We start from the raw sequence: 57671 nt of genomic DNA on the forward strand, positions 1-57671 counted from the left end.
TAAAGCAAACTACATAAAAGTGATAAAGATCTGAACGCGCTATGAAAGTAAGTTTTACTGACTAAATAGAAGGTTCATCTAATTGTCTGAAAAGTGAACTACTCAGAAAACGAACAAAAAAGAGACTATTCAGTTTTGGAATAAAGAATATCAATAGCCATCTTTTATAGCATTCAAGGGATAAATATTATTCAACCAGTTTCCGTTAATCGTTGGCTATTGATTGCTTTTTTTATTTTTGTTTATTAATTAGTAATCACATATCTGTGATGTCAAAATCAAACTCTATCAACTGATTTTGAGTAAGTGAAGTGGTTACAAAAAAATAGAAAGATTACAATGAGAACAGAGGAATAAAAAATAGATATCAGGTTTTTATGCAGGAAAACAGTTGATAAATATTTTATTAATCCATCTTAATATTTAGATTCAGTTTCTTTTTACAGATTTCTTCTTACTCCCAAATTCGAGGATACATTGAAATTAACACATATTTTGGGATTAATTTACTGTTTATTTTAGAAATCAATTTATAGTTGTCAAATAAAAATACAATAATTAAACAAAATAATGCTTAATTGAGGTAGATAGACAGAAATACTACCTTAAAGTGAAATTAAAAACAAATAATTAGTTAGCATCTACTTTTTAAAAATAAATGGTATAAAATAGGAATGCTTATATTAATTTATATTCGTTTTCTTCAAGTCAAAGTGATTTTTATCTGAAGAATTTTACAATGGATAGATTAATTCTTTGGATAAGAACAATCCTTGTATCCGTGAATTCAAACGGGCATTCGTTGTAAACAAGTTATTTAGTTACAATAGAAGTCGCCCAAAACTTCTTTTAATTAGCGGAGGAATTAGAATAAAAAAATTAAACCCCTTGTTAGTAGCTTTTTTAATTTTATTATTCATATCCGGCACCGGAGCTGCGGCTGAAATTATAGTTCAGCCAGGAAGTTCAATTCAAAAAGCTGTTAATAGTTCGACTTCAGGCGATATAATAACTATAAAACCCGGAACCTATATTGAAAATATCAACGTAACTAAAGGTAATCTTACAATCAGGTCCGAGTCTGGAAACCCTGATAACACAATAATCAAAGCTAAAAGTTCAGGAGCCAATGTGTTTCTCCTGCAGGGAAGCAATATAAAAATAACTGGGCTCAAGATTATGGGGGCAACCCGATCCGGCTATTCAGGAATCTGCTTGTCTTCATGCAGTAACTGCATAATAGAGAACAACAAAATTTTGAGCAACTGTTATGGAATCTATGTTCTGCGTTCCAAAGGGGACACTCTCTCAAAGAATACGGCTACAAATAATAAAGATTATGGGATTGTGCTTGGGACGGCCACAAGCAATACTCTCTCAGGAAATAAGGCTATTAATAACGGTCGTGGGATTCATGTTGGTAGCTCTGACGGCAATACCTTCTCAGGCAATACAATTCAAGGCAGCAGTGTTTATGGGCTTTATGTCTGTCCCAGAAGTGATAGTAATCAGATTTACAACAATTATTTCAATGACACTAACATGACTATTCGAAACGGAATCGGAAACTACTATTACACCACAAAAACCTCAGGTACCAATATTGTAGGCGGCCCGTATATAGGAGGAAACTTCTGGGGAAAACCTGATGGTACCGGATTTTCCAATACTGCAGTAGATAACAATAGAGACGGAATTTCCGATTCTGCGTATAAAAATATAACAAGTAGCATCTATTCTGACAACCTGCCTCTTGTTAATAAATCCGAGAAAATAAAACCGATTGCTGCGTTTTCGGCATTCCCTACATCAGGAAACGCACCTTTGAATGTCACTTTTACTGATAAAAGTACAGGAACCCCTACTGCATGGAAATGGACTTTTGGGGACGGAACAAATTCAACAATAAAGAATCCAAAGCATAAGTATTCAAAAGCAGGAAATTACACAGTGGCACTTACAGTAAGCAATGCTGCAGGTAGTAATACCACAACAAAAACGAACTATATAAAAGTGACAGCAACTACGATAAAACCAGTTGCAAGCTTCACAAGCAATGTAACATCAGGAAAAGTACCAGTAAACGTTGCTTTTACTGATAAAAGTACAGGAACCCCTACTGCGTGGAAATGGACTTTTGGAGATGGGACAACTTCAACGGCAAAAAATCCTACACATAAATATTCAAAAGCAGGAAATTACACAGTAGCACTTACGGTAAGCAATGCTGCAGGTAGTAATACCATAACAAAAACGAACTATATAAAAGTGTCAGGAACCTCTTCGCAGACCCCTGTTGCTGCGTTTTCGGCGTCCCCAACTTCTGGAAATACACCCTTGAATGTGACCTTTACTGACAGCAGTACAGGTTCGCCAACAACATGGAGCTGGAATTTTGGAGACGGGACCAGTGCAACAGTCAAGAACCCTGTACACACTTATTCGACAGCCGGAAGTTACAGTGTAACGCTTAAAGTAGGCAATTCTGCAGGCAATAATACGACAACGAAATCCAGTTACATAAAAGTGACAGCAAAAAATACAACGAATGCAACAATACCTGTTGTAAGCTTCTGGGGTTCACGAACTTCTGGAACAGCTCCTCTTACTATCACTTTTACCGACGCAAGTACAAACACCCCTACTTCCTGGTACTGGAGTTTTGGAGATGGAACCTATTCAACAGTACAGAGACCTAGGCACACTTATTCAAAAGCCGGAACCTATTCAGTAACACTTAAGGCAAGTAACGCAGCCGGCACCGGTACGAAGACCAGAGCCAATTATATAAAAATAACATAAGTAAAAGTAACACAAATAAAGTAACATAAGTGAAAGTAGCATAAGTAAAAGTAACATAAGTGAAAGTTTCATAAAGCCAGGTGTAAAAACCTGTTAATAAACAATTTAGTGCCTGAAGTTCAAATATGAACGACAGGCGACTCTTCTTTTTATTAAATGACAACACTGGATAACGAAATCGGTTTCCAAATACGTTTAATATATCAATCAGTTTTCCTAAAAAGTTTAAATTTTAGTATTTATCTCGAAGGATCTCAAAGCTTTTCAGCGAGGTTCCCGAAATCCACACGACTTGAAGCCTGGGAACTTGAAGTCTGGGATTCCGACTCATTTTTTGCGAGATTACTCGGCGTGAAGTGTGCAAAAAATTCTTCCACTACACTTCCTACATCCCTTGGTGCAATGTCAATGAACTCTCTCTTTTCTTCAGGCGGGAAATAATCAAAAACCGAAAATTTGCCGAGTTTACGCATCTGGGAGCCCTGGTAGCGAGAATCAAGGAGTATCCTTACTCCATAGTCGTGGGGAGAACGTACTACCCTTCCCATTGCCTGTCTTACCTTCCTGATTGTCGGCACCTGAACTGCAAACTCCCAACCTTCCCCGCAACCGAAAACCGCATCATAGGCAGATTCGACAGCTTTAATTCGATCATTCAGGGCAGGATATCCGACTCCAACTACAATTACTGTCCTGCCCCGGGAATCTCTGAAATCAACGCCTTCACTTAGCGTTCCCCAGAGATAGGTTATAAGTAAGGCTTTTCCTCCCTGCTCTCCTATTTTGAAAAACTCTCTCCGGATTTCCTGGGCTGAAACTCCGGTTTCATCAAGGAAAATAGGAATGGAAAGTTCAGGCTCAAGGAGTTTGGTATAGCGGAGCGCTTCAGCATAGCTCTGGAAGTAAATAATCACGTTCCCGGGTGATGCGACAGTAGCTGCAAGCAGGGCCTCTTTTAAGCTCTCAAGCGTGTCCGGACTGTCCCGGTTTTTTGCAAAAAGGGGAGGGATTGAAACCGCAAGGGTAAGCCTTCTTTCCCTGGGAAATGTCGTGCCGTAGGAAATCTCTTCCACTTCTCTTGAGATACCAAGTGTGGCTTTTATCATTTCAAAAGGCCGGAGTGTAGCCGACATAAGCACTGCCGAGTAAACGGAATCAAGCAAAGGCTGGGTCACGTTTTTAGGAATGCAGGTGAAAAGTTCAATCCTGCCGGTGACCCTATCGCTTTTGAAATCCCTGCGCACGTTCAGGACCGGATAGTAATTTTGTCTGTTGGAAAGTACAAGGTAAGAGGATAAAAAGTCGGCAACATAACGGATCTGGGAACGTTTCGGAACCGCAAGCAGGCCTTTTTTGTAATTATCCGCATAAATTTCTTCCAGCCTTCCTCCGAATTCACCAATTTCCCTCAGTCGGGTCAGTACCTTTTCTTCATCTTCAAAGCCCTCCTTTATCGCTTCTCGCAAAAAGCGAGCTTTCAGGATGTCAAGACGCTCATAAGGATCACTGATCTGAATGTCCTGCCAGTTCTTTCCAAGCCTGTTCCTTTCTCCGAATTTCAACTTTGAGTCATATGTATCCCTAAGAGCGGTCAGAAGGCAGGTAAATAGCCTTTTAGCATATAGTCGGGATGCATAGTCCTGGTCTAGAGGAATACCGCCTCCTAAGCCAGTTCCTTTCCCAAACATAAAGGAATTGTCAGGTTCGGGAGTTTCCCCTACTTCCGAGAGGGCTTTTTCAATAGTCAGTTCCGAGAGCATTATTGAAGAATGCGAACGGGCAGACGCCTCAATATTATGTGCCTCGTCAAAAATCAGGATAATATCTTCAGGGTCGCGTTCGAGCCACTTAAGCAGCATCATGAAAATTTCGGCACTGAGGACATGATGAAAATTGCAAATCAGGAGTTCAGCGTTTTTAAGTTCTTTTTTAAGCAGTTCATACCCGCACATATCCCGGTCTTCGGCATATTCCAGAATTTCTTCCGGGCTCCTTACATCGGAAAAAAGCCAGGTGGAAAATTCGTTACCTTCAAATTTCAAGACTTCATAGAGCTCCGGGCAGGAATTGCTCCTCAAAGCCCGAGATTTTTTCTTAGTTTCTTCGAGTTCTTTTTCAAGCTCCGTTCTCAGAGCGTAAAGGGCAGGGTCTTTTGTCCGCTTGTATTTCTCATAGGCATCTTTGAGCTCTTTTTCTTTTGAAGATACTTCTCGTTCAAGGTCAAGGAGATCATAGGTATTTTCTCCTTTAAGCCTGCATTCCTCATAATCGAGATTTTCAGGGCACATCGAAGTCTTGCCCTTAAAAACGATTGTTTTTATGTCGTTGCCCTGGGAAATCTCTCTTGCTTCATTTATAAACTGAACCATCTGCTGATGGACATTGGTGACTATAATAATGACCTTGTTGAGCTTTTTTCCTACACTCAATGCAGGAGCAAGTGCACTCAAAGTCTTGCCTGTCCCACAAGCCCCCTCAAAAAGCACTATTTTTTCGTTCAGGAGAGCTGAATGGATTTTCTCCATGGCTTCTGCCTGGTTAGGGTAACAACTCTGTTTCGTAAAATACCGCATATATCCGTTCTTTTGAGTCATACGTTTAACCTGGGATCTCTCCAATTTCTGATGTTCTCAGTAATTTCTTACCTGCCGATAATTAATAAATTGGACTTTCAAAAGTTTCAATGTTTCTGAAAATGTTGAAAAAGGAATATTAGTTCCGATTTTTAATTTGCTCAGTGCCAGCATATTATAGTGATTTAGAAATTTCTAATGCCCTTTTAGATATTCTTAATGCCTTAGGATCTTCCTTAATGTTTTAGATCTTCTGGATAAAAGTAAATTCAACACAAAGTTAAATACAGTAAGAGGATTTACTTTTACTTGTTGCGTGGGCGTTGTCTGTGTCTTTATATTGGCTTATCCTCGATGTCACGATCTATTTTTTCTGCCAGGCGATTACTGCTTATCCAGTAAGCATTCTCTTCCGAGATACTCATTTCCCCATTTGGAGAGAGCATCCAGAACCGGAAGAACGGTCTTTCCGAATTCAGTCAGTGAGTATTCAACTTTAGGAGGGATTTCAGGATAAACTTCCCTGAGAATAAGTCCATCTTCTTCGAGTTCTCTGAGCTGTTTCGTAAGCATTTTGGGTGAAATACCCTGCATGCTTTGCTGGAGTCCTGAAAAACGCAGTTTTTCTGTCCTCAACTGCCAGAGAATAATAGGCTTCCATTTGCCTCCAATTACCTCCAGGGTTGCTTCCACAGGACACTGGCAATGTTTGTTATTCCGTACCTCACTTACCATATGCTCACATAGTATCCATTTTGTTAGTTAGTATCCGGATTGCGTGTATAGTATATAAGTATAGTTACTGCAAATCAGATATCAATAAATACGTTTTCTTAAAGAAAGAAAAATCTGGCATAAATTAAAAAACTGATACGGTATAGATTCAAAGAAACGAAACTAAGGTTAGTACCTGGATTAAGGTTAGAACTAAATTCAGGTTAGGCCCAGATTGAGTTCAGACCGAGTTTAAAGAACAAGAGGATGAATAGAATGAAAGTTATAGGTATTGTAGGAAGCCCCCGAAAGAACGGAAATACGAATATTCTTGTCCAGCAGGTCCTGGAAGGCGCAGCAGAAGCAGGTGCCGAAACCCGGGCATTTATTCTCAACGAGATGAACTACAAAGGCTGCCAGGGCTGCGAATACTGCAAGAGCCATGACAAATGCAACCTTGAAGACGACCTTACGGAAGTATTCGATGAGCTTGCGTCAGCAGATGGAATTGTTTTAGGTTCTCCTATTTACTTTGGCCAGTTTACAGGCCAGATGAGGCTTTTCCTTGACCGCTGCTACTCCCTTATAAATGCAGATTTCTCTCCCCGTCTTCCTGCAGGAAAAAAAGCCGTGGTTATAGAAACTCAGGGAGATCTTAATCCTGAAACTTTTAAAAATGTATGTGAGGAATTCGCAGGGCAGATATCCGGCGTCATGCATGCAGAAGTAAAGGATATCCTTGTAGGAGTTGGCTATCACTTACCGGGAGAGGTTAAGGATAATATAGAGCTTATGGAAAAAGCGAAAAATGCGGGCCTTAACCTCTTCAAATAAAGAGATATAAAAGAAAACAAAACCGGAAAAAAAACGAAGCAGAAAAGAAAAATAAAACAAAACCTAGGAATAAACCAAATAGTGAAAGGAAAATAAAAAAAGAAATAAAAACAAAATGGGATATGAAACAAAAAACGGGAAATAGGATAGGGCGGGAGAAAACTGAAGTGAGACTTTCTCGCCCAGATATTTCAGAATGAATAGAAGGGGTCTCGACATGGAAACTCTTGAAGCAATACACACTCGCCGAAGCATTAGAAAATATACTGACAGACCAGTTCCGAGGGAGCTTGTTACTGAACTACTCAGAGCTGCAATGAGTGCTCCGTCTGCGGTCAATGCCCAGCCCTGGTTTTTCATTGTTGTTGATGACAGGAAGCTACTTGACGAAGTTCCCACGTTCAGCCCCTATGCAGGAATGTGCAGAGAAGCTCCTCTTGCAATTCTTGTCTGTGGAGATACAACGCTTGAAAAAGCTCCCGGATACTGGGTTCAGGACTGCTCGGCAGCTACTCAGAACCTTCTACTTGCAGCTCACGATGCCGGACTTGGGGCAGTCTGGACCGGGATTTATCCGAGGGGGGACCGGGTTGAAGGTTTTCGGAAAGCCTTTGGACTGCCTGAACATGTAATTCCTCTGGCCTTTGTACCAGTTGGTTATCCTGACCAGAAACCAGGCCCTCAGGAGAGGTTTGATAAAGCGAAAATTTACCACAACATGTACGGCCAGAGAAGAGAATGAAACCACAGCAAAGAAAAATAGATAAAGTGTGGAGTTCAGAAATATAATTTTTGCTAAGAGCTGGTGATTAATTGACATTACGAGTAGTTGCAAAAAATTATGTCAAGCCTGAAAAGGTTCAGGAATTCCTGGGACTGTGCAAAAGCCTTGTTGAATTATCATTAAAGGATGAAGGCTGCATAGATTATGGGCTTTATCAGGAGTTGGAGAATTCAGGGACTCTGACATTCTTAGAAGAGTGGAAAGATGAAAAAAGCCTGGATCAACATTTAAACTCCAATCATTTTAAAGAAATATTTCCTTTGCTTTCAGAGTATCTTGAAAAAGAGACTGAAATCAATGTGTACAGGAAAACACTTTGATTTGTCTGTCTGCGGCTTATATAGCTGCAATGAGCCTAACTATGATTTGTCTAGCTACGATTTATCTAATTGAAATTTATTCAGGAATAATTTGTTCAGATGTGACTTATCCTGGGGTATTTTATCTATTTCATTTTTAAAATCCTATTCTCGAACACTTTTTGGAAAAGCAGTATAAAATTCGGTGCAATAGAGAAAAAAGATCATCCACTGGGGGAATAAAGAAATGAAAGTTGTCGCGTTTAACGGAAGCCCGAGGAAGGAAGGGAACACGGCTGCCCTTATAAAGCATGTATTTACAGAACTTGAAAAGGAAGGAATAGAAACTGAAATTGTCCAGGTTGGCGGAAAGAGCATCCACGGCTGCACAGCCTGCGGGAAATGCTATGAAAATGCAGACAAAAAATGCGTAATTGACAAAGATATCGCCAATGAATGCATTGAAAAGATGCTTGAAGCCGATGGCATAATTCTAGCTTCGCCTACTTATTTTGCAGACCTGACTCCTGAACTCAAAGCTCTTATAGATAGGGCAGGTTTTGTTTCCGGTGCCAATGGCGGACTGTTTAAGCGAAAAGTTGGAGCAGCGGTTGTTGCAGTAAGGAGAGCTGGATCAGTTCACGTTTTTGACTCCATCAACCATTTCTTTACAATCTCCCAGATGATAATCCCGGGATCAAGCTACTGGAACATGGGAATAGGGCTTGCGGAAGGAGATGTTGAAAAAGACGAAGAGGGTATTCAAACCATGCAGGTTCTGGGCCAGAATATGGCATGGCTTTTGAAGAAGCTAAATGTGTGAATCATAGCCAGTTGTCCAAATCCCACAAGCCTTTTCTCAAAAGGTTTATGTTTTGACTCGCCATTCGTTGGCGAAGATGAGCATGGATTCTTTTCTGAGCTGTCCTATGAGGCAGATATTTGCTTTTTTTGCGGCCTCAACGCCTGAGTCGAAAGGCATGGCTTTGGTGGCGATCAGGGGGATTCCTGCCCGAGCAGCTTTTGTGACCATATACGCTGGCTGCCTGCCTGTAGAGAGCAGATAATGTTGTGAGAGGTCAAGGCCTTTGAGATAAGCGGCTCCTACGGCTTTGTCTACGGCATTGTGCCGGCCAACGTCGACAATCTGGACTACGAGTTTTCCGTTTTTATCTATCAGAGCTGCGAGATGTGTTCCTCTGGTAAGTTTGTATGTATCGGATTCAAGGTAGCTTATTCCTGCAAAGACGGTTTGCGGGTCGAAAACCGAATCCGAATCGACAAAGATTTCGCTACCGATCTTTTTATCTTTTTTGGCTTCTCCGGTGGTTTCGGTACTGGGGGCCTGTTTACCCTTTCGGGTCTGGACATGAACCTCGCTGCCTTCGGTCTCAACGTTTTCAATTTCCCTGAAGCTGACAACGCCTTCTGTGATCAGATGGCCGACTGCAAGCTCTTTTAGTTCGTATGGAGAGGAAAAAAGTGTCGTAAAGAGCTTTCCGTCAAGAAAAAGTTTAACAGGGCATTCCCTTGCGAGTAAAACTCTAATATCTTCGGTTCTGCCGTCTGAATGAATTCTTTTCGCATAGTAGGTAGTAGTATATTTTTCGGGCATATGGATCTATTTTCTCGCTTTTTCAGTGTATGGCGAACATATGTACCCATATGCCTTTTTCTTTTCCGTCAGTTAAGGCGGACTGCAAGGTAGTCGAGATGGAAGGTACCCTTTAGATTATTACCTTCAACTTTTAAGTTAAATATAAGGTCTGAGGGCGAAGTTGTTGATACCGAAATTGGACTACTACTATACAGCTTCCAGTTACCAGCAGGTAGCTGGGTTATCGAAGGAATCCTTTGCCCTGAAAGCGACATTTCCATTGTTGGCTCTTTATATTTTTTAGGATCGTCGTTATCGTACTTATAAATCATAAGAATTGTTGCTTGCTTTGGACTAACATCAAAAGCATCATAATTATTAAATCTGAATATAAACTCAATATTGTCCTTATTATTTAGAGGATCTGAAAACTCATTTTGGGGGCTATAAGAAATTAACTCTACACCTGGAGAATTTCCTGATGGTAATGGAAACTTTGAAGGATCATAGTCTTTAAAAATTGAAGGATCAGGAGACGTAGATAATGCTATTCCGTTATGTGTTCCAGTAAATGTGTCAAAACAATACCATTGTTTCAGCTTCATTACATTTCTAATCAAATTATAATCGAAATTATTTTCTGTCCCAAGCCCGGCACCGATAGTGGCTTTACTTACATAGAGCCCTTCAAGGGTCTTGTCGCCGTTAGGGAGGAAAGAGAAGCGAACGTGGCCAGAGCCTTGAAGGTATTGAACAGTGTAATCTTTCCCGTATTTGAGTCCTTTATCTTGTGCAATTTCATTGAAGTACGCAATCCAGGCATCGGGGTATTTTGTGGCAATTGTCAGGTCAAAGGCGTTGATACTTGAGCCAGTGCTATCATATACAGGCTCTGTTTTATATCCTGTTAATTGAAGCGGAATGATAGTATTTGAGGAGGTAGAATCTCGCTTGCCTGAAAGTTGAACTGCCTGAATTATGACTGTGCATTTGCTTTTGTCAGTTTCATCTTCTTCTATAGTGATTGCAGGCGGCTGTCTCATAACAGAATTTTCACCGTTTGCAAGAATTAAGGCTCCATTTTCATACCTGAAAATCTGGTTTGGATACTGCCTGTTTTCAGGATAGCAGGTGATCCCTCCACACTCAAGAGTAAAGTTATTAGGTTCTATTTTTTGGGAGAGGCTGCGTGGTATTACTGTCATTGCATACCTCTCGGTATTCACACCGAGTTTTCCATTCGATTTTGAAGGTTCTAAAAAAGGAATTTCGCCTCCTCCCATATTAACTGGTTCAGTTATCGAAATGCTACGAATCAAATAATTATTTAACCCCATTAACCTGCAAAGCGTATCTATATTTGTTTTCGCTCCCACCATATCGTTCCATGTTTCATGCATATAGTTCATTTCGGCATCGTTTTTCCACTCTGGAACATATTCAATCTTGACTACTGAAATTATTGTAAATGCAAGAGCTAAGAGCAATACTGCTGCGATAACTGTTGCAGCAGCGGATTCAGACTTTGAAATAGAGGAAAGTATGCCGTCTTTCCTGCCTTCTGTCTCTTTCCTTATTATAACGGTTTTCAGGAGCATTTTCCAGACCCTTGAGAGTAGGATTTTTATTTCCTTAGTCTATCTGGTTTTATCTTCAATTCAGTTCAGACTAAGCCAATTCCGGGTTCAGCCTTGATCACTGTTTCGCTTATATACATCCTTTTAATGATATCGGGATTGGCATTACTTCCACCACTTCCTTTTTCTTTGCTTGTAGCTGGTGCCACAGTAAAGGTAAAACGCACATTGTTGCCAGTCAACCTTTCAATTTTGTATTTTTCCGAGCTTATTTTTGCATCTGCCATTGCTTTATTAAGATAATGTATCCAGGCTTCGGGATAGTTTGAAGTAATTATCATTATAAATTTATCTACACTTACTGGTTCATTTTTCTTATCATCCAAATTATCTTTCTCACTATCATAAAGGGAGATGTAGTTGATTCCTGTAAGACGGAGGGAGCACTCACTATTTGAGGAAATGATTTCTGGAAGATCTTTGGGGTTCTGATGGAAACTTACCGCGTTTATCAAAATGTTATATTCGTTATGCCCGTTGGTTGGTATGGTGGAGAAACGGATAGAAGGATAGAGCATCATGACTGACTGATCTTCTTGGTCAAGGATTAAGGCGCCGTTTTCATAACTGAAAACTTGATCCACATAATGACCATTTTGAGAAGTGTAAGTAACGGTGCCACAATCGACTGATTTGACTTTAGGCGTAGTGTCAGGGTTTATAATTATGCTCATTACGCATTTACCTTTGTTCACAGCGAGAGTCCCACTGGACTTCATTGAGGCTATAAATGGAATGTCACTACCACCCATATGAAAAGACACACTCGTTACTAAATCGGAGGCTGTACAATTCGAATACAAGGAATTAATTGGGGTACAATTAGAGCTTGAAGCTAGGACAATTGACATCACATCTACTCTTGACTTAAGTTCTGCCATGTCCTTCCATACATCATCCATATGAGAGTATTCTGCATCGTTTTTCCACTCCGGGACACAGTCTACCCATGCGATAGTGAGTACCGAAAATATGATTCCCAGCAACATTACTGCCCCAATAACAGTTGCTGTTCCAGATTCGGAATAGAATAGAAGTGTTTTTTCTAATCTGGCACTTTTTTGTTTGTTTTTTTTCATTTATTCTCAAACCCCTTGGCTCTAACTCCTTATTCGAGTCATCACTCCACATGAATTGCAATAAAGTCAACCCAGCCAAATTTGTTGTTACTGTCTGCATTTCCATATGCTGAAAACCTGACTTGTAGATTTCTAAGTTCTTCGAATGTGTTTACCTGGTCTATAATATCGAAGACAGGTAATTCCTCATCGGTTTCGGTAATGGTTTTATATTTCTCCAAATTAATATCAGAAGGAACAATGTTAACCCACGTATCTGGGTTTTTATCGTTAATTTCAAGCGTTAATTGTTGCTGGCTGTTATCATGTACTGTATATACTATTTTTAACTCAACTTTTGTTAACGAATCTTTAAGATTCAGTCCATATTGATCTATGCCAAAAGTGAAAGTTTCACGAGACCATTGGTCTTTATACATCTTGCAATCTGTCATAACGTTATCATTGATGCCGTCAACCAGCTCTGTGGGGAGCCATTCATCTGTAGAACTGTCATATACACTTCCATAAGGATGTGGAGTAATCCAGTAAGGAAAATTACTTTCCCTACTTCCTTTCTGAAGTACTGCTTTCTGGATCACCTGCTCGGATGGCGTATCCACAAAGAACATGTCTATGTCGTCAGTACTCTTGAGGTCGAGTTTCTTTGTTGGGTTTTCTGGATCTGGCGTAGTATCAGTATTAATTATAATGCAATCCCCGAGCCTGAAGACATTGTTACTAAAATAAGTCCCATCTGAATTTTTGGATTTGAAAGTGCCATCCGAGTTTTTGACTCTAAGAGTGCCATCCGGATCTTTGACTTGAAAATTAAATCTGTCATACGGAGGAACTACCTGCAGTCCATTGACGTTGAGTACTATCTTGATGGCTGATAGATCAATAGTTTCTCCCCCACTGTGGACGATCTGTATATCATTAGTATCTGTATTAATATTTTCACGCAGATCTGTATTCGGAGTATGTTCCGGCTTCACAGCTCCCCCATCCGAAAATACAGTCACGGCTATGGTAGAAAAAGCTATAACGACTATACTTATCATAAGCAGTTGCCCATATACTTCTGAAACGGCCCGACAGTCCTGGCAAAGCACCCTGCGCTTTTTACCCTCCACGATAAAAATCACCTTCTAAAAATTTAATTGCCAATTTTCTAAACTGTTTTTAATCAAATATTAACCTGACTGTCTTAGAAAATTTATTAAAGTAGAACTGCGAATAAATATCTTGCTGAAATAAATGAGTAAGTTAGTACAAACTATTCTTTAACACATTCAGCAAAAATTTATATACTCATAGAAAATAGGATGGTATAAAACAAAAAATTAAACAATGTTAATTATGTATTTTAGGTGTTAAAAGTATCTGGCAGACTTTCCTGTCCGAATACATTTAACCAGGAGGGAGAAACATATGGATTTCAAGAAATTATTTAGAAAAGATGATAAAGCAGTTTCTCCGGTTATCGGTGTCATTCTGATGGTTGCAATAACCGTCATCCTTGCCGCCGCAATCGGATCTTCTGTTTTCAGTCATGGAGCTGCTCAAGCTGCACCCCAGGCAAGCCTTGATATTAAAAAGGACACTGATAGTGAAGCTGCGAAAATAGCTGTAAGAATAGAACACCTTGGCGGAGATACGATTAACCTAGATAAAGATTCGACAAGAATTATCATATCTGATGGCACTACTACTAAAGATGCTATAGCTGCTACCACTAGTGCTACTTCTACCCTTAGTGTTGGTGATGTCAAGGTATTCACTTTTACGCAGGATCCAGCTCCAACTTCGGGTAGTGCTGATATTGGCATCACAGATGGCAAAACAGCAAATATCAAATTCGTTGATAAAAAATCCGGACAGATTTTCCTTGACAGAAATGTGGCGTTCTAAAAGCGAATTTAAGCACCTTAAATAGGTGCTTTCCTCTTTCTTTGATTTAGCTTCTTTTTTCCGAAATCTTCTAGTTGTCTCTTCAGCATGACTTTTACATAATTACTTTTAACCTTAACTTGCCATACATAAGGAATAACTTCTCCAGAAAATATGTATCTGACTCACGTTTTTACCTTTTTCATTTAAAAATAATATTCGTACCTATTCAGCCTATGTAAAATTAGTCTATTGATATTGATTTCAATGTAATTGATAAAGTGTAAGTACTAACAGTACAAAAAGAAAAAAACATAATCAATCACAACAATTGAAGAAAATAAACTTGGAAATATTTGTCCATTGGATTTTACAAAAGATGGAAAATAATATTGTATTATAGGCTGAAGAGTTACAGTTTTCAAAATAATTTCCCAGACTTTTGTGTTTTCTAAGTATACCTTGATTTCTACAGGTATGATTTTGAGCTATTGCTCTATTCTGGTCGGGCCAAAAAGAAGAGTGAAACTGGGGCTTTCTTAGATAATCTCTACAAATTCAAACAAACAAGGTGAAAGCCACATAAGCTATTATCATCATGCTTACACTGTACTTCAGGCCCAGATATGAAGAACCCTGTCCCATCTTTCCGGCGACAAGTCCGGAAGTAAAAGCCTGTACAAGGGCTGAGTGGAACATGAGCATGGTGTACTCTTCTACGTTAAAATATCCACCGATTCCAGCCATTCCCTGTGAAGAAGTCGAGAACGCAGCCGTTTGCGGGAAGAAGTTTGTAGCCAGGACATAGACTATGAACAGGAAGACAAAAAAGGATACATAGATCGTGACAACGTAGACCACCATTGCTGATGAGCGCTCTACTCTCATGTCTTCGTCATTTCTGACCTGTTTGGAGGTAATAGCAAGTACGTTTTTGAGGTCACTTGTAGACTCATTTGCTTTTACGAGGATGTGAAGGATTCGGCTTGAAGAAGGCGTTCTTATGCTTCCCTCAAGGTTCATAAGGGCTCTTGATGTGGAAGTGCCCCAGGAAATATCTTCCTTTACCTTTTTAAGTTCTTTACTGAGAATTCCCATTTTGGATTCTGCTATTATTTTTAACGAATTTGCAAGCATAATCCCTGATTCATTCATGCTTGAAAGGCTTTTCAAAAAGTCAGGCATCTTCTCATCAATTTTGCGCATCCGCCACGCCTTGATTTCATAAAAGATTATAAATGGAATCAGGGAAACGGCAATGAAGATAATAAAATAATCATCAGCAGCAGTGACCAGCTTTATAGCACTGTCAGTGACATGATCAAAACTTATATTCAGGGGATTAAAGTTAGAATACAGTTTGTGTTTAAGGTTTGTTGGAAGTTGGGTAAGGTAATATAGCCCAAGCGGGATTCCAAAGAAAAATGTGTATCTCGGCTCATTCCGGATAGTCCTGTAAGGATTAAGAATCATGTCTTTGAGTTTGTTAAGTTCTCTGTACAGCCTGTACATTTTTCTCCTTTTCTGCTCCTTCTCTTCACTAAGCCCGGAGTCGAGCTCTGGGATATCAGACAGGTTTATTGTAAAGCTGCGAACGCTGCCTTTTTTCGGATCAATGGAAAGCTCTCCTACGGTATCGAGAAGTACCAGATAAAGCAGGGTTGCAAGAGGTAGTATCACATAAATAAGCATGTAAAGGATCTGGGCTGAAGCCGGCTGGAAAAACTGCATCACAACAATGGTTACCATCACGAAAAGAGGGCCTGCGACCAGCGCGGTCACATAAATCTCGGCAAGTACATCAAGTCTCTGTAACAGGTTTTTGTTCGCCAGCTCGGCCATTCCCTGATATTGCTCGGACTTATTTTTTATGTACTCAGTTATGGCTCCACTACTTGAAACAATAATTAATCCGTCAACAAAATCCTTGAAAATTTCTGAGGGGGTACGGTCTTTGGCAATTTTAAGAGCGCCTATGAAATCTTTTCCCAGATAGTCCATATCTCTTACAACGTAAGAAATTTCTTCCGCAGTTGCTCCAAATATATAGGCATACCTGCTCAAAGACCTAAACACATCATAGATCGACATGCCTCCTTTTGTCAGGGCATACATGTAAGTTATCGCCGGAAGCATGGATTTGTCGATAGCAGCTTGCCGGTTATTTGACTGGAAATAAGGATAAATATATGCTACGAGAAACACAGCAAAAAAACTTACAAGAAATAGTACAAGTCCAGATAGGATCGCAAGAAGATATACATATTCACCTGCAAGGTCGGCGCGTGTAGGATCCACGAAAAGGCTAAGCCGGGAAACTGGATCTCCGAAAGTTTTCAGTCCCAGCCATAAACCGAAGATTCCCGTAGTAATTCCTACAATAACAGAGTACATGAAAGCAGAAGCCAGATACTGATCCACTGACATGGAGATATGGGAATAGCGTATTTTTACCTTTAAGTCTTCAAAATGTGCTTTGTTTCTATAAAAAAAATCCCCATAAAATCGGTATGCCAGTTCATCCAGAATAGTATAAGTCATACTCCCCCTCTTAAGCAACCATATTCCTGTATCATACCACCGCTAGTCTTTTCAATCAACCGTTGCGCCGGTTGATCACAAACCGTTGTGCCGGTTTATCACGCCGTCGTGACATCTTAGATTTAGCAGTAGTTTTCGCTCAAGCCTTTTTTGAAAAGGCTTGCTATTAAGCAGCAATACCCTGTATCATATCTTGCAGGGTATCATTTTCTACAGCATTCATAACCATCTTCGGATGAGTCTGGTATGCCTGGACTACAATGGACACCTGGATGTAGTTCCTTATGCCTTTTTGATACATATAATCCAAAATTTTCCTCCGATTCTCCATCTCATTTCTTAACTGGCTGGAATCCCATCCCCTTACATTCATAATCTCCTGTAGAATGTGAGAATCCCCAACCTTAATGAAGCAGTCCTCTAAAGGTTCCCAGTTAAAAAGCTCATTTATGCCGAGATCTCCGGTTTCAGGGTCGACATTCAAGACTTCCACAAGACTCCGGGTTCTTCTAACTCTTTTTCCTTCTATGTACACCTGCTCCTGAATACAGAGCACATTTAGAGACTGCAGCATGACATGAGGCACGTTTATTGGCTCGTGGGTAAGCCTGTTTACAACAGTCTGTACATCTCCTGCGTGCATTGTTGAGCTTGTTGCATGTCCTGTTGACATTGCCTGGAAAAGAGTAAGAGCTTCACTGCCTCTTACTTCACCCACAATAATATAGTCTGGGCGCTGTCTGAGAGCAGCTCTCAAAAGGTCGTACATGGTAATTTCTCCTGAAGAGTCTGCAGCAAAACCTTCTCTTGCAACCCCGGAAACCCAGTTATTGTGGTAGAGTAAAAGTTCCCTTGTATCCTCAATCGAGACTATCTTGGTTGTAGAAGGCATGAACAGGGATGTAGCATTCAGTATAGACGTTTTTCCTGACGCTGTTCCTCCTGCAAAAAGCATGTTGTAGCCATTTTCGATAGCCATCCAGAAAAATACAAGCATGTCAAGATCGCATGTCTTATAGCCGAGCAGGTCTATAGGAGTCATCGGATCTTTTCTGAATTTACGGATAGTAAAAGAACTACCTCTGGGAGTAATCTCTCTCCCTAAAACCGCCTGAAGTCTTGAGCCGTCCTGGATTGTCGCATCCACTATTGGCTGGCTTACAGAAACGTGTTTATTGTTTAACTGGCACATCTTGATTATAAGGGCATCAAGTTCCTCTTCTTCAAAAGTAATATTACTTTCAATATTGAGATACCTTGTATGATAAATGTAGAGAGGGATTCCAACTCCATCGCATGAAATATCTTCGATATATGAATCATAAAGAAGAGGATTGATTTTCTCATAGCCCAATAAGTTTCTTCTAAGATAGTACATGATTTTTAGAAGCGCAACTTTTGAAATGTCAGCCTTATAACGTTCAAGAAGAAAGAGAGCCCTATCTACCAGAAATGAATCCTTTTCGAATCTGGAAGCTGTAGTGCCCAGAACCAGTATATCTTGAAAATCCTCATAAATTCGTTCAAGAAGCTCCTTCTCAAACTTTGTGAGCGAAGGCTCAATAAGTCTGTAATATGTTGCTCTGCGGTCTTCTAGGATCGACACAAAAGTGTAAGGTTCCTGAAGCCAGTATCTTTCGAGTTCTTTTAACCCATCAGGCACTATAAAATCTACAAGAGGCCCCTCTTTTCCAGGATCATAAGCTGGTAGAGTCCTTATAGGTTTATCTAAGTAGCTTCTAGCCTTTTTTACGACCTCTGCTATGGAGTTATAATCACCTTTTTTCCTCAATAACCCCGAAATAAGCTTATTCTTCGCTAATATTTCCTTTACTTCATCCAAACTCTCGCCTTCAGGTTTTCCTTAGGTCATATAAGAAGAACATCTTATAAAAACTTTACATGTTGCGCATCCCCCTTCTAACCCGCAATACAAACCTCAAAAATACAGTTTCTCCACTCTGTTTTACGTAATACAGACCATCTAATCTCACAAGACAGAATAGTAGCTTATTTTAAAAATTAAATTATTAAGATGATGGAATAAAAGTTTAAGAGATGGGGAATAAAATCTGCACAAATCAGCATTAATTCAAGTGAAAAATGTTGCATTGATTAAAAACAGTTTCCTTTACCCCTAAAAATGAAATTTAAATAAATGAGTCCTGAGCGAGTTGGAGATCAATTTATCTTGACCATAAATTGCCCCTCTTGAGCGAAGCGCAGCAGAGCGAAAAGAGCATCTGTTGGCCATGCTGCTGCAAGGGGTTTTCGCTCAAGCCTTTTTTAAAAAGGCTTGGTTTCAAGAAACAAGTGCCTTAAGCCCAGCAACTGTATTTACCAGTATATCCACTTCTTCTTCGGTATTATAAAGTGCAAAAGAAGCTCTTACAGTGCTGTCCACATTCAGGAAACGAATAGTAGGGATTGCACAGTGATGCCCGCTCCTGACACAGATTTTTCTTGTCTGGTCGAGGATCAAGGCGACATCATGAGCGTGAAGCCCTTTTACGTTAAAAGGTACTACTCCTGCTCTGTCTTCAGGCCCGTAGACCTCTACATGTTCGAGTTCGGATAGTCTTTTTGCAGCCCCCCTGGACAATTTTAATTCCTGTGCTTCGATTTCCGGAATTCCTATTTTTTCAACATATTCAACTGCTCTTCCTAACCCTATAACTCCAGGAATATTCGGAGTGCCGGCTTCAAAACAGGCAGGAGAAGGTTCCAGCACGTAAGTATATCCTTCAACATCCGAAACCGTACCTCCTCCAACTGAGGCACTATCGAGCACATCCGGTTCTTTGATATAGAGTACGCCAGTGCCCTGCGGTCCAAGCAGGCCTTTATGCCCTGCAGTTGCAAAAAAATCACAGTTCAGGTCTTTAAGGCTGACTGGCATATGTCCGGCAGATTGAGCGCCGTCGATAAGAACTTTTATGCCGTATCGGTGAGCAAGTTTGGTAATACTTTTTACATCCTGGACGGAACCGAAGACATTTGAAACCTGATTTATGGCAACTAGCTTGGTTTTCTCGGTAAAAGCTTTCTCTACCGAAGAGATATCGATTTTGCCCTCACTGTTTGGACTTACAACCGTAACCTGTACTCCTTTTTTCTGCAGGCGTAGCCAGGGAAGGAGATTAGAATGATGTTCGAGCACGGTTGTAACAATATGGTCCCCGGGCTCCCAGGGGTAACTGTTTGCAATAAGATTGATTCCTTCAGTGGTATTTTTCGTAAAAACAGTCTTTGAAGGTTCTGCGTTTAAGAAACGAGCAACAGTCTCCCTTGCGTCTTCGTAGCGGTTTGTAGCCTCCCTGGCCAGACGATGGGCTCCTCTCCCGTGATTGCCAGCATACCTGTAAAAATACTCGACCATTGCTTCAACTGCAGGTATCGGCGTCTGAGTAGTTGCCGTGCTGTCAAGGTACACGACTTCTTTTAAAACAGGAAAATCTTCACGGACCGCATATACGTCGTACATGCTTCTTTTTTACGAACGAGAAATAAAAAAAGGTTTTGCAGGTTATTTACCCTGCACCCCGCCTATCATAAAGCGGTAAAGGTCTAATTCATCCGAGTCCAGGTTGTCGGTACGGCCTTTTACAACGGCATGATAACCGCTTTCCTGGCGCTTACATCCATATTCGTTTCTTTTTCTGTGTTCGTGCTTTAATTCACTCATAAATTTTCCTCCTGTCTCTTCAAGGTTTGCGCTTAAATGCGGGTTAGAGTTAGTCCTTCTGGATACAAGGGCCCTGCAATCAGGGTAAAAGTTCCCAGCCTTTTTCGGAAGCGGCAATTGAGTGCAGGTTAGAATTCCCAAAATTCTTCCCAGGAATTTTAATCAAAATCATTCTCTAAATCCCTGTGTACAAATTCCTGCGATAAGGTTAGCCTTCAATCCTTCTGGACAAAACCTAAAAGCAGGATAGGTTGTATTCCTTTGGGCTAAAAACCCCACAACAGCGCAACAAGCGTTGTTCTTACCCACAACAAGTATTAATTGTCAATTGTAATATATATCGGTTCCGGAATTTCTTTAAATTAATTCGAAATTCTTTTAGTTAAACCAAATTATTTGAGCGAATAAGTGGAATAACCCCCAGTTTTCAATTTCAGAAATTTGCGCCAGAAATCTATTTTTTCGTTTCAAGGTTTGCCATGAGTCCTGAAAGGTAGGCCGGAATCGCACCTATTGCTGTGCAGGTCTCAAGAGAAAGCCCTTTGGAAGTAATGTCAAGATGGTATTTTCCTCTCTCAAAGAGCTCTTTTGGAAGCCCTTTATGCCCGAGCCCTACAAGAAACAGAAAAGAGCGATTTCGAAGGGCTTCCTCGGCAATCTTTATGGGTGTAACCTGTCTTTTTGGGTCAGGTTTTGAGGTAGTGATTACAATTTCCCCAAACTGAGAAGGGAACCCCTTCTTTGGAAGATCGGATACTGACAGATGGTTTTTTTCATAAAGGATTTTGAGATAACTTCCCGATTCCCCGATTGTGGTCTTTTCCATCACATAAGCCACCAGTTCTTCTGCGGTCATCTTGAAAGGGAAATCATAAAGGGCAAGGTGAAATCCAAAAGCATGACAGATTGGAGCAGCTCTTGCAATTGCCCGATAATGCGCATCGAGAATTTTGATCTTATCGTAGGTATTTACTATCCCAAGGGTGAGCATAAGGTGCTTCATTATCTTTTTTCGTAAAATAATGTTTCGTCAACCTGTGTTGATTATGTTTAAACTTTTTTAGATTTTTAAAGTTTCTGATATAGTCAGTTAATGGAAAAACATACATGAAATAAATATTCAAAGTAATGGCCGCCAAATCAAACCAAAAGAAGGCAGAAAATTTTGAATCTACAGATTAAATATGTGAATCCCCCACTGTCCTTTAGTCTTGCCCTTTTTATTTGTTTTTCAATTTACGATATTCATTTGCTTTTAACTATTACATATCCAGATATAGTTTTAGTGTTACTTCCCGCAGCATTCTTTACTGTCAAGCTCACAGTGTACTTTCCTTTTTTACTGTATGTATGCGCAGGACTCTTTGCTGTTGAATATGTTCCGTCTCCAAAACTCCATTTCCAAGAAGTTGGACTATTGGTACTTTTATCAGTAAACTGCACCTTTAGTGGGGCTTTTCCAGCGGTTGGAGTTGCAGAAAAAGCAGCAATCGGTTTTACAGGAGCTGTTTTTACAGTTATATAATTCTTTATTGTTTTCGTATTTGTTCCGGCTGCATTCTTTACTGTTAAGCTAACAGTATATTTTCCTGCTTTACTGTAAGTATATGCAGGACTCTTAGATGTTGAAGATTTTCCATCTCCAAAGCTCCATTTCCATGAAGTTGGCGATCCTGTACTCTTGTCAGTAAATGTCACTTTCAGGGGGGCTTTTCCTGAGGTCGGAGATGCAGAGAATGCAGCAACCGGGGAAGTTGAAAGGGTGCCCATGTAGATATCAGCATTTCCGTTGCGGGAATCTATCCACACTATCTTGTCGCCATAGATATCAGGACTCCACTGATCTGACTTATCGGTAGTGTGACTCCCCTGTCGAGTGGCGAGATCGTACACATAGATATCCCAGTTTCCATTGCGATCATCCATCCACACAATCCTGTTTCCATAGATTGCAGGAGAATACGAAGCTGATGGATTGGTGGTTATTCTTTTTTCCTTTTTGGTGGAAATGTCGTACATGTAGATATCAGCGTTTTCATTGCGCCAATCCGTCCACACGATCCTGTTACCATAGATTGCAGGATAGTTTGCGAGTCCGTTATTGGTAATTTGAGTTTGCTTTTTAGTAGAGAGATCGTACATGTAGATATCGCTATATCCAAAGTTATCGTTTACCCACACAACCCTGTTACCATATATAGCAGGAGAAAATGCTTGGGCAGCTATCATTTGTTCCTTTTTAGCGGAAAGGTCGTACATGTAAATATTGTAACCTTCGTAGTCTTCACCCGGATAACCTGTCCAGACAATCTTGTCACCGTAGATTCCAGGGTCCCAATTATATACTTCATTAGTGATTATACGAGTTTGCTTTTTAGTAGAAAGATCTTGCAGATAGATTTCGGAGTTTCCGTTACGCTCATCTGTCCACACAACCCTGTTCTCGTAGATATCTGGAGAATACTGATTTGATGCATTGAGAGTAGAGGTTTCCTTTTTAGTAGAAAGGTCATAAATGTATACATCCCAGTTTCCATTACGATAATCTTCCCACGCAATCTTGTTACCATAGATAACAGGGGTATACTGCTCAGATGCATTGGTTGTGATCCTTGTTTCAGCGATCTTGGGTGCGGCAGCTTGTATAGATTCTGTAGCTATACCGTTTCCATCTGTAGATACTTCATCGGATAGAACCTGGTCATCCGACGGGTCGCCGGCTCCACTTGTGATCTGTGGTGGAGCAGTGGTTCGCATATTTTGTTCAGGAGATGCCGATGCTATAGATGAAACAAAAATTAAAAATATGATAAATATTGAAGCTAAAACTATTGAATAAGTTTTCTTTTTCATTTCTCATTCCTCTTCCATCTTTTTTATTTCTTTTAGTGCTTTTTATCCTCTAAGGTTATCAAAATTGAAAATCGATAAATCAAGCATTTATTCTACTTGTAATTGGCTACCATCGCTAGACACCCTGGAAAACATTGAAAATTTTCTTCGTAAAAATCCTAACTATTTGCGATGGTTGCTAAGATTAGATGAAAGTTGTCCCCATATATAATACTTTTGAAATCTTTTTCATTTTTTTGAAAGTCGTAAAAATTAAGACCGTAAAAATTAGATACCGCTTCAGCTAACAACAATTGACCTATCAATCAAAAAACTTAGAACATGGAAAAAGACTCGTATTTCTCGATTTTCAAAACAAGACGACACTAGATAGTTTTTCGGAGAGCCTAGGAAGGGAGCTTAACAATTGAGCCGGAAGTTTAGAATTTATAAGAATAATTCATCACATGCTGCGTGCACTTCTCAAAATGTTCACATTTTTCGCAGTCTTCCCAGAGGGATAACTTTTCGGAGTTCTCTATTTTTTTAAAATTCAATTTTTCAAAAAATATAGGGGCGGTTGTCCTAACATACAAGCCGCAGCTTAGATCCTCGATAGTTGTTAGAAGGTACTTAACAAGCCTGGTTCCAATCCCTTTTCCTCTGAAGTTCGGATGGACTGCAATAGAATGAATCTCTAGGAAATTTCTACCGTGAGATTCGGATTTTATAAGGGCTGCACATCCCATAATTTTTCCATTGATTTCAGCCAGTACGAAATCTTCAGTTTCAAGTTTTTCCATGTCAAGAAAGTAAGTGGATAGGAGTCTCTGAATTGCCAGCAGATCTGATTTTCTGGCTCTTCGGATAAGAATGTCTGTCATATTTTTCCTTAATTATTTTTTCAGATTATTTTTTCAGATAATCAAGCTTTCTTTAAGGTATAAGGTTCATCCATGCTCCCACTCCGAAAGCCCTCAAGGTCAAGGGTTACGTAGTCAAAGCCCAGAGATTTTAAATATCTGGAAATTTTCTCTCTTTTTAGTAAAGCATTTTCTAATTCCTCTGGAATTACTTCTATGCGGGCAATGTTCTCATGCACCCTGACCCTGAACTGGGTAAACCCCAGGGAAAAGAGAAATTCTTCAGCCTTTTCGATTTTCTGGAGAACTTCGACAGTTATTGGCTTTCCGTAGGGAATACGAGTGGCAAGGCAAGCTGCAGACGGCCTGCTGGCTGCTGAAAGGGAAAGTTCAGAAGCGATCTCCCTGATTTCATCTTTTGTCACGTCAAATTCCACGAAAGGAGAAAAGACCTTCTCTCCAGCTTCCTGCACCGCCCTGTACCCAGGACGGTTCTCCCCAAGCATTTCAGAGGAATTTGTGCCCTCAAGTACAACATTGTATCCTGCTTTTTCCGCAAAATCCAGCAGGGTTTCAAGCAGGGCTTTTTTACAGAAATAGCACCTGTTTAATGTATTTGCGGAAAAATAAGGAAGGCTCAACTGAGAATAATGTATAATTTTGTGCTCAATTCCAATTTCACAGGCTGTCTCGACAGCAGTTTCCAGCTGTTTCCTTGGAAAAAGCGGGGAATCTATGGTTACGGCAAGGGCCTTTTCCCCAAGTACCTCAAAAGCAAGGGCTGCAAGAGTCGTACTGTCTACTCCTCCTGAAAATGCAATGACCGCACTTTCTCTTGCTTTTATAGCCTCCTTTATCAATTTTATCTTATCAGTAGCCATTAATAACGGATTTTCAGCTAATAAGATATATGTATTTGCCAGCCCTATAATCGGGCAACTTAAAATAGCTGAAAAAGGGGATTTATGGGTTTACTTAAAGGACACTATTTCTAATTGAGAATCTTCTCAAAGTAGCGGCATCTTAAAATCGTTGTAATGTTTTTATTACAAGAGCTTTGTTTCGTATCAGAGCTTTATTTACTGTAATAATTCAAATTAAAGAGCAGATTTGCCTGAATACCAAGTTTTTCATTCAAATTACAAAGATGGAGACCTTACATGGCATTATTCGGAACTAATGGTGTACGTGGTATCGCCAATGAATTTATAAATCCAGAACTGGCTGTCAATTTAGCCAGGAGCCTTGGTACATATATGGGTTCGAAAGGCACGGTTGCTATAGGCTGTGATACCCGGATTTCAGGTCAGATGCTGAAGTCTGCCGCAATTGCCGGAGCTCTTTCAACAGGCCTGAATGTAATTGACGTGGGAACTCTTCCTACTCCTTCTATTCAGTATTATGTGCGCGATTATGCTGATGCCGGGATAGTTATTACTGCTTCCCACAACCCAAGAGAATATAACGGGATCAAATTAATCGCTGGAGATGGTACAGAGTTTCCTAGGGATGGAGAAAAAGAGATCGAAAAAATTTACTCTTCAGGAAAATACTCCATTGTATCTTGGGATAAGACCGGCAGTTTTAGAATTGATCCCAGTGCCAATGATTATTATATTAGGAATATTATCAACGCAGTAGATGCCGAAAAGATTCGCAGCCGCAAACTCAAGGTAGTTGTTGATACAGGTTGCGGAGCAGGTTCACTTACTCTTCCCTTCTTGCTCAGGGAACTTGGTTGCAATGTGCTAACTCTTGAAGCTCAACCGGATGGGACTTTCCCCTGGCGAAATCCTGAACCCACACCCGATGCTTTAACTGAACTCTCCAAACTTGTAAAAATTACCGGGGCCGACCTCGGAGCAGCTCACGACGGGGATGCGGATAGAATTGTCTTTATGGATGAAAATGGCGAATTCTTAAATGAGGAAGTTCTGCTTGCCATGATGGCAAAATATATTCTTGAACGTGAAAAAGGACCTATAGTAACTCCTGTCAGTTCTTCGCAACGTATGGCCGATGTGGCAAAAGAGGAAGGCGCTGAACTTTACTGGACAGCAGTTGGCTCTATCAATGTCGCCCGAAAGATGATGGAAGTAAATGCGGTTTTCGGAGGCGAGGGCAATGGAGGCCTTATTTTCCCCAAACACCAGTATTGCAGGGATGGAGCAATGGCCTGTGCCAAAATCCTAGAAATCTTGGCTGGCGGGAAAAAGCTTTCCGAGCTTGCTAAGAGTGTACCTCAATACTTCAATGCAAAAACCAAAATACCTTCTGTAAATACGCATACCACAATGGAAAAAGTAAAATACGAAGCCTCAGGCCTTGGACTTAAAATGGATACAATCGACGGAGTCAAAATCTGGTATGAAGACGGCTGGGTTCTTATCCGCCCATCAGGCACGGAACCGATTTTCCGAATCTTTGCCGAAGCAAAAAAGCAAGAACGAGCAGAAGAACTCATGCAGGAAGGTCTGCAAATGGTCATAAGAGCCGAAAAAGCTTCAGCTGCCAAATGAATAATAAATATCTTCGTAAACTAAGTCTTCAAATACAATTTGAACAAAGCATTTAAAATAAATTCTTTAGTAACCGCAGAAAATCGCAATATCAAAAATGCTGTACCGCAACCGTTGCGCCGGTTGATCACGCCGTATAGGGTTTGGGGACAAGTTCCTCAAACCCTAATGTCGCTAGGGGGTTTTCGCTCAAGCCTTTTTTGAAAAGGCTTGCGATCAAGCTTTTTCAAAGAAAGCTTAAAGCACTCACAAAAAAGTAGTAGCGCTCAAGAGCACTTTATAGATAGGTATGCATAAATTTAAAATTAGTAGCAACAAATTATAAATACATCAATTACTTTATTACATATGGAATTAAAAATGGGAAATCATTCCGAATATAAGTATGTCAGTATGAGAACCTCCTAAGCTCAAAACGTACACTTTCTGAACTGGAAAAGTAGCTAAACTCGAAGTATTATTTGATTAAAGGAACAGCCGGTAGTACAAGATCAATCGAAAGTGCAAGATCAAGAAATTAATTCAAAAAATGAGACTCAGTCAAAAATAAGGAACAAAAAGCATATTCCAGATAACAGACTGGAAAAAATAGAAAAATCGAATTAAAACCAAATTCGGATAATGGAGTTGATAAAGAATATTATTAATAGAATTAAAAGCAAACAATATGTGCGGAATTGTCTAGCAAATAACTTGTGCTGAATTTATCAAGGGATGTATCGAATCCAAAACGTTAGGCCTGGTTTTAAAGCTGAGACTGGAATTCCAGATTAGGCTTTTAACCTGGATATTTTAATTTTCCTTTTTCTCTAATTTTACTTTTTTTCAAATTTTCGGGGTTTTTCCCAGTATCCTGTGAGTTTACCGCCAAGGGCAAGTTTTCCAAGCTCTCGCCTTACTTGATCACTTACTTCTTCAGGGACAGCCGATGCATATGGAGTTCCTGGAAGGGGAGTCAGGTAATGAGCCCTTACAATACCTCCTTTCTTGCATATCCAGCGGACAAGGTCAAGGCTTTTTTCTTGATCTTCCTCGGTTTCGGTAGGAAGGCCAAAGATGAAATCAACCGCAGGAACGATTTCATGATCCAGACAACACTCAACTGCTGAAATACTATCTCCAACAGTATGCCCTCTTTGGATCTCCTTTAAAATTCGGTCGCTGCCAGACTGAGCCCCAAGGCTAAGGCTATCGTTTGCGCAGTATTTATTCACAAGCTCAACAGATTCATCGGTTACGAATTCCGGACGCACTTCCGAAGGAAAGGTCCCGAAAAAGATTTTCTTATCAGGCAGTTTGTGCAGTGCGGAAAGTAACCTCTCCACCTTATCAAACCTGGGGTGAATCCCATCACTGCCGTAACCAAAGGCATTTGAGGCTATGAAGCGAAGATCGTTATAATATCCTGCATTTTTCACAATGGAATCTATGCTTCTGTGTCTGACTTCTCTCCCGAAGAGCCTAGGAGTCTGGCAGTACTTACATCCCCAGGGGCATCCCCTGCTAATTTCAATAGGAGCCCTGAGTTTTTCAGGATTAAAGCAGGGATAGGAATCAAGGTCTGCATAGGGCCTTTTTGGAGTTATGATAACTTTGCCCGTTTCCGCGTCCCTGTATGCAATGCCAGGTACTTTTTGTGGATCCCCATTTCCCAAAATCGCTTTCACAAGTTCAGGAAGGGTTTCCTCCCCTTCTCCAATTACGACATAATCAAAGTATTCAAGCGCCTCTTCTGGTGATCCAGATGGATGAGGGCCTCCTGCAATAAAAATCGAATTCGTGCCTGCATTATTTACTTCCAGAAATACCTTTTCGGCCTGGCGCGTTGTAAAGCTGTAAATCATGATCCCGTTTACAGGCCTATCTACAAACCCGGCTTCCGGCAGTAAAGGCGAAAGGACTGCAAAGCTGTAAGAGTTTTTTTTGCTGTACCGGAAGTTTACATCCATTATTTTCCTCCGTTTTTAGAACCCCGAGCTCATTTAGGAAATTGACTTAAAAGGTATCAGAGTAAAGCATAGTAAGCCCAGGATAAAAGTAATGATCCCTATAAAGATACGTTTTTTGTCCAGTTCTACTTTGTCGTGCAGGGGAGAAGGATGTCCTGCCGCCGCAAAAATCCAGAGTAAAAGAGCCCAGGAAACCCATATAAATCCATCTTCCTTCAGCCAGTAAATTACATAAAGCCCTATCAACAACATAATACGCGGCATTAGAAACGAGATCTTCTCCGCTTTTTTACCCATCATAGCCCTGAGGATGTGCCCACCGTCAAGTTGCCCTGCAGGAAGAAGGTTGAGTAGGGTTACGAACATTCCTACCCAGCCTGCAAAGGCTACAGGATGAAGGGTTTCTCCTGTAGCTCCGACAAGATTCTGGATAAACACGAAAAGGGGAGGCAGGCCGAGATCAAGCATCGTAGAATTGGTCAAGGGATTTACTGTAGGCGCCTCAAGGTTAAGTCCTATTACAGTAACTGCAACTGACATGAGCAGACCTGCCAGTGGCCCTGCAACTCCCACATCAAAAAGTGCTTTTCGGCTAGGCACAGGTCCTTTATAGCGAATTAACGCTCCCATAGTCCCGATAAATGTGGGAAAAGGAATGAAATAAGGAAGAGATGCCTCCATTCCATGATACTTGGCCATTACATAGTGAGCCATTTCATGGGAACCGAGAACAGCCATTATCGCAAGGGTAAAGGGTAAGCCCCGGAAAAGCTGGAAAGGCCCGTTTTCGAGGTCCGCTCCGGACATCCAGGCTCCACAAACCATGGTTGTAAAAAATGTCGCTATGAAAAGGACAATGTTTACCCAGGTCTTTTCCTTTTTCTTCTTTTCAGGAAAAACCAGCAGTACATATTCTCCAAGCTCGTACTTTAGCGTGCATCCAAACCCAAATTGCTGTAAAGGCTCCCAGAGTTCTCCCGTAATATTTGCAGCATCGGTTTTAGGAGTTCCATATAAGTAAAGGGCTTCCCCGGAATTCTGGATCTCATACACGTCAAATACCCTAACTATGTAAGGGTACAAACGCGAAACCGTTTCTTCGGCATTGAATTTTCCTTTGCCTTTCTTATGGTTTTCCTGGTTCATTTTGGAGTTCCTATCTCCCAGATTAAGATTTTAGTTTCAGATTTATTCATTCTCAGCTTTATCTATCAGCCTTTGGGCCTTAAATTACCGTTTTTAATTTTCCTGATTATCTTTCATTTCATCGTTTTCAGGTTTATTAGTTTCCTGTTTGAGAAGCTCAACATATCCTTTGCTTCCGTTAACCAGAACAAGGTCTCCATCATTTAATACTTCGTAAGGGTTTCTCTCAAGCATATCAACAAGTGGGATTTCAGAAATAATAGCTCCAACTGCAACTATAGGTTCGGTTTCCAGATTTATTATCGCTGAAGGGGCGACTCCGTTTTTTTTCAGTTGATACATAACATACGAGCCAACTGTAGAGCCTTTTCCATGGGGAAAAACAAGAACCTTATTCTGGATTGATTTTCCTTCAAGGGCGTGATTTTCTTCAATTACAACCCCGGTTTTCGGGTCTACACTGCCAAGGAAGGAAATGGGATCTCTAGAGAGTAGTACTTCCCCTTTTGCACATCCTCTGGAAATTGTCCTGCCTTTAAGTTTAATTGGAATCACCTGCCTTGTTTTCTGTCCGGCCGACTGCTTCCTCTACACACGCCTCCATACTTCCGTATACGGCTTCAGCCCCGCACATCCCTGGCACGTAAGCAAGCGCTTTTCCTGAGTTTACCATAACGCAGGAATAGCTGTTGGTAGCAGGAGAAACTACCATACAGGTGTCGCAGACAACCTTAGCTCCGCTTTTCTCGATAGTCCTGATATACTCCGGATAACGGTTTGCAAGTTCCCTTGAGGTAAAGATCCAGAACTCTTTTGAAACCGTTTTTCCTCTCAGCAGTTCGGCTGCTTTTTCAAGCTCCCTTGCCGAGCAGTGAGGACATCCTATAGTTATCAATTCGGGTTTTTTGCAGGCTTCTTTCAGGCTCTCATAAACCTCATCAAGCTGGCTTCTCTCAATAGTTATTTTTTCTGCCGGGGCTTCAAAATTCACTCTACAAATTTCAGGCGTCACTCCTTCCACATGGTAAAGGGCAACTGCTCCTGAAGCTGCCATTGCAGCTCCGAGTGCTTTTAACTCATCCGCATCCGGCGTATTCCTGAGTTGAAAAACAGGTACTTTGCTACCTGCAAGTTTGCCAGCTACATAACCGAGTGCACCATAATCCGACCCTTTTAATAGAGATTCTACGTCAAATGAGACCTCAGGCACACGGTTTTCGTCCAGATGGAATCCATAATTAGCAGTTTTCCCGAGAAGTGCCGCAGAAAGAGCTGACGGTCCACCTTCCCGGTTTGTCCTGGCTCCAAGTACAGAATTTGCATAAGAGACGGCTGACGATTCGCTCCATGCCAGGTGGTCGCCGTAACCGGCGTCAAAACCCTCAAGAGTATAAGGCGTACATGTGCACTCACATCGAATTCCCAGTTTTTCATATGCCTGAACAATCAATTTTTGTTTTTCCGCAAAATCGGGCGAGATTTTGAGCCTTTTCCAGTCTTGCAGATCCATCCCGGCAGGATTCAGAATCGCAGGAACCTTAACCTTGCCCTGCAGGTCTGAAATCCATTCAAGGCCTGCATCGCCCATAGTTTTGTAAGAAACCCCTGCAATCTGGGCGCTTTTGATGGGAATAAGCCTGTCTGCACTGTAAATATCTCCAAGAGCCACCAAGATTTCGATAGCCTGCCTTAGAGTCTCTCCGGTTTCTCCATTCAAGATTCGCTCTTCTTCTTTTGTAAGATACATTGAAATTCACTCGGTAATTGCCAGATGCTTAAAATAACCTTTATTTATTCTTCCGGAATTACGGCCCTTTCAAAATTTTCCTTTTCTACAAGCACTTTTGTAGCATCAATTCCCACTTTTGTAGTCGTTCCGTCAGGAGCTCCCCGCGGATCCAGAGAACTGCCCCTGACATTAGGGATAATCAGAATATCCATATCTCCTTTTACCCTCGTGGCAATTGCAAACTCAACATCGTTCGGGTCAAAAATATTTATATCCTCATCCACAACCACTACATGCTTAAGGCTCGTGTGGGCTGCAAAGGCTGCCATAATAGCATTTTTTCCATCCCCTTCAGTCTGCTTCTCAATCTGAACGACTGCATGGAGATAACAGCATCCTCCTTCGGTCAACACAACGTTTTTGACAGTCGTAACCTCCCCGACAGCCCTGTAAATCCTTGGTTCGTAAGGCACGCCCATCATAAGGAGATGCTCAGGGCCGGCTGGCAGAATCCCGTGATAGATTGGGTCTTTTCTGTGAATGATTCGGGTAATATGAATAACAGGTTCTTTTCTTACCACATCATAGGTTCCGGTAATGTCCACAAAAGGCCCTTCATCAACCTTCTCTACAGGATCAATATAACCTTCAAGCACAATCTCAGCATGAGGAACTTTTACCCCATTTGCACACTCAAAAAGCTCAACAGGAGCTCCTCGTAGGGCGGCTGCGTATTCGAATTCTTTTCCTACAGGAACCCTTGTAGAAGTCGCGTAAATAATTGCCGGGTCGCAGCCAAGCACGATTGCAACAGGCAGAGATTCGCCTTTTTCGGCAGCTTTTTTGTGCAGGAGATAGGTATGCCTTGGAGGAACCAAGCGGACTGCAAGTTTATCTTTTCCTACAAGCATAAGACGGTGAATGGAAGCGTTAATCGTGCCTCCATACTCGGAAACTACAATCCCTGCTGTTATATACGGGGCCCCGTCTTTCTCAAAATGTGTAAGAATAGGAAGTTTTGTCAGGTCAACCTCGTTTTCTATTACCTCAAGGGTTGGAGACTTTGAAACCAGTCGCACTTCCCCTTCAGGAGAAACTTTCGAAAGTCTTTTTATGATTTCTTCCTTAGGGACTCCGAGCATGGAAGCCAGTTCATCCCTTGATCCAAGAAGGTTCATTATGACTTTTGAACCCGAAATATTATGGAAAAGAACAGGAGCTTTTGTATTTTTCGCAATTCGCGAAGCCTCGAACCTCGGAGAAACGGGATGCGAAATCTCTACCAGTTTTCCGTTTTCTTTCAACTGGTCGATGAAAACTCTAAAACTCATGGGTATCTGGATATCAAAAAGCTGTCAGATAATAAAAAGATTGTCCGCAAACCTTTTTAAAAAAGGTTTGATCGCAACCTTTCCTGAGGAAAGCTTGACCAAAGGCTCGACTTAGCGTGATCAACCGGCGCAACGGTTGTGCTTGACCAAAAAGTCATTTAACATTCGTCAAGCATGAAAGCTCTTGGCCTTATAATCCTTTTCTTCTCATACTGGTCAAAGCAATGAGCTATCCAGCCTGAGACCCGCCCGATTGCAAAAATTGATGTTGCAAGTTGAGGGGGAATATCCATATACTTGTAAACAACTCCCGAGTAGAAATCAACGTTGGGATAAATTGGCTTTCCTTTCTTTTTCACAAGTTCGCAGACAACAGTATTTTCTATTATTTCCGCTATTTCGTACCAGTGCATATCCCCTTTTGCTTCGGCGAGTTGCTTGGCAAGCTGCTTAAAGATTAAGCCCCTTGGATCATAAGTCTTGTATACTCTATGCCCGAAACCCATTATCTTTTCTTTCTTTGCGAGTTTCTCAAGCACAACCTTCTCCGCATTCTCCGGATAGGCAATTTCTTCGATCATGTTCACAACTTCTGATCTTGCCCCTCCATGCAGAGGACCTTTAAGGGTACAGAGTCCTGAAACAACAGCAGAATAGAGGTCTGAAAGGGTAGAGGCAGTAACTCTTGAAGAAAAAGTAGAGGCATTTAATTCGTGTTCGGCGCTGAGGATGAAGTCTTTCTCCATGATCTCAGCTTCCAACTGACTTGGTTTGCTTCCCCTGATCATATACAGGAAGTTAGCTCCGTGGGAGAGAGAGGGATCAGGGGGCACAGGTTCCTTTCCATTTGCGATTCTATAATACGCAGCAACTATCGTTGGGATCTTGGCAATTAACCGTGTGGCTTTTCTCATATTTCCTTCAGGAGAGCTGTCGTTAATGTCCGGATCGAACTGAGATATAAAAGAAACTATTGTACGCAGCGCTTCCATAGAATCAATATTGAAATTGCACATGTGGATAACGTCCAGAACCTCCCTATTGACTTCACGCTCCCCATGCAGGCAGGCTGAATACTCGGCAAGTTCCTTATCTCCGGGGAGCTCTCCCTGGATAAGCAGATAGGAAACGGCATCATAGGAAAGCTCAACCAGCTGGTTAATATCTACCTCCCTGTATTTCAGAATGCCCTCTAACCCATCGATGAAACATATATTTTTACTCATTTTCTACCTCACAGTTATGCCTAGAGGATTTTCAAAAAACTTTGAAGTTTGGGGAATCCTCTGCTTATACGTGGAAGATTTAACACGAAGGGTCTTATTAGGACCCAAAAATAGGGTGACAATTCATTCCTATTATTATCGAATAAGTATATTAAATTTGTTGAAATTATATCTCTGAATCTTTATAATTATTTTTTTAATATTAAAGATGCCACGGCCTTAAACCTATAGGTTATATTAAAAAAGAAATATGCTCTTTTAGAATAAAGTTTCCCTCAAAATGCCTTTGAGAATTAAAAGAACTCTATATAACCCTCTTTTCGATCCGAGAAAAAGAAAAGGTTTCAAAAAAACAGGAGAGTTTATATAAAGCTTGTGAAACCCTTTCAAAAAGATTCTTTGTCTAATTCTGGTACTGCTAACCTGTTATTTTTTCTTCACTGAATCTCGCAGGAATTTATGCAAAATCCCGCCATTCGTGTAATACTCGATTTCTACAGCCGAATCCAGCCTCAAAGTAACCTGGAACTGCACTTCATTACCATTTTCGTCCTTTGCCCTCACAGTAAGTTCTCCGTGGGGTTCCATGTATTCAGTGCCCAGAATATCATAGCTTTCTTTTCCTGTGAGACCAAGGGTATCGGCGTTCTCACCTTCTTTAAACTGCAATGGAAGAACTCCCATGCCTACAAGGTTGCTTCTGTGGATACGCTCGAAAGACTCGGCAATAACTGCTTTTACTCCTAGCAGGAACGTACCTTTGGCTGCCCAGTCCCTGGAACTGCCTGTCCCATATTCTCTTCCTGCAATAACGATCAGAGGAATATTATTTTCCGCATAAAGCATAGCTGCGTCATAAATTGGGATTCCTCCACAGGCTTCCTCGGGGAAGTCTTCTTTCCTGGAATGGTATACGGTCCAGCCTCCTTCCCTGTCCACAAGCCTGTTCCTGAGCCGAATATTCCCGAAAGTTCCGCGCATCATTACCTCGTGATTACCTCTTCGAGACCCATAAGAATTGAAATCTTCAGGGCTCACACCCCAGGAAATCAGGTACCTGCCTGCAGGACTGTCTGACGGGATATCCCCTGCAGGAGAAATGTGGTCCGTAGTAATACTGTCCCCGAAAAGGGCCAGGACTCTTGCATTCTTTATATCCGCAGGCGATGGTGAAGCAGGCGGGAAGTCCATGAAATATGGAGGTTCCTGAATGTATGTGGACATAGGGTTCCAATCATATAGGGTACCTGTCGGGGCTTCCAGCTCTTTCCAGCGTTTGGGGCCTTCAAGCGCACCGGAATATTCTTTTTCGAACATTGAAGGTTTGATGCTGTTCTTTTCAGCATCCCTGATCTCCTCCTCTGCAGGCCAGATATCCTTGAGGTAAACCGGGCGCCCGTTGGGGTCATAAGCAAGTGGATCTGTTTCAAGATTGATATTTACAGTACCTGCGATTGCATAGGCTACAACAAGAGGTGGAGAAGCAAGGAAATTTTCCCTGACAAGAGGGTTAATCCGACCTTCGAAGTTCCGGTTTCCGCTGAGTACGGCTGCAACAGTAAGGTCATTTTCCTCAATCTCCTTAGCAACTTTTTCAGGTAAAGGACCACTGTTACCTATACAGGTTGTACAGCCGTAACCTACCTGGTGGAAACCAAGAGCTTCAAGATAGGGCAAGAGGCCTGCAGTTCTAAGATATTCCGTAGCTACCCTTGAGCCGGGGGAGAGACTTGTTTTTACAAAAGGCTTGACATGCAGGCCCTTTTCTACAGCCTTCTTCGCAAGCAGCCCGGCCCCTATCAGAACAGAAGGATTTGAGGTATTGGTACAGGAAGTAATTGCTGCAATCACTACGGAGCCGTGTGTTACCCTGAAGGCTTTCTCCAGAGATTCTGCTTTTTCCTCTTCTGTAACATAGGTTTCAGGTTCCTCTACAGGCGCCCCTCCGTCACTAATCCAGCGCTGATAAGCAGGATCCTGGGAAAGTTCAAGCCCTGAATCTTTCTTTCGGATAAAGGTCTGCTGCATAGTTTCACGGAAGTTTTCAGGCACCTCACTCAAGAAAAGCTGGTCCTGAGGGCGCTTCGGGCCTGCAAGACAGGGCTTCACCGTGCTCATATCCAGTTCCAGGGTAGTACTGAAAACGGGATCAGGCTTGTTAACGGAGTACAGAAGATCCTGGGCTTCCAGATACTTTTTCACAAGGTCAACCTGTTCTTCGCTCCTGCCAGTTCTTCTCAGGTAGGCAAGGGTCTCGGCATCTGGTGGGAAAATTCCAAGGGTTGCTCCATATTCAGGAGCCATATTGGAGATCGTTGCCCTATCAGGAAGACTGAGTGAGTTTAAACCTGGTCCGTAAAACTCCACGAATTTGCCGACAACTCCCACTTTTCTAAGCATCTTCGTAATTGTCAGGACAAGATCAGTGGCAGTGACTCCCTGTGCAAGTTTTCCGTAGAGCTTGAAGCCTACGACCTCAGGTACAGGCATATAGTAAGGTTGCCCTAGCATTACGGCTTCGGCTTCTATGCCTCCTACTCCCCAGCCGAGTACTCCAATCCCGTTAATCATTGTAGTGTGAGAGTCTGTCCCTACAAGAGTGTCAGGAAACGCAAATAACTCCCCATTTTTCTCTTTGAGATGCACAAGTGGGGTCAGGTACTCAAGGTTCACCTGATGGATAATTCCCCTTCCAGGAGGCACCACTCTGAGATTATCAAAGGCTTTCTGGGCCCAGCGCAGGACGGAATAACGCTCTGTATTGCGTTCAAATTCCTTTTTCTCATTTTCCTCAAGGGAATATGCCGTGCCGTAGGAATCCACCTGGACCGAATGATCAATAACAAGGTCGGCAGGGATAACAGGGTTTATTTTCGTAGGATCGCCTCCAAGGCGCTGCATTGCCGAGCGAAGGGCTGCAAGGTCTACTACAGCCGGAACTCCTGTAAAGTCCTGCATAATTACCCTTGACGGAATGAACGGGATATCCCTGTCACTTACGTTTTCAGGGCTCCAGCGGGCAAGAGCCTCTACATCCTCGGCAGTTATTATATGCTTTTCAGTATCTGCGTGCCTGAGCAGGGATTCCAGCAGGATCCTTATGGAGTAAGGAAGCAGGGAAATTCCCTCAAAGCCTTTTTCTTCAAGTTTGCCCAATCTGTAAATTGTAGCTTTTCCAGCAGCTGTTTCAATAGTGTCTCTTACCCCAAATGGGTCCGGACCTTCTCTCATAGATTTTTTACCTCCAGCAAAAATATGAAAATAAAACCATAATATTATAGATTTTCTCTTTATCGTGTGAGTCTCTTTATTGCGCAAATCTCTTTATTGTATGAAAGCCCCATCTTATCTTAAGACTATTTTATTCCTTCGGGTTTACTACTCCCCTTTTACATACAAAAGTTTGCTTTAATTGAAGGTGTTGCCCTCTGCTTTTTCCCCAAAACCTCAAAATAATTCCTCGTGTAAATTATATGTTAACCAGTATAAAAATTGTTGATTTTTACTCTAGCTTAAGACACACTAGTCTTTTAATATATTTTTACACTGTGGGGTTGGGTGAAAAAGAAAGGAAAAAACAATAAAAATGATTAAGAGAAAAAAGGATTGAAAGAAATTAAAAATTATGAAACAGTCTAAAACTTCCATAATTCAGAAGTTAAATAAAAACCTGACTTTTATCCTCTCCTAATACCCGAATAAAAAGAAAACAAGCCCTGAAATAAAGAAAAAAAGTTAGAAGCTGCTTATTTTCCAGCAGCTCCGATTGTTACGGTATAATCAAAGTTCTCTGTATTTTCGGGAAAGATAGAAAGATTCCATTTTCCAACAGCTCCTGGTGCAGTATAAGTCTTAATAAAAGTTGTAGTTCCTCCCTGGTAACTTCCTTGATTTTTAGTTTCTATACCGCCAGTTGCTGCCATACTGCCTTCACCTCTAAAGAATGGATATGAAGCAAAATAGAATGGCTGCGGGTACGCATCATCTACTATGGTTACCGAGCCGCTATATTTCGTATCTACAAAGGTAGGGGTAACCTTATTTCCTGAAGGATCTATCAGGCTCACATTAAAGGAAGGCGTAAGATTTCGATTTCCTCCGGTGGTATACAGGCCGTATCCGTACTGGTTAGCTCTAATTTCCAGGGTAATGGGGCCATCAGTTCCGGCTTCGAAGGTATTCTCATAAGGCTTTTCAGGAACCGGAAGGATACGGAAGTTCAGGGAAATCATTCTTTCGTATTCGCGAATCCCAGGGTCGTCAATATTCAGGTCAATACTACCGCTATAGCTGCCCTTTGCAGTAGATGGAACTGCAAGTGTAAGTTTTACAATAGCTGTCTGTCCGGCTTTTATTTTGTCAGGAGCTTCCACGCGTATTGCATCGTCTCCGAAGGCCTGTTCCGGCATTCCCATAGAGTAAACTATGTCTTTAGTAAGCTCAGGGGAAATTGTGATATCTTTAATGCCTGTATTCCTCAACTTGATTTCATAAGTATAATTCTTTCCGGCTTCGACAAGGTCATTTACATAAGGTGTAAGAATCTGGATTGATGGTTTAACCCATACCTGTATGTTCAGCTGCATCGTGCCCGGAAAATTTGGATAAGGACCGGCTACATCTCCTTCAGGTACTTTTTCCGTTAAAGCAAGGAGTACGGCATAGCTTCCAAGGTCGGCATCCTTAGGGATGTTCACCTTTACCTGAAATTCCTGTTTTTCTCCGGGCTTAAGAGCCTTTTCGGAAGGACTTATGCTGATCCAGCTTTCGTTTATGAAATTTTCCGTGTAAGGAGTGATTATAGGCTTCGGCTTCAATTGAATTGTCTTGTTATCTTTGTTCTCAACGGTTACAGTAAAATTTTTACTATCTCCGGGTTTAATCTCCAGGTACTTATAAGTCGGGTCAACCTTGATTTTCTCAAATTTGGGGAAATAATCTCCTGCATAACTCGAAGATGATACGGTATCTGCCACCACTTTTGGCTGTACTTCTTCTTTTACAGGTATGGCAGCAGTATCTTCATCCCCTGCTCCTGCACAGGCAACCGAAAGGACTGCTATGACAAGGAGTCCGTATACAATTCCTTTTAATGCCTTAATATCCAATATACGCATACTTTTCACCTCGCTCATTATCTACTAAGGCGTGAAACATATAAAATAATTACTTAAACTTCGAACCAATTTGCAGTTATTTTTAGAGAATAAAGGATAAGAAAGATTATTTTTGAAAGATTATTTTTTGATTTCCATCTTTTTTACGTGTCTTGTTCAAAAAAGTAATTTAATTACTTCCAGAGTCCCAACTTTTGCCTAGCCCCAGTTTTTGCTAGCACGATACGGAAATTAAGACGTTACCAAAAGACTAGAGACTTTTTAACATCTTCTGTAATCACCAAAATATACTATCATTTACAATAGCAGTTGACTGCAATTAATCAAAAACCACTGGGCAATAAAAAGTATTCTCATTTGGCTCATCATTTATATATGAGTTATAAATAATATATTTTTTAAGATCGATGTTCATAAACATATTACCATCGACCATTAAAGAAAATCTTCAATAGTACTAAATCTGGTGAACATAAATGAACAAAAGAAACTCCCTAGCATCGCTAATTTTAGCATCACTCGTGGTGCTAATAATTTTTGCAATGCCTGCAAGTGCTGAGGTTCTGCAGGCGGACTTTATTCCGGACCCAACTTCCGGAAACGCACCGCTCGTTGTATTATTTACTGATAAAAGTACCGGAAGCCCTTCGGTTTACATGTGGGACTTCGGTGACGGAGGCACATCAAGAAATAAGAACCCGGGACATACATATCTAGAACCTGGGGATTACACCGTTACTTTGAAAATAACAAGAGGACCCTACTACAGCACAGCTTCTCACAATATAACAGTTCCTGGTACAGATCCAGCAACAGAAACACCAATGGCACACCTTACTGCAGTTAGTAAAACAGGAACAGCGCCATTTACGGTACAATTTATTGATAAAAGCACAGGCGGTCCAACTGCATGGATGTGGTATTTCGGTGATGGTGATGGTGCTCTGTCAAGAGAACAGAATCCAACACATACTTACACTAAACCCGGGGTATATACTGTCAGATTACAGGTATGGAACGCTAAGGGCGTATGTTCTGAAAAATTTGTGAACTATATAACAGTTATGGCAGCTAATAACGCGCCAGTAGCAAATGCTGGTCCGGATCAGGTCCTTGAGCAGGCTAATCCTGCAGGTGCAGACTTAACTCTTGATGGATCAGGCTCTACTGATGACGGCCAGATTTCACCATTGACATATACTTGGGCATGGAACGGTGGATCAGCCGAAGGTATAAACCCTATAGTAACCCTTCCCCAGGGAACAACAACAGTGACTCTTACTGTCTTTGATGGGGAATTCTCAAGTACTGATACCGTTGACATAACAGTGAAGGATACAACCGCACCGACTATAACAACTTCAGGTAAACCAGTAGTGCTCTGGCCACCAAACCATAAATATCAAACTGTCTCAATATCCGACTGCGGAATTTCTGTAACTGATACCTGCGACCCTGATGTAAACATGGATGATATAGTAATCACATCAGTGAGCAGCGATGAACCTAAGGAAGCTTCTGGCGAAGGAGATGGGAATACCCTGGAGGATATCGTTATCAAGAGTCCTCAAACAGTTGACTTAAGAGCAGAAAGACAGGGAGATGGAAACGGCAGGGTGTACACAATTAATTATAAAGTTATGGATGCATCCAGAAATACGGCAACAGGATCCTGTCAGGTCTGGGTTCCCCATGATAAGGGAAGTGGAGTTACAGCCGTTGACGATGGTGCAGCCGCAGGATACACAGTGAATTATCCCTGAGTAAAAAAATATTTTTTAACTAAATGAATCTGGGAACTCATTAACGAAAAAACGGAAAGAAATATATCTTCCTATTTTTACTTTTTTAGGAAACTTTTCATTTTTATGAGAAATGCGCTCTGATACGATTATCAGCGCTGTTGTATATTCTCAAAAGATTTTACATCTTATACGATAATATAATGGAACATGTATTCATTTTATAGAGAATATCGTACATGGGACAAAATCGGGAAAAATTAAAAAGACTCAAAAACCATGAACAGAAAAAGATATCAAATCTTAAAGTTAAATTCCTGATAGGTAATAAACTGAGACACAGTTAATTATATTTATATATGTATATATTTATGTATGTAACAGCGAGTTGATGCCAAAGTTATCCGGGCTATGAATTGTTCCGAAATAAATAGAGGATTTTCATTTTAAGAACGAAGGCATTTATTCACTAAGGAGTGCATTTTTCTTGCTTAAAGAGAGAGTGTTCGACAGATTTTCAGACGCAGGTTTTAGGGTCAGAAAGAAATCCAAATTCAGAAAGGTTTCATCGCATGAAGATCTTTTTGGATCCAGTTCTATAATTGATGCTGATTTCGTGGAAATAGATGAAACTTTTTTCCACGATCCGGATTCTACTAAGCTGAATTCCGGGTCAGTTGACCCTGACCTTCTGGAGGGTCTCAGAGAATACCTTAGAACGAGGTCTCAGGAGGAAATTTCCGAAATCTTTGAAGAGGTCCGTAAAATTCTGGAGAGCAGAGCTTCTGAAAGGAATTTCCAAAAGGAGTCTGGAGAGGAAATCCCTATTAATCAAAGAACAAAAATAAAAAAGATCTCAAGAAATGCCTTCAAAGTCTTTCTGGAAACGGCTTCCTATGGAAGGAAGCAGATAATCAGCGTTTCAAAAGTTGCTTCCTCAAAAGCCTCATCTATAGCATCCGAAAGAAAAGAATCAATAATGGATTCCTCGAGAAAGCTCAATGAAAAATGGAATAACCTGAGCCCTAGAGATCGCAAAATTATCTCCGAATTGATAGTAGCAATGATAGAAATCGGGCTGCTTAAAGGAGCCAGCCGGAGTAAACAGGCTACGTTTGCTATCCTGTCAAGTATCTCCAGACATCAAACCCCAGGCAGGAAAGACCTAGAGGACTTCGCAGAGGGTCTGCAAAAACTTTTCAAGCGCAGGAGTTGAAGCAAGAAGACAGGAAATATCTTAAAAAAGTCCGGGAACTTAAAACCTGTAGGGCTTGCTTATTGCCTTCACAAAACTTGCAGGGCTTTCCCCAACATCCCAATTTTCGGCATTCCCTATAAGATACGTGTAGTCAGAAACCTGTTGCAGCCCGCCGGCATCATAATTTCCGATAATTAGAGAAAAGATCCTGGCTCTTCTTTCAGCTTTTATCTCATTCCATTCCCGGATAAGTGGCCTCTCTGAGAGTTCTGAAAAACCATCGGTAAGGAAAAGGAGATCAGCTCCCTCAAAGGCTTTTTCATTTTTCATAGCTTTAAGGCCTGCACGGAGCGCTGTATTGAAGTCGGTGCCGCCGCCGAAAGTAAATTTCAGAAATTCAAGAAATTCCTTTCCCATACGCTTTTTATTTGTAAGCTCAATCTCAACAGTCTGCCACTTAGATGAGAAAAGAATTACTTTAACATCCCTGTTTTCTTTCAGCATTCTTCTTGTAACTGCCAGAATCACGGATTTTGCAAGAAGTTCGGGACTTCCTCGCATCGACGCAGAAGTATCTACTAGGGCGACTACAGGCCCTTTTCTTTTTTTACCCGCAGTATCCGAGTTCCAGTTCTCTCCTTTTAGCTGGTAGGTCAGGAGTTTTCCTTCAAGCATATCAGCATAGAATTTTCGCTTCAAGAGAGGATTTTTTAACTTTACGGTTTCTGCTGGAAGTAATGCCTGGATATCACCTGAAAAAGTGACCGAATGAACCTCATTTTTACTGTATGGCGATAGGCTCAGCTTTTTTGAGCCGTACTCAAGTTCAATTCTTCCGACCTGCTCTAGAATCTCATTAAGATCAGAACTCTTTTTCAGAATTGAAGCGTATTTTTCAAGGTTTCCGAAATATTCTCTGTGAAGAGCCTTCAAGGAATGATCCCAGGCTCTGCCAGGAAAAAGCATTGAGAGAATTTCAAGCACTTCAAGGTGATCTTCAAGCACAGGGATAAGCTCTTCAATTTTTACAGCTATGCTTTCTTCTATAACAGAATCCAACGTCTCTCCTGCCTTCTCTGAAGACATGAAGTTCAGAGTCATTGAAGCAAGTCTTTCGGATCCCGCAGCTTTTCCAGCCTGAAGATCTGGATCTTCCGAATTTTCGTATTCAGGGTCTTGTAGGAAACTTTCCTGTTTGAGGGAACTTTGTTGTTTGCTTTCTTGAGTTGACTGTTGATTGAATATATCCGGATTATCCCGCAACCTATCTGGATTATCCTGCAATGGGAAATTTTTCTCAATATCATGTACTCTGTTTCTTTCCCATACTGATTGAGTTTCCTCGATCAGATTCTTCAGGGCTTTAAGGCTTTTTTCGAAGCTATTTGCAAACTTTTTTGAAGATTTAGACTTTATCTTTCCATACTCATCCAGAAGTGTAAAGAGTTCTTCAAGCAAAGTCCTAAGGATAAAAACACCTGCCAGGTTATTAGTTTCGGCAAGAGCTTTTATTTCAGTCCAGGCTTTGAAGTCCCTCAAACTTAATAAAATCGGATAAAAAGCTCCGAATTTACTCACAAATAGCTTTTCATCTTTTATTTCGTACCCATTTTCTGAAAAAAGTTCATAAATAAGAATTTCCGCAATTTCTTCCCTGGTTTTCCTTGGCATTGTTCGCGGAGTAGCCAATACTTCCCTGAGTTCAAGATTTAATATTGCAGAAGGATTGAAAGCATGGCTGAACGATAAGGATAATCCTGATCCGAGAATGCCTTCGATATCTCCCTTCCGCCTTTTTATTTCCTGCATATCTTTCTTTTCCGGGAATTTTTTAAGCTTTGAGAGTATTTCATAGATTTCAAGAAACTTTTAGAATTCGCAGAAAAATTTAATTCCATTCATCTCTTATTTCTCAAAGGCTTTTTAGTATTCAGGCGACCTCTTCTGCTTTCTCAACGGTCACATCAAATACCCTGGGTTTTTCCAGCAAGAGCCTTATTTCGTTTAGATTGCTTGCAATCTCGTAAATATCCGTGTTTTTGGAGCGATATTTAATCAGGATTTCCTGGCTGTCCTGCTCTGAAACCCATAGATTTTCCCTCAGGGTTTTCTCAAGCGCTTTTTCTTCTTCCTGGATTTGCCTTCTGAAATAGTTCAGTCGCTCTTCCAGATTTTCGTACTCTTTTTCATAGAGCTTCTTGTCGCCGTAGTCAAGGCTGATCTTGAACTCAAATCCGTATTTCCTGCGGAATTGCTCTGCAAGAGACTCGAAATTCAGAGAGCTATTGACATTGCTGAAATCGAGCCCAAAACTGTAAGTATGAGTCGGAAACTCGGTATGGTGTTTCAGCAGATCAAGGGCATTGTCAAATGTGAGGTTCTTCTGGGCTTTCACCCCTGAAAATCTTGAGCTTTTCAGGTTTCCTGTTATTCTTCTATCTTCTTCGTAGCACTTATTACAAGCTACAAGATCTGGAAGTTCCTGCTGCAAGCAACTGTAAATAGAGTTTTTTAGGTCAAAAACATCCAGTTTCAGTTTTCCAGTATCTGTACCCCCTGAAACAACACTATTCAGAATAAGCTTCCTGATTGCTTCCTTCTGTTCCGGCACTTCCCAGAGCATGTGCTGTAGCAGGACAGCAGTCATCCGGTTTACGCTGGTATGTCCATTTACGACTGAAGCAACCCTAAGTATACTTACAGTTTTTTTCCAGCGCCTGTCCGAGATAAAGATATTTGAGTTCTTAAGTTCTCTTCTGAGTGCTTTTATAATTACCCTAACCTCGGGATCAACCGGGAGATCCCTTGCTCTCTTCTGGATTTCCCTTATATCTTCTATACTGAGTTTTGTTGAGGGTATGAAATCGTCGGTGTTTTTGAAGATCAGGTCTTCAAGGTTCTCTTCGTGCTGGATATAATCCACCCTGTACCGGAACAAAAAACGGTCGTAAAGAGCTTCGAGACTTTCATCTTCTTCGGGAAGCTCGTTGGAAGCCCCAAAAACGGTAAAAAGAGGTACCTCAATAAGTTCCTTGCCGTTGTGGTACTTCCTCTCATTCAATACAGTTAACAAGCTGTTTAAGATGGAGCTATTGGCTTTGAAAATTTCGTCAAGCAAGGCTATATGGGCAGTTGGAAGGTAGCCTTCTACTCGCCTGCTGAACTCGTCCCTCTCAAGCGCCTTAAGTGAAAGTGGTCCAAATACCTCTTCAGGAGTGGAGAAGCGAGTCAGAAGATAATGGAAAAAGTTTCCTCCCTCAATAGTTTCGCAAATCTTGTTTGCAAGAAGAGTTTTTGCAGTTCCTGGAGGACCCAGTAAAAGGATATGTTCGCCGGAAAGGAGTGCAAGAAGAGACCCATTGATTTCCGCATCCCGTTCTTTAAAGTAGTCTGAAAATTCCTGTTTAATATTGATAACCGTATTTTTTAAATCCAGGACTCTCATAAGCTCCAAAACCTTTATAAATTTCTCTTTTTCAGCACCAAGCCATCAGTATATGAAAAAAATGCTACAATTAATGGATTGCAATAGCCTGCTTGAATATTGTTAAAAATGAACTCCCTATTTTTATGGGCCTTGCCTTAATTAATTTTTCTAAAAATTCTTGTCCCTACCCAATATGTCCCTAATACCAATATGTCCCTAGTACCAATATGTCTGCGGATTATGTTTCTTCTCAGAGATATATCTTTCTGCCTTAATACTGAAGCCCTGTTTTTATCATATTTTATGGATTAGTCTGGTATCCACCTTGACTAAAGTTCCTACCGATTCTGCCTTTTGCCATCCGAAGAAGTTATGCATAAAGAAGTCGATCACTAATGAGAACGATTCAAATCCACCTGAATGAGAATATTCCTGGTGATGAAAAATAGAAATCGTATTTTGAGAGACCAATTTCCTGAAATTAATTAACGTCCTTAAATTACCAGTACCCTGAAATTAATTAATACCAGATCAATTGGTATCCTGAAATTAGCCAGTATCCAGAGATAGAGCAAATTCCGGAAGTCCTTACATGAATGATTTCGAACGTGAAAAATATAGCCGGCAGATCCTTCTATTTGGGGAAGAAGGGCAGGAAAAGTTGAAGAAAGCAAAAGTGCTAGTTGCCGGAGCAGGCGGGCTGGGAAGTCCGGTTTCCACCTATCTTGCAATCGCAGGCGTCGGAAAAATAATTCTTGCTGATTTTGATTCCGTAGATCCTAGCAATCTAAACAGGCAGTTCCTACATCACGAAAAAGATATCGGAAGGCTTAAGGTAGAATCGGCAAAGGAAAAACTGCTTTCCATGAACCCGGATATTGAGGTTGAAACCATAGCCGAAATGCTTACCGAATCAAATCTCGAAGCCCTAGTTCCCGAATGTGACGTTATAGTTGATGCGCTTGATAACCTTGAAACGAGACATATGCTTAACAGGCTTGCCGTAAAAAGAAGGATTCCTTTAATCCATGGAGCAGTTACAGGATATGACGGCCAAGTAACAACAATAATGCCTGGAGAAACTCCCTGCTTTTACTGTATTTTCCCGCGCATTTCTAAAAAGGAAGTTTTTCCGGTTTTAGGGGCAACCCCGGGGATTATCGGTTCCATTCAGGCAAATGAGGTGATTAAATTCCTGACAGGGCAGGGTAAGCTTTTGGAAGGCCGCCTTCTGTTCTGGAACGGGCTTTCAGGAAATTTCAGTGAAATTTCACTATCAAAGTTAAACAATTGCCCTGTTTGCGGAAATCTTAAGGAAAAAAGCGAAAATAAATGAAAAATTTCACCTTTCCAAACCAGGGTAAACCTTTATTTCAAGTTCCTGTTGTCTATTAGCCAATTTATATATATCTTCAGTAATAATATCCTATAGGGGATCTTATTACAGGGAATCTTGTGCGAGGGGATTTGATGAGAAAGAAGACCATTCCAGTTGAGAAGGAAGTCAATGGTTTGGACGAGAACTCAAGTTTATGGTCTTATGGATTCCAGGATCTAAATATTACGTCACATGATTTATCTTCTGCTTCTATCCCGAATGCGCCTTATTTTGATCTTAGGATCTATCGGGAGTCTAGGGTAAAATCACTGATCAAGGTACACAGTAAAGATATGTACCGACTACTTGAGAAAGTTCACTTTGATGGAAATTACTACAGGATAAAGTGTGTAAGTTCAGGGGAGTGGGAGTACTGCTGGGATCTGGCTGTCAGGATTCAGTTTTTCGGAAAAATGCTGGGAATGACTCTTTATCCCAAACGCCTGGTTTCACAGAAAGAAAAAAGGATTGTCTACAGGTCCATGATCCTGGTTAACCCTTACCAGCTCTGGGACGAGGCTATTGTAAACAAATTCTGGAATTTGCAGGAGCGGGTTGAATTCCTGATAGCCAGAATTCTTTTTCACGAGTGCATTCACGTTATGATCTCGATTGGAAACATCCTGCCTTCAGGTTTCGGAAACACGGATATTTATCTTGAATTCAGTAAGATGCTGGAAGTCTCAGCTTCTAAGAAGCTTTCCATCAAGCTTCATAATGTGCAGTTTCGCCTATGGAATCTTGTGCTGTTTGGAGCATCCGGTTCCGAAAGTGAAAAAAAACTGCTTGAAAGTGTTCAGGAAATATATGAATTTCTGATCAATGAAAAGTACACTAATCATAAAACAGGGAAAGCTTTCGATTTTCCCTCAAACAACGCAAAAATCGCAAGAAAATACTCATGGATTGCAGCTGTCAAAGCCGGAGGAAACACGCAGGTCAGTAAAAGAATCTGGCAGGTGGAAGCCCGCAGGCTCAAGATAGCAATGATGGAACTCTTTGATGGGATTGATACGGAATTAAGTAATATTGGATTTACATGGAAGTAAATAATTATGGGCTTTAATTACAGGCTTATAGAAAATTGAAAAAGTATTTAGTGAAAAATTATTTAGTTGGTAAGGATTATTACCTTTCCCAACCATTTTCTTTAGATTTCTTTTGTGTTTTTAATTCGATTATAGTACTGGATTTTGCTTAAAGGTTCATAATTATAGTTAGAGTTTATCTTTTAGGTGTATTCTTTTACTTTATAGATCTGAACTTTATATCTTGAACCATATAGTTTACTGTTCCAAAACTTTTTCAATTTTTGATATATCAGGAAGTTCATGCGTAAGATATTCTTCGAAGAAGATGATTTTTTGCTCCTCATCGATAATTATATTCGCCCTCTGAGAAACCCCTTCTTTTTCCCTGAATATTCCATATGCTCTGGCAACCTCTCCATGCGGCCAGAAGTCCGAAAGAAGCTTGGTGTGCGTAATTCCCAGTTCCTTGGCCCAGGCTCTTTTTGATGGTATGGGATCGACACTTATTCCAAAAGCCACTGTGTTCAGCCTGGAAAAGATTTCGTGGTTTTCCTCAAGCGATTTCATCTGTTCTGCACACACGTTCGTCCAGGCAAGAGGATGAAATGATAGGAGGACTTTTTTGCCAGCAAAGTCATAGAGGTGCACTTCATTCTGTTTTTGATCTTTTAACCTGAAATCCTGGATTTTATCCCCGATTTTAATCTCGCTCATGGTAAATTTCCCCAATTTAATAAAATCATCTATCTTTAATAAATTGTCTGTCTGCTGACCTGTTAAGATTTTTGTCAGTATGAAGTATCGATTGAAACGAGAGAAGGTTCAAAGTTAGTATAAACTATAAAAATTACATGAAGAATGAGTTGGATTTAAAAAATTGTGAGAAAAGAAGTAAAAATAATGTAAATAAAAGTGTATTGAATAATCAACATTTTTGAAATGACTATAAAAACTCTATTTCTTTTCTCTAGATAAAGTGCACCGTAAAGCGCATAATGAATCTGAAATCCTAGTAGAAGTAATTTTTAATCTTATTTTACTTAATTCTCTGAGTTTTTTCCTTGAGAAGATTCTTGAATTTTTCTATTATATTTTGATTCTGCGGCGCAGATTTCTTATTACATGACGGTTTGTTATTCGATGTCTTGTTATTCAATGGTTTGTTATTGTTTGACGATTTGTTATTATTCGATGGTTTGTTATTATCTATTTTATTGCGTTTCATTTGATCGTGTTCTTTACGGGACATCTGTTTAGGAGTTTTCTTGGACACTGTTAAACACCAGTAAAAAGTGATAAAAATTAATTCTTTTTAAATTATGTCCGTGAATTAGCAACCTACTATAAAAAATGAGTGTATTTTTATCACTTATTCCAATGAAAAAGTAGGCTTTGAATTTAAAAAAGGATAAGCCCCGTGCGTGATTTGAACACGCGACCTAGTGATTACAAGTCACTCGCTCTACCGGGCTGAGCCAACGAGGCAATTGGAAAATACTGCGACTTACCTAAATACAATACTCACAGATAAACTTTATGGCAGGTTTCTTTATCCGGAGGCAAACCATAGTCTTTTGCCTGTTATTTTTCCTTTTTTTTGCCGGGTTCCCGAGGTTATAGTACATAAACTTTATGGAGTCCTTTGTTTATATCTCGCTAAGATGTGGCAGGAAATCGCAAAATACGGGCGCAAACTGGTTGAACACGGGCTTGTCGAATCTAACTTTGGGAATATCAGCCTCAGGGCTGGCGACAGGATGATTATTACCCGGACAGGGGCCGCACTTGATGAAATTACAGTAAATAACGTTGTTGAAGTTGATATTCGAGATACCTCCTCTATGGATATAATCGCATCTTCCGAAGCTGTCGTACATAGGGAAATTTACAGGCAGACCTCCGCACTTGCAATCATTCACGCTCACGCTCCATATGCAGTTGTTGAGTCTCTGCTCGCAGGCCCTGGAGAAAAAATTTCACCTGTAGATAGTGAAGGACAGTACTTCCTTGGCGAAATTCCAGTTGTTGGAGGAGGAATAGGGAGCCGCGAGCTTGCAGGAAATCTTGCAAACGCGCTCTCAAGGCATAGAGGTGCTATAGTTTACAGTCACGGAACTTTTGCAGTTGGGAGAACACTTGGAGACGCTTATATAGTGACCACACAACTTGAGCACTCCTGCAAAGTTAAGTACTTGTATGAACGTGTGCGGCAGCAGAAAAAGGAAAATAAGTAAACTATAAACGCTCGCCCATTTAATCCGCGCTTATAAGTAAGAGCTTGAAAAACAGAAAAAGGAAATAATTAAACTTAGGTATTGAGTAAGAGGATAGCCATACAGCTTAAGTATAAATATAAAAAAGCAGGTAAACACAGAAATGATATAAAAAAGCAAATCCAAATCGGGATACTGAACAAGATAAAGTGCCTGTTTCTGGTACGGCTTTCTATTAAGGGTATCACCGAAAGGAAGAATCTCGAGCACCATGACGTTTAATACCCTGAGACCTTTTGCCTCAAAAGTTATCGAACCACTGGCAGACTTTTTCATAAGATATGAGGTCTCACCTAATGCGGTTTCCATAATTTCCCTTATCTGTGCGTTCTTTGCAGGAGTGAGTTTTTATTACTCACCTGCTTCCAGGGAATTCATCCTGCTGGCAGGTATCCTAGTAATACTTAACTCGATTTTTGACGCTCTTGACGGAGTAATTGCACGGAAATCGAATAAGGCCACCCCAAGGGGTGATTTTCTGGATCACGTTATCGACCGCTACTCTGATGTCTTTATTATATGTAGCATCTTTTTTGCAGGTTATGCCTCCTGGCAGGTAGGAGTTGCGGCAATTGTAGGTGTACTGCTTACCAGTTATCTGGGAACTCAGGCCCAAGCGCTCAACCTTGGGAGATATTATGGAGGAATCATGGGTAGGGCTGACCGGCTTGTAGTTATAATTCTCGCAGCCTTCGGCAACTTTGCCTTTCCAGTGCTAATTGCAGGTTTTTCAATTCTGGGTTGGGCTGTTATCCTTATTGCTGTAACCAGCCATGTAACGGCAGTCCAGAGAATTTATTATATATGGAAGGAACTGAGATAATACACCTTTTTTATAATTTTTAAAATATGTTATCTCAGTTCGTAATCTCAGTCAGAGAAAATTTTACTCAGACTTGAACACAAGTTTACGGCGAATAAGTTAATGTAACACAAAACACAACTATCTGGCTATGTCGTTTCAAGGAAAACAATATGAGTATCTGGATCACACTGCAGATATCAAGTTCCAGGCTTATGGAAAAACTAAGGAAGAAGTATTCGAAAATGCGGCTCTCGCTATGTTCAATGTTATAATTGATACAGAAAAAGTCTCTGGAAATACCTCAAGGGAAATATTTCTTAAGTCGCCTGACCTTGAATCCCTGCTTGTGGACTGGCTTTCCGAGCTTTTATATCTATTTGAAGTTGATGAAATCGCGTTCAGGGAGTTTCGGGTTGAAAAAATCAAGGAAGAAAAAGATGAATACTCAATAACAGCTCAGGCACTGGGCAAAAAATACGATCTTGAAAGCCTCCCCTTTGAGACTGAAATTAAAGCTGTTACCTATAACCAGTTAGAAATAACGAAGACTGCTGACGGCTGGAAGGCTCAAATAGTTGTGGATATTTGAGGGAGTAGAAGTTTTCTCCCTACCTGGGACTGGCTTCCCGGATACTGGCTCTTTCTTCTCTAACCATTTGCACCATGCATATCTTCATGTATAGGAATTATTATCCTATCCTTCAATATAAAACTCAAGTACTATAATATTTCAAGCATCTCAAGTATATTCAAGTATATCTCAAGTTGAGTTATCTAGTCCTGAATTGATTCAATCGTATTTAGATCGATGTTGTTATATCAAACCGATCTTAATCAGGCGTTTCCAAAATTCATTGTGGCTTTAATCCAGCCTGACACAGTGTATCTTGATTACGTTTCCAAGTAGTTTGCAGAACCCTCGGGAAACGGAAGGTAAATCATAGTTCCAGAATTATATATAAGCATAAAGGAGCAGGGAGCATAAATCATGGTAAAAAATGAAGATACAGCTATCGAGGAATTAAGCACGGAAAATGTACATGAGGATGTAAGGGGTATGGTCAGGAAGCTTTCCGAAAACGAATGGGAGATTCCTGTCGGGCACATCCCAAATATGCGGGTTCCGGGCCGCCTGTTTGTATCCAGAAATTTGCTTGAAGGCATTGAACCTGGAACTATTGACCAGATTGCAAATGTGGCAACTCTCCCTGGCATTCAAAAGTATTCCATGGCAATGCCTGATGCTCATCTTGGCTATGGTTTTGCTATAGGGGGGGTTGCGGCTTTTGATGTAGAAGAAGGGATTATCAGCCCGGGCGGGGTGGGTTTTGATATCAACTGTGGGGTAAGGCTCATTCGTACTAACCTTCAGAAGGAAGAGGTAATTCCGAACATAAAGAGATTAACTGACGAGCTTTTTAATAGTGTGCCTGCAGGTGTTGGTTCCAAAAGTCGGATCAGAGCTTCTGACCAAGAACTGGACAGTGCCTTTCTGGAAGGGGCGAGATGGGCTGTAGAGGCCGGGTATGGCGTGGAGGCTGATGTCGAACACTGTGAGGCAAACGGGTATATGGAAGGGGCCGATCCTTCTCAGGTAAGCACGAAAGCCAGAACCAGGGGAAAACCTCAGTTAGGAACTCTCGGAAGCGGCAACCACTTCCTTGAGGTTCAGTATGTTGATAAAATCTATGATCAGGAAATGGCTTCAACTTTTGGACTTGAAGAAGGCCAGGTTACGGTAATGATCCACTGTGGCTCAAGGGGGGCAGGGCACCAGATTTGTACTGACCACCTGAAGGAACTTTCTCAGGCTGTAAAGAATTATAAAATTGAAATTCCGGACAAACAGCTTGCCTGTGCCCCTGCCCAGTCAAGGGAAGCCCAGAACTATTTTAAAGCCATGCTCTGTGCTGCAAATTATGCGTGGGCAAACCGTCAGATAATTACTCACTGGACAAGGGAATCATTTGAAAAGATATTTAGAAGAGATGCTGACGACCTGGGCATGAATCTGCTTTATGACGTTGCTCACAATGTGGCAAAACTTGAAAAACATATCGTGGATGGAAGGAAAAAAGAGGTATATGTGCACAGGAAAGGGGCAACAAGAGCCTTTCCTCCAGGCCATCCTGAAGTTCCGGCCGTGTACAGAGATGTAGGGCAACCGGTTTTGATTCCTGGAAGTATGGGTACGCCCTCATTTATATTATGCGGTTCAGAAGAAGCTATGAATGTTTCTTTCGGTAGTGCCTGCCACGGGGCCGGCAGGGTCATGAGTAGAGCACACGCAAAAAAAGAATTCCGCGGACAGAGCATAAAAGAAAACCTCGAAGCTCATGGTATTACAGTAAGAGCCACACACCCATCAGTAATTGCAGAAGAAGCTCCAGGTGTATATAAGTCTAGCAGCGACGTAGTAAATGTCGTGCACGAACTGGGCATTGCCCGTAAGGTCGCAAGAGTTCTTCCTTTAGGGGTTGCAAAAGGCTAAGTGAGAAAACAGTCTGATCGTTAAATAATAAACGTTAGAAAATGTAGGCTTTAGATATTGAAGCTTTCGTGAAAACTTTAGCCTAAGGGCTGAAGTTTTAACCCTTAATTTATTTTAAACTCTCTTTAAAATAATATTAGGGAATCAATTGATCTGGTACATAGAAATTTGAATTTCTTAGTATTATTCGGGTTCTTCCATTTTTTCCATTAAAAGTAAATCCGAATTGTCAGGTTCTCGTCCTTGGAAGAATCTAAATACAATCATACTTGAATACGAGAATGCCTTAAAAGGCGTGCCATTTTCCCTGAATATGTTTGAAAAATATCCAACAAGGTTACGAATAACCCTTTCATCCTTGAAGTCATGAAAAATGGTTACTGATTCGTTTCCAGGTTCAAGGGAGATTTCTATATATTTAACAAGCTGGGTTGCAAGGTACATTTTTCTGAAATGAACCAGCAGTTCTGGAAGAGTCATATCACTTACCGACTGCTTGCAAAGGCGCTCAATGATTTTTGTCGGGTTTGGGACTTCTCCTGTTGCAAAAACTTCAAACTGACTCCGATGGAGAGTCACGAGATTGAACCTCTCAGCATTATAAGTATACATAAGCTGAGTCCAGAATTCGGTATTGTCGTCTAGTTCCTTACATAAAACATCAAGATATCCAAAGTGTTTTCGGATTCCGGGCATAATCTCATTCGAAGAGACAGATGCGTTCTTTTTGAAAGAGATTTGAGTCGAGTTTGATCTCCTGAAAACATGCTCAACATCAAGCTGTCTCCATCTGGAAAGAAAATGAGCCACCAGCTGGGCAAAAAAATCTCTGCTGTTTACAGTAGAGTTTGAAATAAGCACCAATGCAGATTCAGGATTATTAATATCTTCGCACTTTATTGAAGTTCGAATTGCCCATTGATAGCTTCTGGAAACTCTGTTAAGATAATCCTCTAATTGTTTCATGTCCTGAATTTCAAACGGATTGATAAGCTCATTAACAAGTTCTTCATCAGTAAGCCTACCCCTGGTACACCTGAACAACCATTCAAGCATTGTTGTATTTATAACAATATTTTCTCCACTCTGGATAGTCTCATTTAACTCTTCTTTTGCAGGAGTTTCTTTTAAAAATTCGATTGCTTCCTCAATACTTTTATGATTTGTAAGAGCTGTATCCGCAACTTCAATGGTGTCCCTGACTGCAGCGCTTAAATTCCCATTATTGGCATCCAGAAGGGGCTGTAACTTTTTAAGGTACTTATCATCCAGGGATATGTTCTTTCTGATCAGCATATTTTCCACCCGATGTATTCGGTTTCCTGGCTCTTTATGCTATGATCCGTTTTGATACCCGTAAGATCAGGACTATTATATAGCTTCGGTTAAAAAGTGAGAAAAAATTTATTTATAAAGAAGTACTTTGTAAATCCAAAAGTTTTTACTTAGAGCCTTATTTATGTTACTGGTAAGTGCTACCGAATCTTAAATCTTTCTATTTAGTACTACTTCTTTATGAACAAAATTGGTACATATTACACGAATTATTCCTATAGATCTTGATGTGTTATTACAATATTTTCATACTTATAAATTTTGTCGATTTACTTGGATGCACATGTTTATATTTTGTCGTACTTTCGAATCTTGATTTGATTTTCAGTCAAATGTTAAAAGTGAAAAGCTTGACAAATTAACAGAAATCAATGACACCAGTTCACAACTCTTTATATATATATGTTAAGAGAGTGTACGACATGTAAATCAAAAAAGTTCTAATGTATATTGGACTGTTATAACCTGGAAGATTGCGTTATTGATTTCACCCTGTCCTTGCAAGTTTGTCTAACCTTTTATTGTTTACCCTAATTAATCTCAAGAGCATCAGTTGAAGGTCATAGGTTGACATTTTCGAAAGCTGTGTGTTTAGGAGTAGATTGTATGGCTCTTGCTTTAAGCACAGGGTAAAAACTCACAGGTTATTATTAATTATCCTGAAAACTCACGATCTTCAAAGGCGATAACAGTCCCAAAAAGCGAGTTTGGGAGTGGATTCATAAGTACCTGGCAAATTAAGATGGAATTGTTTGGCCAGCCAGGTACTTTTCTCCCGAGAAAGTGACATAAACCTTTTAGGAAATATTTTTATCGTTTTCCTTTCGGGTTCATCTATAGCATATTCTTTTTGACTGACATAAATTCACGTTTTTCTGATTCGCTTGAGAATTAGGTTTTCTCTGGCCTATCAAAACATCTTATTTCCAGGTAAATCTGGATGTTCTAAAAGTAGACAAATAGAACTAAGTTTTCCCGAAAATGACAAGTAACAAGGTCAGAAAGGTAAAGAGAATAAAAGACTAAATTAGATAAAAAGCTACAAAAATATTCAAAAGAAGAAAAAAGCAAAGGAAATTTTCCTCTGCTTTTGAGTCCTGAGACTCTTTTTAATTTTGTTCTTTTTGCTTATGTCAGTTTGGTTACCGGGTGGTTTGCCAGGTCTGCGATCTCGACGCCAAGATCCTTTGCAGTTTCTCCAAGCATGATGTCGACCATTGCAACAGCCGGGAAAATATGGTTGACGTTCTCGATAGGACCATAGAGCAGGTAGTCGGAACCTGCAATCTGGGCTACCAGGTTGGTACCAATGTCTGCAGGCATGTAGATTGCCTTGGGGTCAGGCTGGGTCTTCTTGAATTTGCGAAGCCAATCCCATGCAGAAGCCATGTTGTGGTATCCACCGCCGATTGGCAATCCGAATTTTGCTTTCATTGTGGGTATCGAGCGGATAGTAGGGCCAGAACCTGCACCAAGAGGCATTGCCGCGACGTCGATTAAGGGATACTCGATTCCACATTCTTTTGCGATCTGAAGCATTCCTTTTGTTAATCCAGAACCACCGACTTCAAGAATGTCCATCTTTCCTTTTACGGTTGGATCAGTTGCGTTGAAAGCCAGAACGATTGAAGCTTTTACGTCGCTTTCTGTGAGGATATCGATTTCTTCCTGTTCAATACTTGCGTTGATCGAGTTGTGAATTGCCCTGTCTGCAACACCGATTTCGGTACAGTGTTGAGCTGCGGCTGCACGCACATTTCCGGCTGAGGAGTCAATCAGGAAAGGTGTCCTGTCGTCGATCTCAACAAACCAGTCAATGTAGCGATTAATTGATTCGGGGGTTTCTCCTACAATTTGGTTTACATAGGGGTTTCCTGTGGCATCGCTCATTGAGACCTGGGTGTTCCAGAGGGTTTCTGCAGCAGCCCTGTCGAAGATACCCTTGTCTTCATCGGTCACAATCTTGTGCCTTGCATAGAACATAGTACTGACTAACACGGTTGGGAATTCACCCGGCTGTCCACCGAACTTAACTCCGCCGATTTCAAAAACTTCCTGTTTCTTGTCAAACTTGAACATTTTGATCCCTCACTTAAATGAACATTGATGATACAAAGGTATACAGCAGGAAGAGCAGCAGGCCAATGACTCCACCGTACAGAATTCCAATATCCCTTCCTACTTTCTTTCCTATTTTTTGTGCAACTTCACTGTTGACAAACTCAATCTTCTCATCGATCTTATCGAGCCTTTTCATTACTTCGTTAAATTCACCTGGCTCTACAAACGCTGCTGGTGCTTTTCCATCCATATTATTCACCTCACCAGACAAGTAACGGGAGTACAATGACCATCAGCAGCGAAAAGATGAAACCTGCTGCAAAGCCGACTATTCCGGTAGCCGCAACCCCGGAGTCAAGCTTCTGGTTTCTCGCAATCAACTGTGCTCTATATCGAATGCTCTCAACAGTAGCATCAATTGCACCCATCTGAGGAGCAAGCACCATTGGTACGCCTTTATCGTATTCTTCTGCCATTTTCATACCCTCCCTATTAGTAATAATCCAAGCAGGGATATGGTTATTGTCAACCCTATCATGGCGCCTTCGATCTTTCCTGCGTGAACTCCTGAGTGGAACTTGTTCAAGTTTCCTATATCCATCATGCGGGCTTCGATTGCCTTCAGTCTGCTGCGGATAACTGCAATTTCCCCGGAGACCGGCCTGACAACGCCGCCTTCTTCTTCTTCTTCACCTGCCTCACTGATCTCAACAATCATAGGTTCTGCATCAAAAGCACCCGGGTCTTTTGAGGCGAGTTCTCTTACTTTGGAAGTAATGGCACCCATATCCTCGGTATCAA

45 protein-coding genes and 1 tRNA gene (1 of these 46 cut by a window edge) are annotated in these 57671 nt (G+C 40.9%); 15 read left to right on the forward strand and 31 right to left on the reverse strand.

All coding sequences use genetic code 11. The annotated features are described in order from the left end of the window. Positions 1–888 precede the first annotated feature (888 nt). On the forward strand, positions 889–2802 hold the full coding sequence (locus BP549_RS14300) for a right-handed parallel beta-helix repeat-containing protein (RefSeq protein WP_292381737.1): 1914 nt from the start codon (positions 889–891) through the stop codon (positions 2800–2802). Between the two features lie 254 nt (positions 2803–3056). Here BP549_RS14300 and BP549_RS14305 read toward each other — a convergent pair whose 3' ends face one another. Both BP549_RS14305 and BP549_RS14310 read right to left on the reverse strand, forming a co-directional pair. Next, entirely contained in the window at positions 3057–5396 is a 2340-nt protein-coding gene (locus tag BP549_RS14305; protein WP_292381739.1) for an ATP-dependent DNA helicase, read from the reverse strand. A gap of 363 nt (positions 5397–5759) precedes the next feature. Next, entirely contained in the window at positions 5760–6110 is a 351-nt protein-coding gene (locus BP549_RS14310; RefSeq protein WP_292373838.1) for a winged helix-turn-helix transcriptional regulator, read from the reverse strand. A gap of 255 nt (positions 6111–6365) precedes the next feature. Between BP549_RS14310 and BP549_RS14315 the strand changes: the two genes are divergently transcribed. The 4 genes from BP549_RS14315 (at position 6366) to BP549_RS14330 (ending at position 8829) form a co-directional block, all read left to right on the forward strand. Beyond that, complete coding sequence (locus tag BP549_RS14315; protein ID WP_292373839.1) at positions 6366–6923, forward strand: flavodoxin family protein; 558 nt, start codon at positions 6366–6368, stop codon at positions 6921–6923. Between the two features lie 196 nt (positions 6924–7119). Further along, positions 7120–7665: a nitroreductase family protein gene (locus BP549_RS14320; protein ID WP_292381741.1), complete on the forward strand. Its 546-nt coding sequence runs from the start codon at positions 7120–7122 to the stop codon at positions 7663–7665. A gap of 71 nt (positions 7666–7736) precedes the next feature. After that, positions 7737–8027: a putative quinol monooxygenase gene (locus tag BP549_RS14325; RefSeq protein ID WP_292381744.1), complete on the forward strand. Its 291-nt coding sequence runs from the start codon at positions 7737–7739 to the stop codon at positions 8025–8027. 226 nt (positions 8028–8253) lie between these two features. Then, entirely contained in the window at positions 8254–8829 is a 576-nt protein-coding gene (locus BP549_RS14330) for a flavodoxin family protein (RefSeq protein ID WP_292381746.1), read from the forward strand. A gap of 45 nt (positions 8830–8874) precedes the next feature. Here BP549_RS14330 and fdhD read toward each other — a convergent pair whose 3' ends face one another. The 4 genes from fdhD to BP549_RS14350 all read right to left on the reverse strand — a co-directional run bounded on the left by fdhD (position 8875) and on the right by BP549_RS14350 (position 13434). After that, complete coding sequence (gene fdhD / locus BP549_RS14335) at positions 8875–9621, reverse strand: formate dehydrogenase accessory sulfurtransferase FdhD (RefSeq protein ID WP_292381748.1); 747 nt, start codon at positions 9619–9621, stop codon at positions 8875–8877. Positions 9622–9689: 68 nt separating this feature from the next. Then, positions 9690–11201 (reverse strand): DUF7289 family protein, encoded by a 1512-nt coding sequence (locus tag BP549_RS14340; RefSeq protein WP_292381752.1) that lies wholly within the window; start codon positions 11199–11201, stop codon positions 9690–9692. 65 nt (positions 11202–11266) lie between these two features. Next, positions 11267–12319: a hypothetical protein gene (locus BP549_RS14345; protein ID WP_292381755.1), complete on the reverse strand. Its 1053-nt coding sequence runs from the start codon at positions 12317–12319 to the stop codon at positions 11267–11269. Between the two features lie 41 nt (positions 12320–12360). Beyond that, positions 12361–13434: a type IV pilin N-terminal domain-containing protein gene (locus BP549_RS14350; RefSeq protein WP_292381758.1), complete on the reverse strand. Its 1074-nt coding sequence runs from the start codon at positions 13432–13434 to the stop codon at positions 12361–12363. Positions 13435–13732: 298 nt separating this feature from the next. Between BP549_RS14350 and BP549_RS14355 the strand changes: the two genes are divergently transcribed. Then, positions 13733–14212, forward strand: coding sequence for a type IV pilin N-terminal domain-containing protein (locus BP549_RS14355; protein ID WP_292381760.1), 480 nt, complete (start codon positions 13733–13735; stop codon positions 14210–14212). A 537-nt stretch (positions 14213–14749) separates the two neighbouring features. On the opposite strand, the gene BP549_RS14360 is transcribed toward BP549_RS14355, so the two are convergent. From BP549_RS14360 to larE, 8 genes are all read right to left on the reverse strand, one after another. Continuing rightward, positions 14750–16732 carry a type II secretion system F family protein gene (locus tag BP549_RS14360; protein WP_292381765.1) on the reverse strand — a complete coding sequence of 661 codons (1983 nt, stop codon included), beginning with the start codon at positions 16730–16732 and terminating at the stop codon, positions 14750–14752. Positions 16733–16898: 166 nt separating this feature from the next. After that, the gene (locus tag BP549_RS14365; protein ID WP_292381768.1) at positions 16899–18575 is read right to left on the reverse strand and encodes a type II/IV secretion system ATPase subunit; all 1677 of its coding nucleotides are present in this window, start codon (positions 18573–18575) and stop codon (positions 16899–16901) included. Between the two features lie 459 nt (positions 18576–19034). Beyond that, complete coding sequence (locus tag BP549_RS14370) at positions 19035–20216, reverse strand: cysteine desulfurase (RefSeq protein ID WP_292381770.1); 1182 nt, start codon at positions 20214–20216, stop codon at positions 19035–19037. A 42-nt stretch (positions 20217–20258) separates the two neighbouring features. Then, the gene (locus BP549_RS14375) at positions 20259–20558 is read right to left on the reverse strand and encodes a hypothetical protein (protein WP_292381773.1); all 300 of its coding nucleotides are present in this window, start codon (positions 20556–20558) and stop codon (positions 20259–20261) included. Positions 20559–20871: 313 nt separating this feature from the next. Further along, entirely contained in the window at positions 20872–21420 is a 549-nt protein-coding gene (locus BP549_RS14380; protein WP_292381775.1) for a DUF531 domain-containing protein, read from the reverse strand. Positions 21421–21662: 242 nt separating this feature from the next. Then, entirely contained in the window at positions 21663–23270 is a 1608-nt protein-coding gene (locus BP549_RS14385) for a PKD domain-containing protein (protein ID WP_292373866.1), read from the reverse strand. Between the two features lie 419 nt (positions 23271–23689). Further along, complete coding sequence (locus BP549_RS14390) at positions 23690–24133, reverse strand: GNAT family N-acetyltransferase (protein WP_292373868.1); 444 nt, start codon at positions 24131–24133, stop codon at positions 23690–23692. A 41-nt stretch (positions 24134–24174) separates the two neighbouring features. Then, the gene (gene larE, locus BP549_RS14395; protein WP_292373870.1) at positions 24175–24993 is read right to left on the reverse strand and encodes an ATP-dependent sacrificial sulfur transferase LarE; all 819 of its coding nucleotides are present in this window, start codon (positions 24991–24993) and stop codon (positions 24175–24177) included. 279 nt (positions 24994–25272) lie between these two features. On the opposite strand from larE, the gene glmM reads away from it, so the two are divergent. Beyond that, the gene (gene glmM, locus BP549_RS14400) at positions 25273–26631 is read left to right on the forward strand and encodes a phosphoglucosamine mutase (RefSeq protein ID WP_292381778.1); all 1359 of its coding nucleotides are present in this window, start codon (positions 25273–25275) and stop codon (positions 26629–26631) included. A gap of 815 nt (positions 26632–27446) precedes the next feature. Here glmM and BP549_RS14405 read toward each other — a convergent pair. From BP549_RS14405 to BP549_RS14440, 8 genes are all read right to left on the reverse strand, one after another. Beyond that, complete coding sequence (locus BP549_RS14405) at positions 27447–28580, reverse strand: TIGR04013 family B12-binding domain/radical SAM domain-containing protein (RefSeq protein ID WP_292381781.1); 1134 nt, start codon at positions 28578–28580, stop codon at positions 27447–27449. Positions 28581–28613: 33 nt separating this feature from the next. After that, positions 28614–29726 (reverse strand): site-2 protease family protein, encoded by a 1113-nt coding sequence (locus BP549_RS14410; protein ID WP_292381783.1) that lies wholly within the window; start codon positions 29724–29726, stop codon positions 28614–28616. Positions 29727–29819: 93 nt separating this feature from the next. After that, complete coding sequence (locus tag BP549_RS14415; protein WP_292373876.1) at positions 29820–30281, reverse strand: DUF126 domain-containing protein; 462 nt, start codon at positions 30279–30281, stop codon at positions 29820–29822. Continuing rightward, the gene (locus BP549_RS14420; RefSeq protein WP_292381785.1) at positions 30268–31473 is read right to left on the reverse strand and encodes an aconitase X; all 1206 of its coding nucleotides are present in this window, start codon (positions 31471–31473) and stop codon (positions 30268–30270) included. The genes BP549_RS14415 and BP549_RS14420 overlap by 14 nt, the downstream gene beginning before the upstream one ends. 44 nt (positions 31474–31517) lie before the next feature. Further along, positions 31518–32786, reverse strand: coding sequence for a UbiD family decarboxylase (locus BP549_RS14425; RefSeq protein WP_292373878.1), 1269 nt, complete (start codon positions 32784–32786; stop codon positions 31518–31520). Between the two features lie 158 nt (positions 32787–32944). After that, positions 32945–34012, reverse strand: coding sequence for a citrate/2-methylcitrate synthase (locus BP549_RS14430; protein WP_292381787.1), 1068 nt, complete (start codon positions 34010–34012; stop codon positions 32945–32947). A 426-nt stretch (positions 34013–34438) separates the two neighbouring features. Further along, the gene (gene acnA, locus BP549_RS14435) at positions 34439–37243 is read right to left on the reverse strand and encodes an aconitate hydratase AcnA (RefSeq protein WP_292381790.1); all 2805 of its coding nucleotides are present in this window, start codon (positions 37241–37243) and stop codon (positions 34439–34441) included. 515 nt (positions 37244–37758) lie between these two features. Further along, complete coding sequence (locus BP549_RS14440) at positions 37759–39129, reverse strand: hypothetical protein (protein WP_292381793.1); 1371 nt, start codon at positions 39127–39129, stop codon at positions 37759–37761. Between the two features lie 476 nt (positions 39130–39605). Here BP549_RS14440 and BP549_RS14445 point away from each other — a divergent pair, with 476 nt between their 5' ends. Together BP549_RS14445 and BP549_RS14450 are read left to right on the forward strand one after the other, a co-directional pair. Next, positions 39606–40892: a PKD domain-containing protein gene (locus tag BP549_RS14445; protein WP_292381796.1), complete on the forward strand. Its 1287-nt coding sequence runs from the start codon at positions 39606–39608 to the stop codon at positions 40890–40892. Positions 40893–41358: 466 nt separating this feature from the next. After that, positions 41359–42087 carry a hypothetical protein gene (locus BP549_RS14450; RefSeq protein WP_292381798.1) on the forward strand — a complete coding sequence of 243 codons (729 nt, stop codon included), beginning with the start codon at positions 41359–41361 and terminating at the stop codon, positions 42085–42087. 39 nt (positions 42088–42126) lie between these two features. On the opposite strand, the gene BP549_RS14455 is transcribed toward BP549_RS14450, so the two are convergent. Both BP549_RS14455 and BP549_RS14460 read right to left on the reverse strand, forming a co-directional pair. Beyond that, positions 42127–43878, reverse strand: a complete 1752-nt coding sequence (locus BP549_RS14455) for a vWA domain-containing protein (protein ID WP_292381802.1) — start codon at positions 43876–43878, stop codon at positions 42127–42129. A gap of 121 nt (positions 43879–43999) precedes the next feature. After that, on the reverse strand, positions 44000–45514 hold the full coding sequence (locus BP549_RS14460) for an AAA family ATPase (RefSeq protein ID WP_292381847.1): 1515 nt from the start codon (positions 45512–45514) through the stop codon (positions 44000–44002). A 574-nt stretch (positions 45515–46088) separates the two neighbouring features. Between BP549_RS14460 and BP549_RS14465 the strand changes: the two genes are divergently transcribed. Both BP549_RS14465 and BP549_RS14470 read left to right on the forward strand, forming a co-directional pair. Next, the gene (locus BP549_RS14465) at positions 46089–46832 is read left to right on the forward strand and encodes a HesA/MoeB/ThiF family protein (protein ID WP_292373886.1); all 744 of its coding nucleotides are present in this window, start codon (positions 46089–46091) and stop codon (positions 46830–46832) included. 134 nt (positions 46833–46966) lie between these two features. Then, the gene (locus BP549_RS14470) at positions 46967–47923 is read left to right on the forward strand and encodes a hypothetical protein (RefSeq protein WP_292381805.1); all 957 of its coding nucleotides are present in this window, start codon (positions 46967–46969) and stop codon (positions 47921–47923) included. Positions 47924–48160: 237 nt separating this feature from the next. Here BP549_RS14470 and BP549_RS14475 read toward each other — a convergent pair whose 3' ends face one another. Both BP549_RS14475 and BP549_RS14480 read right to left on the reverse strand, forming a co-directional pair. After that, on the reverse strand, positions 48161–48619 hold the full coding sequence (locus BP549_RS14475; protein ID WP_292381807.1) for a peroxiredoxin: 459 nt from the start codon (positions 48617–48619) through the stop codon (positions 48161–48163). A gap of 697 nt (positions 48620–49316) precedes the next feature. Next, positions 49317–49390 (reverse strand) — tRNA-Thr (locus BP549_RS14480). Between the two features lie 176 nt (positions 49391–49566). Here BP549_RS14480 and BP549_RS14485 point away from each other — a divergent pair. The 4 genes from BP549_RS14485 (at position 49567) to BP549_RS14500 (ending at position 53474) form a co-directional block, all read left to right on the forward strand. Next, positions 49567–50139 carry an aldolase gene (locus tag BP549_RS14485; RefSeq protein WP_292381808.1) on the forward strand — a complete coding sequence of 191 codons (573 nt, stop codon included), beginning with the start codon at positions 49567–49569 and terminating at the stop codon, positions 50137–50139. A 250-nt stretch (positions 50140–50389) separates the two neighbouring features. Next, entirely contained in the window at positions 50390–51001 is a 612-nt protein-coding gene (locus BP549_RS14490; protein ID WP_292373894.1) for a CDP-alcohol phosphatidyltransferase family protein, read from the forward strand. A gap of 130 nt (positions 51002–51131) precedes the next feature. After that, positions 51132–51572, forward strand: a complete 441-nt coding sequence (locus BP549_RS14495) for an archease (RefSeq protein ID WP_292373896.1) — start codon at positions 51132–51134, stop codon at positions 51570–51572. A gap of 399 nt (positions 51573–51971) precedes the next feature. Then, positions 51972–53474: an RtcB family protein gene (locus BP549_RS14500; protein WP_292381811.1), complete on the forward strand. Its 1503-nt coding sequence runs from the start codon at positions 51972–51974 to the stop codon at positions 53472–53474. A 183-nt stretch (positions 53475–53657) separates the two neighbouring features. On the opposite strand, the gene BP549_RS14505 is transcribed toward BP549_RS14500, so the two are convergent. From BP549_RS14505 to mtrA, 5 genes are all read right to left on the reverse strand, one after another. Continuing rightward, the gene (locus tag BP549_RS14505; protein ID WP_292381814.1) at positions 53658–54770 is read right to left on the reverse strand and encodes a hypothetical protein; all 1113 of its coding nucleotides are present in this window, start codon (positions 54768–54770) and stop codon (positions 53658–53660) included. Between the two features lie 1167 nt (positions 54771–55937). Beyond that, on the reverse strand, positions 55938–56888 hold the full coding sequence (gene mtrH, locus BP549_RS14510; RefSeq protein ID WP_292373901.1) for a tetrahydromethanopterin S-methyltransferase subunit H: 951 nt from the start codon (positions 56886–56888) through the stop codon (positions 55938–55940). Positions 56889–56901: 13 nt separating this feature from the next. Next, the gene (gene mtrG / locus BP549_RS14515) at positions 56902–57120 is read right to left on the reverse strand and encodes a tetrahydromethanopterin S-methyltransferase subunit MtrG (protein WP_292373903.1); all 219 of its coding nucleotides are present in this window, start codon (positions 57118–57120) and stop codon (positions 56902–56904) included. Between the two features lie 10 nt (positions 57121–57130). Continuing rightward, positions 57131–57352 (reverse strand): tetrahydromethanopterin S-methyltransferase subunit F, encoded by a 222-nt coding sequence (locus tag BP549_RS14520; RefSeq protein WP_292381815.1) that lies wholly within the window; start codon positions 57350–57352, stop codon positions 57131–57133. Then, positions 57349–57671 carry the final stretch of a tetrahydromethanopterin S-methyltransferase subunit A gene (mtrA, locus tag BP549_RS14525; RefSeq protein ID WP_292373907.1) on the reverse strand. It continues 403 nt past the right edge of the window, so only the last 323 of its 726 coding nucleotides appear in the window; the start codon falls outside the window, past its right edge — the gene reads right to left on this strand; it ends in the stop codon at positions 57349–57351. Before mtrA ends, BP549_RS14520 begins: the two co-directional genes overlap by 4 nt.

The sequence above is a fragment of the Methanosarcina sp. UBA289 genome (assembly GCA_002496565.1).
Taxonomy (GTDB): domain Archaea; phylum Halobacteriota; class Methanosarcinia; order Methanosarcinales; family Methanosarcinaceae; genus Methanosarcina.

Excerpts from the sequence above, each read along its gene's own strand:
- BP549_RS14305 (WP_292381739.1), bottom strand. The coding sequence starts at position 5,396 with ATGACTCAAAAGAACGGATATATGCGGTATTTTACGAAACAGAGTTGT.
- BP549_RS14310 (WP_292373838.1), bottom strand. The coding sequence starts at position 6,110 with ATGGTAAGTGAGGTACGGAATAACAAACATTGCCAGTGTCCTGTGGAA.
- BP549_RS14315 (WP_292373839.1), top strand. The coding sequence starts at position 6,366 with ATGAAAGTTATAGGTATTGTAGGAAGCCCCCGAAAGAACGGAAATACG.
- BP549_RS14320 (WP_292381741.1), top strand. The coding sequence starts at position 7,120 with ATGAATAGAAGGGGTCTCGACATGGAAACTCTTGAAGCAATACACACT.
- BP549_RS14330 (WP_292381746.1), top strand. The coding sequence starts at position 8,254 with ATGAAAGTTGTCGCGTTTAACGGAAGCCCGAGGAAGGAAGGGAACACG.
- fdhD (WP_292381748.1), bottom strand. The coding sequence starts at position 9,621 with ATGCCCGAAAAATATACTACTACCTACTATGCGAAAAGAATTCATTCA.
- BP549_RS14340 (WP_292381752.1), bottom strand. The coding sequence starts at position 11,201 with ATGCTCCTGAAAACCGTTATAATAAGGAAAGAGACAGAAGGCAGGAAA.
- BP549_RS14345 (WP_292381755.1), bottom strand. The coding sequence starts at position 12,319 with ATGAAAAAAAACAAACAAAAAAGTGCCAGATTAGAAAAAACACTTCTA.
- BP549_RS14355 (WP_292381760.1), top strand. The coding sequence starts at position 13,733 with ATGGATTTCAAGAAATTATTTAGAAAAGATGATAAAGCAGTTTCTCCG.
- BP549_RS14360 (WP_292381765.1), bottom strand. The coding sequence starts at position 16,732 with ATGACTTATACTATTCTGGATGAACTGGCATACCGATTTTATGGGGAT.
- BP549_RS14370 (WP_292381770.1), bottom strand. The coding sequence starts at position 20,216 with ATGTACGACGTATATGCGGTCCGTGAAGATTTTCCTGTTTTAAAAGAA.
- BP549_RS14380 (WP_292381775.1), bottom strand. The coding sequence starts at position 21,420 with ATGAAGCACCTTATGCTCACCCTTGGGATAGTAAATACCTACGATAAG.
- BP549_RS14385 (WP_292373866.1), bottom strand. The coding sequence starts at position 23,270 with ATGAAAAAGAAAACTTATTCAATAGTTTTAGCTTCAATATTTATCATA.
- BP549_RS14390 (WP_292373868.1), bottom strand. The coding sequence starts at position 24,133 with ATGACAGACATTCTTATCCGAAGAGCCAGAAAATCAGATCTGCTGGCA.
- larE (WP_292373870.1), bottom strand. The coding sequence starts at position 24,993 with ATGGCTACTGATAAGATAAAATTGATAAAGGAGGCTATAAAAGCAAGA.
- glmM (WP_292381778.1), top strand. The coding sequence starts at position 25,273 with ATGGCATTATTCGGAACTAATGGTGTACGTGGTATCGCCAATGAATTT.
- BP549_RS14405 (WP_292381781.1), bottom strand. The coding sequence starts at position 28,580 with ATGGATGTAAACTTCCGGTACAGCAAAAAAAACTCTTACAGCTTTGCA.
- BP549_RS14410 (WP_292381783.1), bottom strand. The coding sequence starts at position 29,726 with ATGAACCAGGAAAACCATAAGAAAGGCAAAGGAAAATTCAATGCCGAA.
- BP549_RS14420 (WP_292381785.1), bottom strand. The coding sequence starts at position 31,473 with ATGTATCTTACAAAAGAAGAAGAGCGAATCTTGAATGGAGAAACCGGA.
- BP549_RS14425 (WP_292373878.1), bottom strand. The coding sequence starts at position 32,786 with ATGAGTTTTAGAGTTTTCATCGACCAGTTGAAAGAAAACGGAAAACTG.
- BP549_RS14430 (WP_292381787.1), bottom strand. The coding sequence starts at position 34,012 with ATGAGTAAAAATATATGTTTCATCGATGGGTTAGAGGGCATTCTGAAA.
- acnA (WP_292381790.1), bottom strand. The coding sequence starts at position 37,243 with ATGAGAGAAGGTCCGGACCCATTTGGGGTAAGAGACACTATTGAAACA.
- BP549_RS14440 (WP_292381793.1), bottom strand. The coding sequence starts at position 39,129 with ATGCGTATATTGGATATTAAGGCATTAAAAGGAATTGTATACGGACTC.
- BP549_RS14445 (WP_292381796.1), top strand. The coding sequence starts at position 39,606 with ATGAACAAAAGAAACTCCCTAGCATCGCTAATTTTAGCATCACTCGTG.
- BP549_RS14455 (WP_292381802.1), bottom strand. The coding sequence starts at position 43,878 with ATGCAGGAAATAAAAAGGCGGAAGGGAGATATCGAAGGCATTCTCGGA.
- BP549_RS14460 (WP_292381847.1), bottom strand. The coding sequence starts at position 45,514 with ATGAGAGTCCTGGATTTAAAAAATACGGTTATCAATATTAAACAGGAA.
- BP549_RS14465 (WP_292373886.1), top strand. The coding sequence starts at position 46,089 with ATGAATGATTTCGAACGTGAAAAATATAGCCGGCAGATCCTTCTATTT.
- BP549_RS14470 (WP_292381805.1), top strand. The coding sequence starts at position 46,967 with ATGAGAAAGAAGACCATTCCAGTTGAGAAGGAAGTCAATGGTTTGGAC.
- BP549_RS14475 (WP_292381807.1), bottom strand. The coding sequence starts at position 48,619 with ATGAGCGAGATTAAAATCGGGGATAAAATCCAGGATTTCAGGTTAAAA.
- BP549_RS14485 (WP_292381808.1), top strand. The coding sequence starts at position 49,567 with ATGTGGCAGGAAATCGCAAAATACGGGCGCAAACTGGTTGAACACGGG.
- BP549_RS14490 (WP_292373894.1), top strand. The coding sequence starts at position 50,390 with ATGACGTTTAATACCCTGAGACCTTTTGCCTCAAAAGTTATCGAACCA.
- BP549_RS14495 (WP_292373896.1), top strand. The coding sequence starts at position 51,132 with ATGTCGTTTCAAGGAAAACAATATGAGTATCTGGATCACACTGCAGAT.
- BP549_RS14500 (WP_292381811.1), top strand. The coding sequence starts at position 51,972 with ATGGTAAAAAATGAAGATACAGCTATCGAGGAATTAAGCACGGAAAAT.
- BP549_RS14505 (WP_292381814.1), bottom strand. The coding sequence starts at position 54,770 with ATGCTGATCAGAAAGAACATATCCCTGGATGATAAGTACCTTAAAAAG.
- mtrH (WP_292373901.1), bottom strand. The coding sequence starts at position 56,888 with ATGTTCAAGTTTGACAAGAAACAGGAAGTTTTTGAAATCGGCGGAGTT.
- mtrG (WP_292373903.1), bottom strand. The coding sequence starts at position 57,120 with ATGGATGGAAAAGCACCAGCAGCGTTTGTAGAGCCAGGTGAATTTAAC.
- BP549_RS14520 (WP_292381815.1), bottom strand. The coding sequence starts at position 57,352 with ATGAAAATGGCAGAAGAATACGATAAAGGCGTACCAATGGTGCTTGCT.